Origin of the sequence: Falsihalocynthiibacter sp. S25ZX9, from assembly GCF_041205405.1 — a bacterium.
Taxonomy (GTDB): Bacteria; Pseudomonadota; Alphaproteobacteria; order Rhodobacterales; family Rhodobacteraceae; genus Falsihalocynthiibacter; species Falsihalocynthiibacter arcticus.
The window spans coordinates 1-42767 of the sequence record NZ_JBGFCD010000023.1 but is presented as its reverse complement, the minus strand read 5'-3'; the positions used below and the strand labels follow the sequence as shown (position 1 = coordinate 42767).

Sequence of the window (42767 nt, the reverse complement as noted above, 5' to 3'; positions counted from 1 at the left end):
GGCAGAAAGGCACGGTGAAGAACACCAATCGAAGGGCGAGACGTTGGTTGCCCCGCAAAAGAGACATTAGAAGAATGACGGATCACGACATCAAGAAATCAGTGACCGCCTGAACAGCACATCCCGCAAATGCCTCGGCCGGAAAACCCGCGCAGAAGTCTTCCGTGAAAAGATGTTGGAGGAAAGGCATTGAGCCCCTACCCTAAGACCCAACAAGAGTCGCACTTCAAGCATCGCTCACACCCGAACAATTTGGGCCATGATGACGAAACAACAAGATTATCGAGATCCGGTCGTGCCAGCTTAAAGCTGTACCGCTCGGTATGATGTGAGAAGGACATTGAGACTGTAAGGACAAATGATCGACTAGATCGAGGTTAGGAAAACCAGGCCTTCCCAGAGAGCTTCGCGCTTGCGGCATTGATATGGACCTGACCTTCGCATCGCCATACCGGCCCGCGGCTTGTGAAACGTCGCAATCTGAGGCCTGACACATGACCGTATCCGATCACATGTTCCAACCGTTGAAAGTATCTCTTGCATCAAACGGGGCATCCACACATGGGAGGGCGACCCAATGCGGTTTCGCCAGACGTTTGGCACGGCAAACGTGACGTCATTGGTTGAGCGCGTCAGTCGCTTCACTGTGCTGCAAATGAACCCAGACCGAACAACTGCCCGCGTTATGGGGTATCTGGCGAAAGTCATGCGTACTCTGCCCTTAACGGCGCGCAAGTCTGTGACTTTTGATCAGGGTTCCGAGCTCATGGATTGGCCGCACTTGCAGGCTGAGGTCGGAACCCAAACGTGGTTCTGTGATCCGCAAGCGCCCTGGCAGAAAGTCTCGGTAGAGAATCTCAACAAACGCGCTCGGCGATACCTACCACGGGACACACCCATTGCAGCGATCTCAGATCGAGATATGAAGTCCATTTGCGACCGCCTAAATGGTACTCCCCGAAAGTGCCTCGGATGGCGAACGCCAACCGAAGCCTTCGCCGAACAACTCAGAAAGCTGAGATAGAGAAATGTCGCAACTTAACTTGAGTTCACAGTCGTTCGGCGTGGCGCCGAGCACAGACCAAGCGCCTCTTCGCTGATCCAGACTGTCAAATCCCCACGCCGCCGAAGGCTCTCGTTATATTTCGACCAGTTAGTCACCCGATACTTCTGCTACGGGATCTTGTCACGACGATCGGCGTTGAATTTATGTGGCATTTACGGCATCCCACAGAGAGCGGACTGCATCACTATCAAATCGAGCCGGATATCTATGCAACAACTCTGCAATGAGTGAAGCCATGTTGGGTATTCTCATCAGCCGCACGTCGCTTTGTGCCACATAGTGTATGTACAGGCGTGAAGATCAAAAGAGGCTATAGCATCATGGCATGGGTTTCATGCGACGTACTTCTGCGTTAGCGCGGTGCGTTGCGCAGAAGTTGAGGGTTGGTGACCACTTAGCAGCAATCTGCGCAGCAAATCATTTAGATTTCGACATTCGGACTTATCATAAATCTGTCTCAGGTGACTGCGCAAAGTCGAGGACGAAATCTTTAATTCAAGGGCCACGGCGTCACGACTCAACCCATGGGTCAACATTAGGCAAACGCGAAATTCCGCACGGCTCAAACCCGCTGGATTACGATCCGACAGGAGTGGCGCGGCCAGCGTAACATTGAGGTTTTCAGGTTGCCGGTCCAGCAAGGATTCCGAAAAGATGCCCGGTGAGCGGCCCGACCACGTTTGACACAGAGTATCACTAAGAGACGTAATCATCGCGCCAGCTCCAGACGACAGGCGATGCGCGAAATGCAGCTCCAGAAGGTAGACCCATTTGCCATCCTGCCCCAAAACGACCACCACCGTTTCGGCCAGATTCCGTCGATTTCTTAACTCCGCCAATTCCGGCGCATCCGCATGGGCGGCCATGCTGGCGTACCAGACTGAGCCAACTTTCGCATTAGTGATATAAGATCCTAAAATAAGATCCGCGAACGAGCGATCCAAGGCTCCGTTCTGAGCATTGCGCTGTAAGTCCACGGAAATAGAGCGGATTCTTCCATCTTGTGTTTTGGTGGCCTTGACCAACGTCGCGACCTTCGCTCCAAATCCCGTAGAAATTGCCTTAAGGCCCTGCCGAAATGGGGCAGCGCCTTGCACCGCTTGGCACCAGCCAGCCATGCCTTCAACCAGACTTACAACACTTCCAGTATTCCCCAGGGAATTATCCCCATAGTGTCCCGCTATACTCACTTTACGCACCCCTTAAAAACTTGCTCGGGTGCCTCAAAAAACTTGTGCTGGTTTTCCCAGCCTAAGCCCAAATTAAGGCTTAGCTTCCTAATTTTGTCAATAAAATGACACATTTGGGCGCAATTTTGACGAATTTTCAATCATAGCGTGTATTATTGGGAAAACTGCGTCAACAATAGAGCGAAAATAGCCGAATCTTACGCGCTTAAGTACCTAATATAGCGAATGACAACATGGCCAATTGAACTGCCCCCTGTTTGCTGGAGGCTCCAATGTAAGTATGGGTGGAGCCTATGGAAAAAAGTAACAGAGCAAACAGATTTTCTACTGAAGTGCGCGCACGCGCGTTCGGATGATTTTAAAACATGAGCACTAGGATTCAAATCGATCTGCGGCAATCATTGCCATCGCCTCTAAGATTGGGTGCGGCAGGGACACGTTGAGGCGTTGGATTGGCCAGTCGGACATAGATAGCGGCCGCAAAGACGGCCAAACTTCCGATGAACGCGCCAAGATCAAGGCAATGGAACGCGAGATCCGAGAGCTGCGCCAAGCCAATGAGATCCTGCGCAAGGCGTCAGCATATTTTGCGCAGGCGGAGTTCGCCCGCCCATTCAAACGATGATTGCCTTCATAGAAGAGCATCGAGATGACATGGGTGTCGAGTCGGTTTGCAAGGTTTTGCCAATCGTCCAGTAAACATTTTATGCGCATGCAGCCATTGCCCGAAATCTGGATTTGGCTTCGGATCGTGCCAAACGAGATGCGGTTCTTAGCCCTGAGGTCAAGCGTGTCTGGGAAGAAAACAATGAGGTCTATGGCGTTCGAAAAGTCTGGCACCAATTGGAACGTGAGGAATTCAGTGTCGCCCGCTGCACTGTGGCTAGATTGATGAAACGCCTTGATCTTCATGGCGTTATCCGTGGGAAGTCGCAGAAAACGACCGTACAGGACAAAGGCCAGCCATGCCCAAAAGACAAAGTGAATCGGAAGTTCCGAGCCCCTGCGCCAAACATGCTGTGGGTCAGCGATTTCACTTACGTCTCAACTTGGCAGGGCTTCGTTTGCGTGGCTGTTATTATCGACACGTTCGCGGAAAAAATGTTGGCTGGCGTGTTTCAAGTTCACCGAAAACAGATTTCGTGCTGGATGCTTTGGAGCAGGCGCTGCATGATCGGCGCCCAGTTCACAAAGGCGGCCTCATTCATCATTCAGACCGCGGCGGGCAGGGCGGATTCAACCGGTCGTCGCAACACATTCGATTATAAACTGTTTGAGCAATTGGTCGAGAGCTTCGGCGGGAGTTCTCCAGCCGAGGGTTTTGCGGGGTCTTGTGTTCAAAGCATGCGCGACCGCGCTCAACTCATTGACACCGTGCTGGCTGAGGTCCGTGCTTTTGGGAAAGTATTGGCGCAGCAGCCCATTGGTATTTTCGTTGCTTCCGCGTTGCCAAGGGCTCTGAGGATCGCAGAAATAGATTTCCAGCCCCGTATCGATTTGGAGTTGCGCATGTTGGGCCATCTCCGCACCCTGATCCCAAGTCAAAGATCGGCGAAGAAATGCAGGAAGTCCCATGATTGTCCCTGCAATAGCATCGCGAACAGCCTCTGCACCATGGCCAGCCAATGCTGGTCCATTCTTGGGTACACCGCTCTTCCCATGGCCCTCCAGCGCGGCAGGTGCAAGAACATGGCGAAGCGTGTTGTGCACTCGACCAGCGCGTCAATCGCTGAACTTCCGAGATCGAGAATGAGGTCGCCCTCCAAATGGCCAGGAACAGCCCTATCGCCAACCTCTGCCGGGCGGTCGCTGATCATCAGCGCATCTGCGAGAAAGGGTCTGCTACGACTTCGGGCGCGTTCGCGGGGCAACCGCAGTGCGCGGCCAGAGCGCAGACAGGCCGAAAGTTCCCGCTTCAGGCCATCCCGTCCTTGAATATAAAGCGCCTATTAGATGGCCTCGTGACTGATCCGCATGGTTGTATCCTCAGGAAAGTCTATTTTCAGACGCTGCGCGATCTGTTCAGGGCTCCAGGCACAGGACCAGCGCCGACTTTGCCGATGAACAGCCCGCCGCCCCTTCCATACCACAACAGGACCATCGAAGGCGATGCCACCCGGCGTAGCGATAAGACCGGACAGACGGTCCTACACATAATCGTGCAGGGCTGGGTTACTCGCCAGCTTACTTGGTTTTGGGCGCTGCGCTGCACGATCCGCAAGCCACTGCGCCGTGAACGCGCGATAGTCGAAGTCGCCCCCACGTGTCGCGGAGTTACGCCTGATCTCCCGCGATACCGTGCTGGGTGACCGCGACAGCTTGCGCGCGATTGCGCGGATACCTGTCCCCCCTCGCGCATTCCAATGCAATTTCTTCTCGCTCAGAGAAAGCCAGGTTTCGGCTCGTTAGGGAAATCGCCGAGGGTGCAAGATGCGTGGGAGGCATTCCACCAGAACTCCGAAACCACCGGATTCCGACAGGACCGGAAACACCCGCTTCGACAGCGGACACCTCACTGGAATGACCTGCGGCCACGCCCCGCCAGAACCGGCACAGATTCTTACGTTGCCAGACTGGAGGGCTTCCTGGTGAGTTTAATTTGCCCCGTGTTGAACGTTCGGATTCTCGTCTGCCCGTTGTCATCTACACCTCCTAAAACCGGGTGTTGCGACGACCGGTTGAATCCGCCCTGTATCTGTCCATTCGCAATACTGAGCAATTGGCTCTGGCAGGGATTGAACCCTCTGTTGGCAGAGTTGGTGATTCCTATGACAACACCTTGGCCGAAACCATAATCGGCCTCTACAAAGCAGAAGTCATCCACCGGCTTGGCCCATGGAAAACTATGGCAGCCGTCGAATGGGAAACCCTCAATTGGGTGGATTGGTTCAACAATCGCCGCTTGCTTGCCCCATTCGGATACATCCCACCAGCTGAAGCAGAAGAGAGGTACTATTCACAGTTCAACACATTAGATATGGTCGCATGACATGAAGTAATCAGCCTCCGGCAAACAAGGGGCGGTTCACATCCGACTGACCCGCTTTCTACGGATTTCTGAAGCAAACACCTAGCCAAATTTACTCCGTCAAAAACGGATAGTTTCGTGGCTGAATTTGATGTCTCATTCATGCAGCACGTCTTCTACATTCCGAAACAAAAGCAGGAAGCAGACATACATTATCACCGCTAAGCGAATAAACTCAAGGCTGGTTTTGAAATATCGAGAAGGAGAGCGTTTTGTCATGGCCAGACTGTGAATCAGCGCCCTGTCCGTTTCAGGTTAGTTAAATTGGACAATTACCAGACGAGTTTTAATGTCGTTGAAAGCTGCGCTTTCCCATAACTCTGCGGTAGTTGCTCGTCCTACGCCACCTAGGTCAATTCCTATAACAGTACCCAGAAATTCCTTTGAGTTTTCTGATGAGGTAAGTAGGGTTAATGGTAACGGAGTATTTCTTTGAACATATTTTCTGCCTTAGAACTTCACGCGATCGTTTTTTCCATTAAAATAGGCCCTGAGCCATGCCCTAAGTGTATTTCTAAAATATATCTTTTGGGCGTCAAACAATGGCAAGCGAACAAACTTTAGCATGAAGCGCCCTGTTCCTCAATTCAAGGGTGGACTCTGGGTAGCTGCAGCACGGATTCTGTCTCAGTTGATCCAATTCGGGATTTTTGTGGTTGCCGCGCGTGTATTGACCCCCGCAGATTTCGGTGTCTTTGCGTTGGTTGCTGCGGTCATTGTTTTCCTGAACTTGATCGCAACGGCAGGTTGGTCAGAATATGTCATGAATTGGCAGGGCGACTCTGTCCGATTGCGGCAAACATTGTTCGTTGCGGCGATTTTTGGAGCGGTGATTGCGACATTGGGCCTAGTGATATCAATCCCGCTGGCATCATTTTTTAAGACGCCGGATGCTGGGCCGCTTGCCCGGATCCTATCCTTGGCAGTTTTCTTTTCCGCCGGAGCTACTACCTATGGGGGGATCCTAATCTGGCAGAAACGGCTTGCGACTTCGGCCAGCTGTGCCTTGGTGGGGGAATCCGTCAATTTCGCCATTGCTGCCTCGACGCTTTTAATGGGACACGGGATTATGTCTCTTGCTTACGGGCGGCTCGCGGGCGCCATAGCAGCATGTCTGTGCGGTCTTGTGGCTAGCGGCATTCGGCCATTGGTAATTCGCCAGTTTGGTTTGGTGCAGGAAATGGTTGGGTTTTCTTGGAACATTACAGTGACGCGTCTGCTCATGACGTTTCGGGCTTATGGTGCTACGTTGATCATTGGAGGTTTTCTAGGGCCCGCGGCCGTGGGGTATTACCGTGCGGCACAGCGGGTTGTGGGAGCGTTCGAGGAAATCATTAGCGAACCAGTCCGCGTTTTGGCATGGAGCTTCTTCCGAAATACGCCACAAATCGACGGATCCAGTGCGGAAATCAGTGAAGCCGGAAATAAGTTCTTTCCCATCCTAATTTACGCAAGCACCCCAGTATTTATCGGCATTATTCTGATGGCACATGATTTGACGCTTGGAATTCTTGGCTCTGAATGGCTTGCGGCCGTGCCCGTTATAAAGGTCCTCGCCATCGCTGGGCTTATCCGAGCGTCCGGAACGGCATCGGTTCCGATTTTATCGGTTGTTGGCAAAGTGGCGCTCCTGCCGCGCTACATGTTGATTTACGCTCTTGTTTCAATCGCTTGTATAAGCATTGGCGCGATGAATGGGCTTTTGGCAACGGCTGTGTCCGAGGTCGTCGCAGCAACACTTGTGTTTGCTATCAGTGCACGGGTCATGAGGCAGCATGCAGGCCTTCGATGGTCGGCTATATTCATGCGAAGTTGGGCCGTTCTCCCTGCCATTGTGGTGGCTACTGGTGTCATATTGATATTGCTGGAACAAAATTTTCTAGGGCAACTACATCCGCTTGTTCGTTTCGTATGCCTCGGTCTGGTAATGGTCGCTGTCTATTTACCTATACTTTTCCGGTGTGACCGCACTTTGTGGTCCAGGTTGATTGCGTCTTCAGCGCATTAAAAGACACAGTGTTTTCTTAATCTTGACACATTCTTAATCAATTTTAGCCTTCCTAGTGCCTAGGTTCAGAAGGAAGCATTGCGGGAAAACAGTTAAAAAACAGCAGGATTTCGGCAAGATTTAGCCAATTGAGCCTGAAAACGGCAGCATTTTTCCTATATACTACCTGTTTGGTTTTAAGTTTCGTCTTTGGGTAATAAATAGCCGAATATGAGGTTGAAGGACTATGTCAGGAAAGCCTTCAACTATTAAAGGTTTAACTCCATGTTACTGAAAAGAAACCATACAGATCAGACGCAACGAAAAGAAGCTTTCCTGTGCACGCGGTTTTCGAATTCAACTCTGCGTAGAATCGTTATTGGTTTCTGCAGCTTGAGTTGGATATTGATACTAGCGGTGATTCTTTTTTAGCCAATCGGGCTTGCCCTAAAGTTGCGCGAACAATACGTCTCAAAAAAGCCCATTGTCGCCAATAATTGCAATTTTGTTGTAAATATGGGAAAACGCAATATCCTGCGGATAGTATACTCCTCCACACAGTATTTTGCGAATTTACTCAAAAATTTTGGATCACGTGTGCCCTTGGGTTATTAAGGCGCCATGTGCTTTATAAAATTCATTTGGGGTGCTGGCAAAAACCCGCCTACACTATTTAAGTTGATATCGTACCTTTTTTTGTGCCGGCTGAGTGATCGTCGCCCATTGGCTGAGGCTAAATTTTTTGGCACTTAATTTTGCCAATTTTAGTCAAGCTTAGGCCTTAGCCATTAGTAAAACCATTGTCCCTGATAGGGGAGGAGCCAATTTTTTGGAAAGCTCTTATTTTAATTTAAAACATAGCCTTATTGATGGTTTCACTCGTGTCTGCGCATCCACACCCAACGCAATAGCCCTGATCGCAGACGGCATCTCCTACTCGTATTCAGAAATGAATCTCGCGGCGGAACGAATTGCTCTGCACTTGATAGCCAGTGGAGTTTTGCCCGGCGATAATGTTGTCATGATATCGGATCGCACCGCGCAAGCGGTCATTTCAATGGCGGGCATTATGCGCGCGGGTGGGGTCTATGTCCCGTTGGATCCAGCTTACGATTCCAAACAGCTTTCTTATGTAATCACCGACAGCCGCCCGACAGCGATCTTGTGGGACAAACCCTACCAAGACTTGGTCGGCGATCTTGCACCCAAAGATATCCCTCAGTTAAATATGACCGAGGTTCTAGAAACCACACCCGAACACGCCGCGCCCTTTCCGATCCGAAATGGCGAAGACGCGTGTTACATCATGTACACATCGGGCTCGACCGGAAAACCAAAAGGTGTGGTCTTGCCACATCGCGCCATTCTGCGGCTCGGGTATGATCAGCCAATTGGGCAGTTCCTGCCGGGCGACGTCTCTTTGGCCAATTCAACCATCGCCTGTGACGTGTCCACGTGGGAGATTTGGGCGCCTCTGCTCAACGGTGCCGCCGTGGCGCTGGTGACCCAGCCCAAACCCGCGCTTGATGTGCTCGCAAAGGTGATCCGCGACGCAAAGGTGACGGTCGCGTACTTCTACACCGGACTTGCGCACCTCATGATCGAACATCATCTTGATGCGTTGGGACAGTTGCGCCAATTCGGAGCGGGCGGTGACGTCATGTCGACTTCACATATGCGTCTGCTAATGGAATCCTACCCCGACCTCGAAGTGATTAATGGCTATGGACCCACAGAAAACTCGGTCTTTACCACGATGCATTTACTGACCGCCGAAGATGTAAAAACCGGTCCAATTCCCATTGGTATTCCAACAGGTCATTGTGAATGTTTTGTAATAGATGAGGACCACCAAGTCCTAGACCACGGCGAGATGGGACAGCTGGTTGCTGCCGGGCCCAGTGTCGCGCTCGAATATCTCAACCAACCTGCTCGAACTGCAGAAGCTTTCATTCAGGATCCGCGGAAAGATCGTGACGGGCTCGTTTATCTCACAGGTGACTTGGCGCGCCGACGCGAAAACGGGGTGTATGATTTCTTTGGGCGCGCCGATCGTCAGGTCAAACTTGGCGGGCGTCGTATCGAACTAGACGACGTCGAACATCACCTGCGCGAGTTGCCGATGGTCACAGATGCTGCGGTGATTTTGGCTACGGATGTGCGCGGCCAGAAGCGGATCGCGGCTTTCTTAAAGCCACAGCACCCAACACACTGTACGGATGCCGCATTCATCAAAGAGGTTCTGGCGACATTGGGCGAAACGTTGCCCGACGGCATGTTGCCAAGGATCAATCGGGTCGTCGACAATTTTCCACTGACCGCAAACAGCAAAATAGATCGCAAGGTTCTCCTACGAAACCTTGACGCCGAAACTCAGCTTGCTGCTGGCGAGCAAATTCAAGGACGGCGTCCCAATACTGACGCCCTGAGCGCGCGAAAAATCTCAAGCATGATTGCCGCGCAATGGCAAAAGGCCCTTGGTGACATCGCGGTTTCGGACGATTTGACATTCTTTGATGCGGGCGGCAGTTCGCTGGAACTGGTCAATGTGCATGCGGCCCTTGTGAAAGAGCTTGGAGTGTCCTTTGACATCACACTCATGTTTGAAGCGCCACGTCTGGGACAGCTTGCAGCCAAGCTGGCGGCAATTGTCGCTGCGGCCCCTGCCCCAACCTTAGCCCCCGCTGGGACTGCGGATGTGGCTCAACCTATCCCCGACGATCTACCCGATAACGCCATTGCCATCGTCGGCATGGCTGCGCGCCTCCCTGGCTCCGCCAACCTTGATGAATTCTGGCAGCACCTTGTAAAAGGCACAAACCTGATTGAGTTGTTTCCCGCGGACGAGGCCGAGGACAACTTTTCAGAACGCGAACGCGCTTCGACGTCTTATGTTCGGGCGCGTCCCGAATTGGCGGATGCTGGCATGTTCGACGCCAAGTTTTTCGGAATGCTCCCTCGCGAAGCTGCCGTGACCGATCCGCAAGCCCGTGTTTTCATCGAGATGGCGCACGAGGTTTTGGAACGCAGTGGTCATGCCGCCCGCAAGGATAATCTAAGCGTCGGTGTCTTTGCAGGGTCTTCAATGAACTCATACATGATGCATAATGTGTTGGGGAACCGCGCCGCGACCGAGGCCTTCACGTCAAACTATCAGACCGGAAAATTTGCCGAAATGACCGGGAATTTGCCTGACTGTCTGGCAACACGCGTGTCCTTCAAGCTGGATTTGCGCGGCCCTGCGATGACGATACAAACCGCATGTTCTACGTCGCTGACCGCTATTGCACAGGCCATTAATACGCTGCGTGCGGGGCAATGTGATATGGCGCTAGCAGGTGGTGTGTCGATTACTTTTCCGCAAAAGCGCGGCTATCTTGCGCAAGAGGGCGGCCTCTCCTCCGATGACGGAACCTGTCGGCCTTTTGACAATGCGGCATCCGGGACGGTGTTTTCTCACGGGGGCGGTGTTGTAGCCCTTCGCAGACTTGCCGACGCCGTCGCGGATGGCGACACGATCCATGCCGTTATCCGTGGCGTAGGTATCAACAATGATGGGGCCGACAAAATTGCGTTTACCGCCCCCGCAGTTGGCGGTCAGGCTGATGCAATACGTCGCGCCCATGCGGATGCTGACGTCTCACCAAACACGATTTCCTACGTTGAATGTCACGGTACAGCCACGCCGATGGGCGACCCGATCGAAGTTAGCGGATTGCGCCAAGCCTTCGGGTTAGAGGGCGAGGAGGTCACCTGCTCTTTGGGTTCTGTGAAGGGCAATATCGGGCATATGGATGCGGGTGCGGGCGTTGTCGGCGTCATCAAAACCGCAATGATGATGGCCCGCCGGGAATTGCCACCCTTAGCGAATTTCAAGACCCTCAACAGCCGAATTGACCTTTCGGGCGCGCCCTTCCGCATTCAAGTTGACGGCGCCCCATGGACCTCTTCTTATCCCCTTCGCGCTGGCGTCAGTTCATTTGGAGTCGGGGGAACGAATGTGCATCTGGTGTTGGAAGAGGCACCGGCGCATTCTGAAGCGCAAGCGCAAGCGCAAGCAAGCATGCAAACACTTGTTTTGTCAGCAAAATCCAAGGATGCGTTGCGTGAAATGAAAGACACGCTCGCGGATGCGCTTGACCTACCAACGGCACCTGCTTTGGCGGATATCGCATTCACCTTACAAGACGGCAGAGCGCCATACGAATATCGCCTCTCGGTATCGGGCGAGGACCACGGCACCGTTGCTGCCAAATTGCGTCAAGCGGCTTTGCCGCGCAATGCGGCCCTATCTGGATCGCCTGAGGTGTCGTTCATGTTCCCGGGTCAAGGAGCCCAATACCCCAACATGGGCAGCGGGCTTTATGCACAAGAGCCTGAATTCGCACGTTGGATTGATCTAGGTGCCGAAATCCTACAGCCCATCCTCGGCCTCGATGTGAAAACAATGTTATGCTATGGCGATCCTTCTGACAAAGACCTTGCCGCGGCCTTGCGCGAAACACGTCTGACACAACCCGCGCTTTACCTCACACAATACGCCTGCGCGCGGCTTTGGATGTCGCGTGGCATACATCCCGCCGCGATGATCGGGCATTCCGTGGGTGAATTTGCGGCTGCAGCACTCGCCGGCGTCTTTAGCTTTGAAACGGGTCTCAAGATCATCAGTCAACGCGGGCAATTCATGCAGGACCAACCCAGCGGGTCTATGCTGTCCGTGCGCGCGTCTCTGGAGGATTTGCAACCTCACCTCGACGCCGGCGTAGAAATCGCGGCACGCAATGCGCCACACCTCAATGTCGTGGCTGGAAATACCGAGGCGATTGAGACCCTAGAAAAACGCCTGAAAGCGGCTGACATCGCTTGCTCGCGTTTGCACACATCGCACGCGTTTCATTCCGCGATGATGGAGCCCGCTTGTGATAGGTTAAGCCAAACCCTGCAAGACATCACCTTGTCCCCCGCCAATATCCCTTATGTGAGCTGTGTTACCGGCACGTGGATCACCGACGCAGAATGTACCGACCCTGTATATTGGGCAAGACAAGCCCGCGCAGCTGTCAACTTTGCCGACGCAATACGCACCCTTGCCCAAGACGAACCTGCAATCCTGCTTGAGGTCGGTGCAGGAAATACGCTGTCGTCATTCTGCGGACAGACCTTGCCCCGCGACACAAATATTGCTGTGGTCCAATCCTTGCCAGACCACACCCGTTCCGAAGATGACATGACCGCCATGGCAAATGGGTTTGGTCGTATCTGGGCCGCCGGTGGGAAAGTAGATTGGAGCTTACTTGGTCCACGTGGCACCCGACGCGTCGCCCTTCCAACTTACGCGTTTCAGCGCAAACTGCATTGGGTGGACCCAGCGCCTGCGCCAACCGCCTTGGATCAACCCATTTCTGTACCAACAGCCCCCTCCTCTGAGGCCTCCCGACTGGAAACTGAGATCATGAACGCACCCGCACCAAAAACTCCGATTGACCGCAAACCTCGGCTTGTTGGCGAAGTATTGGCTTTGCTCTGCGACCTTTCGGGAGAAGAACTCTCGCAGGAAGATGCAGAAGCCACGTTCCTAGATCTCGGATTTGACTCCCTATTTCTGGGGCAAGTAGCGCAGAAATTGGGTGCTGACTTTGGGATCGACATCACATTCCGCCAATTGCTGTCGCAATATCCGACGGCCACCGCTGTTGCTGGATTACTGGATGAAAACTTGCCACCAGATGTTGTGGAAGCCGTAGCACCTGTTGCGGCCCCCCAAATGGCCGAGCAAGTTGCAGCTTTCTCTCAGCCTACCCTTTCGGCGCCCGTCACTTCAGACGGTGGATCACCCCTGATGCTGGCACAAATATCTGCGATGCAGACGTTGTTTTCTCAGCAGTTGCTGGCCCTATCCGGTACGGCCCTTCAGCAGGTTTCTGCGGCACCCGTCACAGCCCCCGCCCCTCCGCCTATGCCAGAGGTAATCCGCGAAACAGCGGCCACAGCCTACAGCGAGCCCGTTGAGGCAACGCCCAAAAAACCCGCCTTTTCGATTGGACGCGCAACAAACGCCGGCGGTGGCGATTTGACCCCGCAACAAGCAGAATTCGCCCGTGACTTGGCCCAGCGATACAGCGCAAAAAGCCCAAAAACCAAGGTATATGTTCAGAGGTATCGCCCTGCCATGGCTGATCCGCGTACGGCGGCGGGCTTTCGGGCTGAATGGAAAGAACTGGTTTTTCCAGTCGTTTGTGATCGTTCCAAAGGATCACGGCTTTGGGATATTGACGGCAACGAATTCATCGACCTTGTGAACGGTTTTGGCCAGACGGCTTTTGGCCACTCACCCGATTTTGTTGTCGACGCAATCACTCGCCAAATGGAACGCGGATTTGCCATAGGACCGCAAAGCGATCTCGCTGGACCCATCGCCGAACGGTTTGCAAGGTTTGTGGGCCATCAACGCGCAGCGTTCTGTAACACCGGATCTGAGGCCGTGATGGCCGCAATGCGTATTGCCCGCACCGTGACAGGGCGCGAAAAAATTGTCGTTTTTGGCAACGACTATCACGGCCAATTCGACGAGGTTCTGGTCAAAGGCAAGCGCAGCGGTGGCGACCCAGCCGCCTTACCAATTGCCCCTGGAATCCCGCGCGCGTCGCTCTCGCAAATGGTTGTTTTGCCATACGCAGAACAATCCACGCTTGATTGGCTGCGCAAAAACATAGGCGATATCGCCGCCGTGATCGTAGAACCGGTTCAAAGCCGCCATCCCGATTTGCGCCCGCGCGCCTTTGTCGAAACCCTGCGCGAGCTTACCCGCGATGGTGGAGCGGCAATGGTTATGGACGAAGTGGTCACGGGCTTTCGCGTCGGGCCACGCGGGATGCAAGGCGCATGGGATATCACACCCGACATGGCGACCTATGGCAAAGTTGTTGGCGGTGGTATGCCTATCGGCATGCTCGCGGGGTCGGATCGATTCATGGACGCGTTAGATGGCGGTCAGTGGCAGTTTGGCGACGAAAGCGTTCCCGAGGCTTCCCCCACGTTTTTTGCTGGCACGTTTGTGCGTCATCCTCTGGTGCTTGCGGCAGTCGAGGCCACTTTGGATCACATGGAGCAACACGGCGCCGACCTTTGGGAGGCAACCGCCGACCTGACGGCGCGTACTGTGAGGCGCCTAAATGACATACTGGACGCACGCGGACTGCCCCGCATCGTTGAAACTTTTTCCAGCTGGTTTGTACCACAGGTCACAGATCTGGATCCCAACGCCGCCTTGTTGTTTCCCTTGATGCGACTTGCCGGAGTGCATGTACAGATCGGATATCCGTGCATATTCACCACTGCCCACACTCAAGACGACGCCGACAAGGTTGTGACAGCGTTTGAGCAGTCCGTTGACGCATTGCGCGCTGTGGGCATCCTAGGTGGAAATCCCGTTCTCGGAGCTGAAATTCAGCCCGCGGCGACAGCACAGATAGGATTGCCTTTGACTGCGGCTCAACGTGAAATCTGGATGACGACGCAATTGGGCAAACAAGCCTCGTGCTGTTTTAACGAAAGTGTTTCGCTTGAACTCAGTGGTCCATTGGACCTGCCTGCCTTACAACGCGCCATGGATCAGATCATCGCGCGGCATGACGGGTTACGCATGGTCTTTGCCCGCAATGGCGAAAGCTTTGACGTTGTTGACCCGTATCCTTTACCTTTGGAACTGCATGATGTGAGCACGTCGGACGATCCCGCCTCTGCGTTGCACCATTTGCTTTTGGACGACGCGGCGACCCCGATCGATATCGTATCTGGCCCCCCTCTACGCGCCTTTGTGGTGCGCACGTCGCAAGATACACATGTGCTTGTCCTGAATGCGCATCACATCGTTTGCGACGGGTGGTCGTTTAATGTTCTGTCTGAGGAACTCGCGACCCTTTATGCCCAAGAAGTGACAGGCAAAACAGCAGGACTTCCACCAGCCCCATCCTTTGCAAGTTTTGCAAAGCAACAGGCTGCAGCATCGGTTTCCGAGAAAACGCGAGCTTACTGGAAAACGCAATTTCAGGACATTCCAGAGCTTCCGGAATTACCGACGGATCGCCCTCGTCCTGAAATCAAAACCTTTGCTGGCGCCACTTGTACCGCCCATATTTCTGGTGATGTCATGCGGGCCGCTCGCAAGGCTGGGGCCGAACAGGGATGCACACTTTTTTCAACGTTGTTTGCGGCCCTAAACATCGCCGTTGCGCGGCTCACCGGTGCGTCCGATATTGTGCTTGGCGTTCCCACAGGTGGTCAGGCAATGTTGGCAAACAGCGACCTTGTAGGTCATTGCGTCAATTTCCTGCCCATCAGGCAAACCCATACCTCAGACTTGCTTGCGTCTGATTTTCTTAAACAGGTTAGCGAAGGCGTCATGGATGCCTTTGATCATCAGGATTACACATACGGCACATTGGTGCAGGATTTGAACGTCGCGCGGTCCTTAAATCGACTGCCGCTTACAGAAATCCAGTTTAACCTCGAAAAGCTCAGTGAAAGCATCGAAATGGGCCCCTTGCGGGCGACCATGCACCCCAATGCCAAGGCCGCGGTCAATTTTGATCTGTTCTTCAACATCGTGGAACGTAAGGACGGACTGCGTGTCGATGTGGATTATAATGCGGATGTTTTCGAGGCCTCGACGGTTCTGCGCTGGGTTGGCCATCTAGAACAAGTTCTAGCCGAACTTGGACAAAATACCGCCCGCCCAATTGCGCAATTGCCCGTATTGTCTGAACAGGAAACGGTTTGGTTGGCGGAAACACTCAATGCCACAGAAACACCAATGGGAGAGACCCGCACCATCCATGGGCGCTTCGCTGAAGCTTGCGAAAAACACGGCGATGCCATTGCTATTAAAGATAGCGCAGGCCAGACGAGTTACAGCGTACTTGCACAGCGCAGCGACAGTATCGCGGCGTCCTTACAGGCGGCTGGGATCAAACCGCAAAGCCGCGTGGCCGTAGCCTTGCCCCGATCTTCTGAATGTATTGTAACACTGCTTGGGGTGATGAAAGCCGGATGTGCCTATGTGCCAATCGACCTAAATCAACCCGACACACGACTGCGCATGATCCTAGAAAACGCGGATGTCTCCGCCATCGTTCACCAAGGGAATGCAGTTCCCTCGTGCGCTGACGGACTAGGGCTAGCCGCTCTCCAGATCGACGCCATCACGCAGGGGGGAACTCCAGAAAACATAACACAAACGGGTGACGCGGCGGCCTATGTCATGTTCACCTCGGGATCGACAGGCACTCCCAAGGGTGTAGAAATTGGACACGGGTCTGTGGTCAATCTGTTGACCTCAATGGCCAAGGACACGGCCTTCAACTCGGGCAGCAGTTTGCTCTCAGTCACCACAATAATGTTCGACATCTCGGTGTTGGAAATGTTTATGCCCTTGATTACAGGCGGGTGCTGTGTTGTTGCCCCACATGAAGATGTGATTGACGGGTTCCGCTTGGTCACGCGTCTCCAACAAGGAGATATCACGCATGTACAGGCCACACCAACACTCTGGGGCATGATCCTTGAAGCGGGATTTGCGCCAGACAAAACCATGACTCTTTTGGCGGGCGGTGAGCCGCTGCCGCAAGACCTTGCGGACAAATTATCCGCAGGAGGTGCCACGCTTTGGAACGTTTATGGCCCGACGGAAACAACGATCTGGTCGGCTGCTGCCAAATTGGCTCAGGGTGAGAGAGTTACGATCGGACAGCCCGTCGCAAACACCGAAATCCATGTGCTCAGTCCCAATGATACACTCCTGCCAATCGGCGCGTTGGGCGAATTGAACATTGGTGGCGCGGGACTGGCAAAGAGGTATTTTGGGCAACCTGACCTGACGACGGCGGCCTTTCGCGAGGTTACTCTGCTCGATCGTACGCGGCGACTTTATAAAACGGGCGACCTTGCGCGCCGCCTGCTCGATGGCCGGATCGAAGTATTGGGCCGCGCCGATGCGCAGGTCAAACTGCGTGGTTTTCGGATTGAACTTGGCGAGATCGAAAGCGCATTACGTAGCCTGCCGACAGTGACTTCCGCTGCGGTCGCGTTGAAACCTTCACCACGTGGAGGTGACCATTTGGTCGGCTATATCGTGGCCAATTCAACCGCAAACACACAACCCGAAACCCTCGCTCAGGCGCTAGGGGATTTACTGCCCCCCTATATGGTGCCTACGGCTTGGGTGTTTTTAAGCCAGCTACCTAGTAACGCGAGTGGTAAGCTTGACCGAAACAAACTGCCCGAACCTGATACTTCGGCAAGCGTCACCGCGCTTCAAACCGCACCGGCAACACCAACGGAACGAAAAATTGCCGCGATTTGGTCCAGCGTACTGGGCAATGACGCCATCAGCACCTCTCAGACACTTTTCTCGCTAGGGGCCGACAGCCTGACCGTGTTTAAAATTGCGGCCCGACTGATCGACGCGGATTTCGACATCGAAGCGCGGCACCTGTTGGAATACGCATCCATTGCGCGGCTTGCCGAATTTGTCGACAAGCGCACAGAGCAGGGACACGACAGCGGGCCGAAAAAACCGTCGCTAAAATCCTATCGTAGGGGAGCGCAGCGAAGCGTTTGACGTTAGGGGCCTGTGATACGGATGCGTCTTTGCAATGCACCCGTGCCACTAGGCTCCTGCGGAGCAACCTCAAAGTCCAGAGTATCGCCAATTTCCAGCGGGATACTCATGCCCGACACCTTAAAACGGTCAGCAGTGATGTTCGCCTCAACAACCTGTCGTCCGTTGTGCAAAATGGTAAGATGCGGAGCGTCCGTTTTGGCAGATGCCTGCCACCAACCGTCGATCACGTAACTGCCAGCCCTTTGAGCCGTAAACCGCTCAACCACGCTGTAAGGGGCGTCGTTAAAACGCGCCGTCGTGATCCAACTGTCCCCGATTTGCAGGGGCGACAGATCAGGTGCACCGCGCGTACTCGTCCAGTTAGAATCGATAATCCCCAACGGAACCAAGCCGATATCAGGACGCCGCGCGAAGTAGTTCCACGGCGATTGGCCATATTGACTTTGGCTGTCCGCAATCCGATTTGGTGCCGATTGTATGATTGAGATCGAGTCTCCGAGCACGATAACCGGGCTATCAGAAAGGGTTGTTACTGGTGGAATCTCCACCCCCTCGACATTATAAAAAGCGGAGGCATCCGTAACCGTGATGTCCCCACCACTCCCCCAAAACACCGCACCCCTCCCCTGCGGGCCAAAGGTGTAGATATACGCGGCCGTATCATCGCCCTGCCGACGCGCGCGACCAAGTGGCAACAGGCGGGTCTGGAGGAACGAAAACGCGGCGGCTGCGGGCTTTTGCTCCACTCCCGCTTCGTTCAGCAACCCCATGTTTGGCCACCATTTCTCGTCCGTCAGGGCGTACCAATAGGCAAAACGAACATCGGCGGCAGACAGTATTGCCACCATCTTGATCATATAGGCGGGCGCGTCCTGTGGATCGTCAAACCAATTGCCAAACTCGGTGACATGGATCGGTTTTTGGCCCCCGAACTCCCGCATGAGCGCCTTGAGGCGGGTCAATTCACTTGGCAGCGTCTCAGGATGGTCGCGGTAAGGATGAACCGAAATTGCATCACAAGCCAGTAAGCCACCGCGTCGAAAAAACGCCTGTAAAAAACCAATCCCAATCGTGTTCAAGCCACCGCAACTAAACTGCGCATCGGGATGATCAACTTGTAATCGCGCATCAACCGCCCGCGTCAGCGCCGCAAAACTGCGCGCTGGGTCGTTTAACGCAGGCCCGCTCACAAAATCGGTTGTATTTACTTCATTGCCGATCTCAATCCTGACAGCGTCTGCGCCATAATGGGACAGAATAGCCGATACATAGGCGGCAAAGGCGGCGCGCCCATCGGGTGAATGTGGGGTCTTGCCGTCGTCATAAAGTTGGTTGACTTCATTGATGACGATTAACGGTTTAAACCCGCGATTTATCAACGGCAGCATGTATTGGTCTGCAATCGTAAAGTCGTAGACGCCCATTTCGGTTTCGACCTGATCCCAGCCGATTTCGTCTCGCAAGGCAACGGCCCCCAAAACCTGCGCAGCATCCAGCAGATCGATGCTCCAACCTTGCTCAAAGTGTGTCTGCGTACCCAACGCAAAAGACGACACTGCGTCCTGTGCAAATAGTGGATTTATTTGGCCGGTTACCATCGCAACGAAAGAGAAAAGAGAAAGTTTCATTTGCCGCTCCAATCAAAAACAAACCTGTCCCCAGACGTGCTGAGATGGTGAATACCCAAAGTATTGGGGCGGTCGTCCGGCGTCCAGCGCCGCACCATTGTTTCCTCAAACTCCACGGCATCCAGCGTGGTGATCTCCATCAAGTTCAACCCATAACCATAACAGTAACTGTTGTTTTGTGACGGGCGAAACAGGCGCCCGTTTTCGCGGATCAGGGCGCCTGCGTTCCGTGCAATATCCGAGCCAATCACAACCGGATTTTTTGGATGTGGCGTAATTGACCCAAGCTCTGGCCCGTCGACCGCAAATAGATAAAGCTCACTGGAGTGATCTTGAAACGAATGATGATCCGACAAGTTTGTTAACAACCACCATTGTCCGTCCTGCGCCTTCCACAGGGTTGAATCTGCGAGATATTTCCCCTCAAACGCGGTTGCATGGCGTTCCCATTTCGCCGGAAACTCCACCGCGCGCCACACTTCAAGACGGCGTGATTGCTGGGTTTCCGGCAACATATAAATGTCATCTTTGTCCCGAAAAACAAAAGGGAACGAAAGGTGATAGGGACATGACAAAGCGGTTGCCGCAGGTTTGAGCGTATCTCCGTCAAGTTCGGCAACATCAATCCAACCGTTGCCATCATCGGCATTCATAGCCTCATAGAATACCCAGATTTTGCCGTCATTCTCAAATAGAAAAGGGTCCGCCATCGTATGACTTAATGCGGGCAACGCAGTCGCCGTTCGCGTCTCCAGATTGACAACATCGCCGGACCCGACGGCAAGGCGCCAAAAATCAGGGGCGCGTCCCTTGCGAGCCTGCCATCTGTCACGCAGTTTTGCGGCCAAGGCGGTCACAAAAGATGCGGCGTAGCCAATTTCTCCGAACACAGTCTGCGGCTGTGGCGCGGATAAGGGCGGCTTGGACCCCGCGCATGCTGTCTGTCCCGCTGCAAGATCGTGCAATGCCCGCAGAACAAGGAGAACTGATTTCTCCTCAACGAACGCCCCCGTCAAAATAGCCCCAGGTTTCAAATGGTATTGCGCCGCACGCACCACATGCCCCTCTGGCACTTCCGCACTCCGCTGCACGATCTGAACGATCATCCCTGGTGCCGTGCGTTGGGTGACACCAGTCGCGACGTTCGTCGCATCAAGCCCACCGCCAAACGTCAGCGACCAGACGCCCTGATCTTGGTCGGCCATTTGCTCGGCCGTTAATTTCCGCTCACCAAACTCCAATACAATGTCGGCAGCAGCCGCGTTTTCTGTGACCGGCAATTCGGACAAAACCGCCCGCGCGCCCAACGTATCATAGGGTAATATTTGTCGGGCAACGATCAGCCGCTCCACGGCCAAAAAGGCGCGCAGGAATACATCGATCTGGGAACGGCGTGCGAGACCCTGCCCCTCCATCCGGCCAACAAGATCAATCTGTGGATCACGCGCGAGCCGATCCAATAACATCGCTTGCCAGTCCGCCAAAGTGTCGTTCGCGTGCGCCACGATCTGCAGTCGTAACGGGCGTTGGCCAGCCTTAATCTTCACGGTCTAGGTTGCGGCATCAGCCGTTGCATCTTGTCATCCAAAACACCGATCACCTTCTCAAAACCTGAACGGGTCAATGCATCACCATGCCAACCATTGACCGCATACACTGCAACATCACGGGCCAAGATTTCAGACCAACCCAGCACCCCATCTCGTGGAACCATCCCTTGCGAACGCGTCACAAAGAGCACAGCCTCCCCTTTGTAGGGATCAAAGTCATAACCGCGAGTCTGGCCAACGAGGCAATCAACCGTGGCATCCACAAGCCCAGCTTCCTCGCTCTTGCTCGGCACCAGCCCGACTTTGCCAAGGAGGCTGGCAGCAAAGGCATTCTGACTGAAAACATCGCGCCAAGTAATTTCGCCACTCATCCGCAAACCAAAGTAATAGCGCAAGCGCCGCATCCTGATCCGCCACCCATCACGGGCGCGGGCCATATTCGAGAATGCTTTGATCGCACCGGGTGCCCAAGTGTCTATCATTCCAACCACTTCGACTTTTTTGTCAATCTGGTTCAGCGCTTGTGCCAGACCCAACGCAACGCGCCCGTCCACGCAAAGACCACACAGCACCAACGGCCTATTCCCATAGCGTTCCGACACCAAGCCAGCGGCATCAACCATTGCGCCGTCAAATCCAATTTTGCCTAACTCCTCCAGCGCATTGTTATGAGGGACTCCAATGTTGGCGACGGTGCTCCCACTGGTCATCTGTTGGGCAAGGGTATGGTACATAAAGGGTTGGTTCACAGTCAAAAGCACTGGGCCCTCCACGTCGCCTTGGCGCAATTCAATCAACTCCCAGATGGCACTCGAAGTCGAGTTTTGCGTCGGCATTTTTTCCACTTGAAGGTCGTCTATTGACGCCTCGGGTTCCTCCAATTGGCCCGCCAGCCCTTCCAACGTTGGGTCACTCAAGAAGGCGTATAGGCTGGGACGTTGATTAAATTCCTCACCAACCCGCGCCAACATTCGTAACGCCAGCACGGAATGCCCGCCAAGATCAAAGAAGCTTCCCGTAATCTTGTCAGGTGGCATGGCCAGAATATCCGCCCAAATCTCACGTAGCCTATGGGTTCCATCAAAGGGTTTTGACGGTGCGGTCGCCAACTGGATCGACTTTCCTTCTGGCTCATCAACCGACAAGTCACGCGCGACCAAGGGGATATCTTCGATTAATGCGTCAGGCTGCGCCACGATCCGCGCAAAGACATCAAGCAGGAGGTCCGAAAACACTCGCATCGTGTCCGCATCAAACAGATTGGCGTTATAGTCAATCACCATGCGCCATCCGATATTGCGGCCAACAATGTTTACGTTCAGATCATACAAGGTCGCGGGTGAATGGGATTGCACAGACACAAGTTCCAGATCGCCGTACATGCGCTCATTCAAAAACGCCTTTTGAAGATTGAACATAATTGAAACCAAGGGGATGCGCAGTGGGTCGCGCGGCGGATTGAGCACTTGCACCAATTTATCGAACGGCAAGGTCTGATGCGCCAGCGCGCCATTCACAATATCACGGGAGGCTTCGGCGTGATCCGTGAGACTACATTTTGTATCCACCTTGTATCGCAGCACAATCGGGTTTGTAAAAATCCCTATGAGCGGTTCAAGATCAACATCAGTCCGCCCCGCAACCTGAACAGCAAAGCTGATGTCGCGCTTTTCCGAAAACCGCGACAATGCAATGCTGAACGCCGCCGTTCCCAATGCAAAAATCGAAGTACCAAGCCGTTTGGCCGCCACACTCATCTGTGTGTCGAAATCAGCGGGAAGTTCACTGGCACAAGAAGCTGAATGGGCGTGGCTTGGACTGCGCGGCCTGTTGGTAAGCAACTCGAAATAGGGCATTTCGCGCAGGGTTTCAGTCCAATATATCTGTTCGGCCTCCATCGCGCCGCTTTTTTCATAATCCTGCGACCATTGCGCATAGTCGCCGTATTGCAACTCAAGATCAGGCAAATTGGGCTCTAATCCCTTCGATAATGCCTCAAGTGTGAGCCCCAATTCGTGTCCCAGAACCCCAATTGAAAAGCCATCAAAAATGGCATTATGCACCGCGATCAGCAATTCAGCCTTTTGCGTATTTGTGCGAACCATCACCACCCGCAACAAACAGGGCTCCTCCATATCGAAGGGTTGCTCGGCATGTTCGACCGCGATTGCATTTATCCGCGCAATACGATCAGCTTCATCAAGGGCGCGCACATCAACGTCATCAAGCTTAAAATCAACGTGATCTACCACCTGCTGCACAGGCTCGCCGTCTTGTTCAGCAAAGCATGTACGCAAAATTTCATGGCGAGCGATAATCCTATTGAACGCCGTGGCGACCATCTCGCTCGAAACCGGGCCGCGCAATTCCCACCGAACAGCCAGATTCAAGCCACGATTGCCAGGATGCATCTGTTCCATGAACCAACAACGTTTCTGCCCGATTGATGTGGGAAACGTCCCTATAACGTCATTTCGCTGTAAAGCTTTCATGTCAAATATCCTTCGGGGCACCAATCAGATATAAGAGCAAAAACCCGTTCCGAACGGTAATCAATAACTTAGGTCAGCGCGACAAATTGGGCGTTTACGTAATGGTAGTCTGTCTTGAGTGTCGCCTTGGGCATAGAGCGAGTCAAACAAAACATACCGAAAGCTTATTGTGATTTCCGCAAATTGTAGAACCACAAGCTGTTACACTGGTTTGAGCGAACTTACGCCGAAGTTAAGTATGTCATGTAAATTGTTGATATAAGTTATTTTAAATAGAAAGTGATCAATCTTACCCGCTCTTTTGACTTTTTTTTCGAGGCGTAGGAATAATTGTTATAGTGTTGTTAAGAGGTATTAGAGGCGAGATGATTCTATAGAATGCTAATTTCTTTGCACAATCGCGCACTCGTTGTGGTAACTCACCTGATATCAGTGCTTGCGTTGACTGCATTCTTTGCGGTGACAAATGCTATGGCGGCATCATCGGATGCGTATATCATCAGTGTTGGAGACGAGCTGGAATTCGATGTCCTTGATGACAACGATCCGCCCCAGCGGTTTATTGTAGGCAGGGACGGGTCTGTGCAATTCCCGCTTATCGGGGGGGTTACAGTAGGTTCAATGACTTTGGGGAATGCACGCCTCTTCATTCACAAAGCTTATGTTGATAAACAGATTTTCGTAAATCCCCAGATAGAACTATCCATCGCAAATTTCCGTCCGATTTCTGTGCTCGGTGATGTTAAAAATCCGGGAAATTTTGACTATCAGCCACAAATGACTGCCGAACAGGCCGTGGGGATGGCTGGTGGTCCGTCTATCTCTGCAAACAATGAAGAGGCGCGCGTGCTTGAACGCCGTTCGTTAGAGGGCGCGTTAGACAGTCTGAAGTTCGAGATGGCGCTATTGGCTGCTCAATATGCCCGTGCACAAGCGCAGTTAAACGGAGATAACAGTGTTGTCTGGGCTGATGTGCCACCAAAAATCCGCAGCGCAATCAGTCGAGAGATTTTTGATGAACATCGCATAGAGGAAGACAGAATTATTGCGCTTGAAAGTCACGACATCGAGACACGCCGCAAGCTGTTGACCGACTCTGTTGCCGAGGCATTGACCCGCATTTCACTGCTCACCGAGCGTAAAGCGGTCTCACAGTCGATTGTTGACCAGACCAATGAAGAAGCGAAACGCGTTGTGAATTTGGCAGAGCGTGGACTGGTGCCGAGCAGTCAGGTTTCCGGAAAACAGTTAGAAGTGTCCCAAGCAGAAAGTCAGGTTTTGCAGATGCGGGAACAGATTTCTGCGGCAAAGGTTCAACTCGCGGACCTTCAGGGGCAATTGTCGCGGTTTGACACCAACACCGAAGAGCAATTGCTCTCGCAAAAACAAGTCAGCCTGAGTGAAATCAACAAAGCCATGTCACGACGTGCATCGCTTGAGGATAGGATGCGGCTGATTCAGCAATGGATGAACGCGGCTTCTGGTATGGAAACGGAGCTGTTGCTAGAGTTTCAGGTGCGGCGCCGGATCGGTGGGCACACTGATAATATTATTGTTGAACCTTTTGACGAACTGTTACCGGGTGATCTTTTGGTGATACTTGTGAAGACACCCGAAGCGCTGAGTGAAAAGCTATGACTGTTCAAAAAACGCCCACTGCAGGCAACTCGCGAAAATCAAGCACCACGCCAAGGAATGCTGCGGCTCGGTTGCAAGAGCCGGCACCCTACAATAACCGCAATGAGATGGATTTTCAGCAGAGTGCGCATTATAACGATGGGGACGGAACGCGATCGCACCTGCTCCCGCCTATCGATTTTGGCTATCTTTTTTCCATCTTGCGCAGCAATATCGGATTTGTGGTCACTGTAACCGCACAATGCATGATTGCCATGCTTATCTATTTACAGTTTGTCTCTCCGACTTACACCGCATATGCACAACTTATGCTGGACACCAGAAAAGAACGCATTACGCCAGCCGAAGGCGTGGTCTCAAATCTGGATCTTACCCAGTCAGTCTTGGCTGGCGAAGTCATTTCGATGCGGACAAACGTGCTGCTAGGTCAGGTCGTCGACAACCTCGATCTTTTGAACACGCCAGAGTTTGATCCCCGACTGCCCGGCAATGAAACTCTCGTTGCAAGTGTGAAACGAATGGTGCGCGGGTCTGGTGAAAAACCACATGAATTCGCGCAACGCATGCCACCTGAGACGCTACGTTCTTGGATCATCGGCGATCTGCGGCGCGATTTGGTCGTGTCGCAACTTGGCGTATCCTATGTCATTGGGATCAGTTACACGAACGCCAACCCTGTGCGGGCAGCAGAGATCGCAAATGCTGTTGCTGAACAATACATCCAAAGTCAGCTTTCCGCCAAAACAGAAGCCGCCATACGTGCCAATGTCTGGTTGGCAAAGCAACTAGAAGAGTTAAGCGTGCAAGTCGAGGCGGCGGATCAAGCCGTGGTGGATTTCAGGGCTGAGATGATTGAAGTGGCCAACGGCAATGCGGACAGCATCAATCAACTTCTTGCCGAGTTGAACACACGTTTAGTCAGCAGCTCGACCGACCGCGCGGATGCCGAAGTGAGGCTCGGTCAGGTTCAAGCTCTCATGACAGAAGGCGGCCTGAGCAGGGTCGCGGATGTTGTGACATCCCCCCTTCTTGACACGTTGCAACGCCAGTACGCGGAATTGGCGGCGTCGCAGGCGCAGTTGGCCAGCACATTGGGCCCACGGCATCCTGAGATGATCCGCATCAGCGCCCAAATTAGCGATATCAATCGCAGCATCGACGGGGAATTGCGTCGCAGATTAGAAGCAATGCGCAGTGAGGTCACGGTCACCCAGAACCGAGAAGAAGCGCTGCAAACTCAGATCGATGCGGTCTCTGTGCGCGCTGTTTCACATGCAATGTCTTCAGTCCGGTTGCGCCAACTTGAACGCGCCGCAGACGCCACGAGACTGGTCTATGAAAACTTCCTGTCGCGTTTCAAAGAAACAACAGCACAGGCAGATTTTCAAACGCCCGAGGCCCGGATCATCGGTGAAGCGACAGTACCCGCAGTCCCATCTGCGCCGCGCAAGACGTTATTGCTTTTGGCCTCAATCGTTGTGGGGATGGCAGGGTCAATCGCCTACGTATTCATTCGCAACCTTGTGCGTGCGCCCATTCGCACACCCGAGGAGCTTATGGCAATTTCAAACCTGCCCAACCTCGCAACTCTGCCTCATATTAGAAATACTTTTAGAAATTATGCATGGCTGCGCAAAGAGTTGTCGGCTGGCGGAAGTTCTAATTATATGGAGCATGTTCGCGGTATCCGAACCGCCCTTTTCGATATTTCCCGATCCAAAAAACCAAAGATTATCTTGGTTACCTCCTCGGCTCCCAACGAAGGGAAAACATCGCTTTGTTGCGCGCTTGGGCGCATACTTAACAATTCGGGAAAAAATGTATTATTAATAGACGCCGACTTGCGCAGACCCGATCTGCGCAGCGTTTTGCAGCTGAAACAAGAGGCCCAATGCCTCAGTAAGTACCTGAATGGGGAAGCTGTAGAAAAAAACTTGGTGATACATTCTGACATCATCAATGCAGACGTCATTTCTCCGGTACAACCATCGCATGACGCGGCAGAACTCCTTCTATCGCCGCGGCTTGGTACGTTGTTGTCTTTCATGTCGAAAAAGTATGACCATATCATCATTAACGCTCCACCCGTAATGCATCTCGCAGACGCACTTGTTTTGGCGCATCGAGCGGATGCCACGTTGTTTACGGTAAGGTGTAACAAGACGCGGACGAAAACAGTGCGAAATGCTATCCGACGTCTCAAAGACGGCGACGCTAACATTGTTGGAACCGTGCTGACCATGGTGCGCCGGTCAGACTTAGCGGCCCGCGAGGCCGACCTGTATTCCAATACCTATTAGAGAGATCAAGCGATGAAAGTTGCCATCATCCATTATTGGCTCGTTGGAATGCGCGGCGGCGAAAGGGTTCTCGAAGAGTTTATCCGCCTCTACCCTGACGCTGACATCTTTACCCACGTGGCAGACGTGGAGGCATTGTCGCCTTTGTTGGCAGGCCAACGCATTTTCCAAACATCAGTGTCCCGCTTGCCTGGCGCGCGCAAACATTACCAAAAGTATCTCGGCTTTATGCCCCGCGCGCTCGAGGAGTTGGACCTAAGCGCCTACGATTTGGTCATCTCTTCGGAAAGCGGCCCCGCCAAGGGCGTCATCGCCCCGCCCCACGCGCCACATATCTGCTACGTCCACTCTCCAATGCGCTACATTTGGGATCATTATCCGTCCTACAGCAGCCGTCTCGGGCGTTTGAGTCGGGCTTACTTTTCCCGCCTCGCCCATCGATTGCGCATCTGGGACGTGACGACCGCCGCACGGGTAGACTGTTTCGTTGCCAATTCCAATTTCGTCGCGCGTCGCATCCGCGCCTATTACAACCGCGACGCCTGTGTCGTGCATCCCCCCGTTGATCTTGAAGCCTACAGACTGCCCAAAGCTGACTCCCCGCGCGAAACCTACCTTTTTGTATCCCAGCTGGTGCCATACAAGCGCGCGGATCTTGTAATCGAAGCATTTCGCGGACAAAACAGACGGCTGATTGTGGTCGGCGACGGCAGCCAACGCTCCGAACTAGAGCGCGACCTGCCACCGAATGTCACCTTGCTGGGGCGGGTTGAAAATGATGACTTACCCCACCTTTATCAAACGGCTAAGGCTCTCATTTTCCCAGCAGAAGAAGATTTTGGCATTGTTCCAGTCGAGGCAATGGCCTGTGGCACACCAGTTCTTGCCTATGGACGAGGTGGCGCGCGCGACAGTGTCGTTGAAGGCAAAACAGGACTGTTCTTTGACCGGCAAGATACGTCCGCAATCAATGATGTTCTGGACAGTTTCGAAGCCGTTGAGAGCACCTTTGATCCCGTCCAAATCCATGCCCACGCCAGCGGTTTTGGTGCCGAGCGGTTCCGCCGAGAGTTTTCCGCTGTCGTTGAACAGGTGCTTGCGGATCATTCATCCAAAACATAAACCGTCACGGAGGAAGGCCGTGCGGCATCGCTGTGAATGGTGATATTTGCCGAAATACCTTGGGTCTCATCCCAGTTCGCCCCGCCCGTATTCAGGTTTCGCTCCAAACGCGGAAAGCTGCTGCCAGCAACATGCAAGCGCAGCCGGTGCCCCGCTCGCAGCAAATAAGCGATATCGCGCATTTCGATTGTCACGCCATAGGTCTGCCCCGGCTCCATCAATTCGGGGTGTTCCACACCTGCGCGGTATCGCATCCGCAACGCACCTTCCTGTAACAGGAGCGACCGTCCCTGTGGGTCCACGTCGGTCAAGCGAAGCACAAGGTCGGTATCAAGGACATCCGCCGAAACCTGCAATGTGGCCCGAATGGGACCCGCCAACAGCAACAGATTCTTAAAGGGCGCGGAAGTGAACAACAGCAGGTCGTCCCGCCCCTCAATCGAGTTTTGGAAAACGGGTCCTTCGAGCGCATCGGGGTCCCCCGTGCAACACAACGCCCCACCCACGGAAGGAACGGGGTTCATTGGATCAGATCTAAACTGCCATGCTTGGGTTTCTTCCGTAGGATGCTGCGAGTCCAAGACCTGCCCCTCCGACAGATAAAACGACACTTCCTCCGCGCCTTTAGGCGGCCAATCCGATGCGCCGCGCCACTTATTTTCGACCAATGAAAAATAACTCAATTCTGGCAACTCCAGCGCCGGACCATCCGCTAAATGTTGCGACAGGAATGAGATGATGGTCTCCACAAATCCAAATGGAACCTCTAACTCCACCGCCAAATCTCCAACAAGCGTGTCCTGATCACTCCCCAGATAGCCGCAATGGGTTCCTGCGGCGATTATGGTGCGTGTTTCGACGGCCTTCTGAGCAACCGCCTGTGCCAATTGCAACGTCGAGCGAATGCCAGGATCATGCCACGTATCAATAAACAAGGCGGGGGTAGCAAAGGGCTCCGCTCCAGTTACATATCCGGCATTTCGCCAAAAATCTGAGTTTTCAAAAGACATTAAAAATGCCTCATAGTCTGTTGAATCAGAACGCATTTGGCGGACCACATCAATTAATGGTAGATGCGGCAACGCACGTGCTGGGTCCGTGGGGATTGCGCCTGAACGCGCAGGCGTTTTGCCCCCCTGCTCCCCAAACCATCCAGCCCCAGTTGCCAGTCCAAAGACGCCCCCTTCAAACGTACTAAAATAGGAATGACTGCCATCAAGACTGCCAATCGCTCCGCCAGCCGCAATCGGCACCATTGCCCGATGCGCGGGATGGGCCTGCGCCGCCAACATCAATTGCGCCTCGCCCAATGCAGAACAGCCCAGCGTACCAACTCGGCCATTCGACCAAGGCTGCGCTGTAATCCAATCCAATGTGGCCACTCCGTCCGAACCCGCGTGCGGATAGGGCGCAAACACGCCCTCGGACCCATGTCGCCCACGCATATCTTGTGCAACAACAACAAATCCACGGCGCGTCAGTTTATCGACCCAAAACCGAACTTCACCATAACTACGCTTACCATAAGGCAAACGCATCAGAACCGTGGGTAACGCGCCCTGTGCGGACGGAAGGTAAACATCCGTCGCAAGCCGAACCCCGTCAGCCATCGGGATCATCACATCCGCCTGATTCGGTTTCCCCGCCTGAACTCTCCACGCAACATAGTTTTTTGCCGCGCTTGTCATATCGCGCCAAGGTGTGAACAATGCCGCAAGAACAAACATACAAAGAAGTGCCGCCACAATGAACCAAACCCGACGCATCATCTGTTTCCCTTTGCGAAACAATAATTCTCAACTTGAGAGTATTGTTTCGATCGGCCTGAGGGAAAATTCGCGTGCAGGTTGAAATTTGGCTTTGGTCTTTGCAAGCGAATAATTCGACACTGGAACGCTATCACGGACTGCTTTCGGCGGATGAACGCGCCCGCGCCGACCGCTTTGTTAAACCGCGGGACGCCGCGAGTTTCACGGCGGGGCGCGCCCGCTTGCGCGAAATACTGGGAGCGGAAATTGGCCGTGATCCCGCCAGTCTGGTGTTTAAATATGGGCCACAGGGCAAGCCATCCTTGGTTGACGGCCCAGCTTTCAACCTGAGTCATTCGGGTGGGCTGGCCGCACTTGCGATTGCCGGTACTGACATACTCGGGATCGATATCGAGAAAATTCGACCCGTTGAAACAGGCGTGGCGGAACGCTTTTTTTCCTCGCAAGAGAGCCGCGACCTTGCCACTCTGCCGCCATCGCAATGGCTGGAAGGTTTTTATCGCTGCTGGACCCGCAAAGAGGCTGTGATCAAGGCCGTGGGACAGGGGTTGTCGATGCCACTCGATAGTTTTGACGTGACGCTGCTTCCAGATACCCCCGCCAAGCTTTCTCGTATTACAGGCGGGGATGCGCGCGACTGGCAACTTGCGCATTTCATTCCCACAGCAGGATTCAAGGGGGCGCTTGCCGTGCGCACGAACGGAACGTCCCTCAAACTCAATTGGCGTGAACGACTTTAAGCACCACTCTGTCGTCAGATTATCCCACATATTCAAGATAATACCCGAGACTCTTACTGGGTCCTAAACCTGGATGGGTGCCAATTATTCGCGCCAACGACGGTATCTCCCAACAGTCCCGAATGGCATATCCCATCGTCGCCAACTCCCCTTCAAATTCCGCCCGATTTCGAATTTGATATGGCAATCGCGCGGGCCCAATGCGTTCCAGAGTCACCACAGTTGGCCCCTCCCGCGTCGCGACCTTATTCAGGAGGATGGTTTTAGGCTGCATAGGTAAGCTGCTCACCAACTTTGCAAATGGCTGGTCAAGATATTGCAACAAGCCAGATGCCAGCAAAACATCAGCCCCCGCCCCCGCAGCAACCTCATCAATAAATTTGACCTCTGCAGGAACGTCTCCTTGCTGCTGGGCTGCACGAGCGGCGCGAATGATAGCGGGCAAGTCATGCACATTCCATGTGACGTCGCTCAAAGAAAGCAGATCGCGAAAGGCGATGTATTTGGTCCCAAAATGCCCGCCAATGTCCAAGACATGACTGTTAGGGCCAAGAACACGGCCAAGCCAGAAAACGACGGGATAGTCCCAGATATGCACCTTGGACATCAGCGCGAAATTGAGCGGCGCGACATCGTCGTTGTCGTAGGTGTTGGGGTTGCCACTCGGGGCATGGGCCTTGGCTGTCTCGAAATCCGGATAGGCACCAATAAAAGCGGGTGGGCGAATACCTGTTGCCATCAAGCGCCCCCAGCCCGTTGCAATCGGCACCCCGATATTATCATCCAAAACGAAAAGCGACGCCTTGATGAACCCTCTGATGTGCATAATAAATATTTCCAATAGTGACTTCGAGAATAGGGGAAGTATCGGCTACCAAACGCGATTCACAAAACGGTTTTCACATTGATTGCGCGAATATGTTGGCAAATGTTGCCGATCCTGTAAGATATGATGACGCAACGGAAAAAAACCTATGGTGCTCTATCCGACGGCAATAGTCTTTTTACTAATTTGGCTGGTGCTGACCATTCGCGATCCTGACAACGGGCTGGTGATGGCTATTGCAGTCATCCCCTTTGGTATGTTCGCGGCTCTTCGCTTAGGCGGCCTGTCAATCATTCTTGCAAACTTGCTCGCCGTCTTCACAATTGGTGTCCTGATCATCCGATATGTAGGCATCCGACATCGCCTAAGCCCATTGCGACTGCCAATGTCATCGGTTTATTTATGGCTCTTTGCAATATATGCGTTATTTTCAGCCCTAATTCTCGTACGGTTCTTCGCGGGAAAATTCCTCGTTTTTCCGCTGAGTGTGACGTTTAAAGGGTCTCTCACAAGTGCCTTTTATCCCTCGACAATGGTGTCCCTACAACCAAGTAATTCCAATATCTCGCAATCCTTCTACATCCTTCTAACTGCAATGTTTTTTATGACGGCAGTGCTCGTGATGCGGCGGCGTGGACTTCATTTTGGCGAAAAAGGATTAGCATGGGCTGCAGGTCTCAACGTGCTTCTTGGTGCGATGGATTTGGCTCAACTGGACTCAATTCTGGCGTTTATCAGGACGGCAGATTATTCGCTGAACAATCACCACATGGTTGCTGGCATGGCGCGGGTCATCGGCGGCTATTCAGAGGCCGCCGCATTCGGCGCTGTTTCGGCCGCATTCTTCTCCTATTTCGCAATGTCATTTCTGATCGGCAATCGGGCACGCGACGCGGGTCTCGCACTTGGAAATCTCATCTGTGCTCTTCTTGCCTTTTCTAGTACGGGTATCCTGTCGCTCGCGGCTGCGGGAATTTTGATCCTCTTACACGCACCTGTGTTCATAAAGTCAGGTATGTCACGGCAGTTCGCGCAATCATTGGTCATTGCGGCAGCGGCAGCCGTCATCTCGATTTGCCTCCTCCTTGTACTAACTTCCGCAGAGACATTTGCAACCAAAATTCTTAACTCACTGTTGTTCTCCAAAGGCACATCTATGTCAGGTCTTGAAAGGGCGGCATGGGCCTCAGGTGGCTTCGATGCATTCTACAAAACATGGGGACTAGGGGCTGGGGCTGGATCCTTGAGGGCCAATGGGTTTTTTGCCGTTCTATTGGGGAACGTTGGCTTGCCCGGCACCCTAGCTTTTACAATGTTTTTGCTGCATGGCATCGGCGCTCCTATACAGGCTTGCGAACGAAGCATAGCTCGACCTTTCTATGCGGGTCGTGTGGCGGCTTTGACCCTATTGGCATCCATGCTGGTTTCGGCCACGGGACCAAACCCAACGTTATTGTTGGTTTCCTTCGTCTGTGTCGCCGTCGTCGCGCGGGAATTTGCAGCTCATCGAAACGCAATTGCAGTGACACAACAATACCGCACAGCGTGACATACCTACCTGTTGTAAATGTTGATTTTTGTCGCGCAACCTAGAGTAGAAAAATCCAACTTCCACAAAAATTTCTAACCATAATTGACCTTCTGGACTATTCTTGGATGGCTAACTCGAATCGAAATTATTGAGAGTATCTTTTTTCAAATCAACCAAAGCGGCTGCCATGAAAACTCACACAAACACTCCTAGGGTTAGTCAGCGGGCTAACCATTCTGCACACAACTTGAATCAAAGTCTCGTGTATTCGAAAGGCTGGATTCAAGAGTTTTTGTCGACACTGTTTGATAAGTGTTTTGCCGTTTTTGCGCTATTGTTTTTTATGCCCTTCTTTGTGCTCATCAGTGTGGTTGTTTTACTAACCGAAGGAGGGCCCGTTTTTTTTGCGCATCAACGCATTGGCAAAAACGGAAAATCCTTCAAATGTTTTAAATTTCGCACAATGGCGATTGATGCCAGTGAACAACTCGCAAGTCTCCTTGCGCAAGATCCAATTGCCAAAGCGCAATGGGACGCCACGCAAAAACTTGATGACGATCCTCGTGTGACCTGCCTTGGGGAATTTTTTCGAAAAACCAGCCTCGACGAATTACCACAATTCTGGAACGTGTTGAAAGGCGAAATGGCCATTGTCGGTCCTCGCCCGATCGTGGAGGATGAAATGGCGCGCTACGGAAAAAACATTGACGCCTATCTCTCGGTGAAGCCTGGCATCACCGGTTTTTGGCAAGTCAACGGGCGCAGTGACACAAGCTATGAGGAACGGGTAAAAATGGATGTCGAATACGTGCAAACAAAAACGTTTCCCAAAGACATCGGGATTATTCTAAAGACAGTAAAAGTCGTCCTATCGCGTTCGGGTGCCGTCTAAGCGGGTATCAGCGTGATTTATCCAATAAAAAACGAGGCCACACTACCCCAGAACACTGCACATCCACCAACGACAATCAGTCTAAAAACTGATTTGGGGGTGGCTGAGATGGCGCGTTTACACGGCTCACTATTTCTGTCTAAACCTGTTCGTAACATTGCTCGAAGTGCTTTCTATGAAGACCTTGCCTTCACGTTTATCAGACGAAAGCGCGCGAATCAAAGGTAAACGGTTGCCCATGCAAAATTGGGTGCACAATACTCAGAAAGGTTGGAAAATGCGCTTGATCGTTGCTATCCCTACAACAGGTCGGCCTGATGTGGTTGTGCCTACGATTCAGGATATTGCGCGTCAGACTCTACTACCCGATTTGGTTCTGGTGACAATCGCACGGCCAAACGACATAGACGCCGAAGCGGTCGCAAATCTCCCCTTTCCAGTTCAAATCATCGTCAGCCCTTTGGGTTTAACCCTGCAACGAAATGCCGCTCTCGACCTCCTTGTACCTGAGGATGTCGTGCTTTTTCTCGATGATGATTTTGTAATGGTTGCAGACTATCTCTTAAACTTAAAAGAACTTTTTACTTTGAGGCCAGAAGTCGTGATGGCGACAGGCACAGTGCTCGCCGACGGCATACATGGCCCTGGCTTGAGTCACGACGATGGTCGCCGAATTATGTCTGATTCACCAACAAATATCGACGCGGCACCACATCAGATTTATAATTGTTATGGTTGCAACATGGCCGTGCGTGCCGCCCCCGTAATCCAATACTCGATACGCTTTGATGATCGGATGAAACTCTACGCTTGGCTTGAAGATGTCGATTTCTCTCGGCTGATGGCAGCCCATGGTCAGATTGTAAAATCGCCCGCTCTTAGGGGGGTGCACCTCGGCACCAAAACCGGTCGTACTAGTGGATTGCGCATCGGATACGTTCAGGTTGCTAATCCGCTCTATTTGGTGCGCAAGGGTACGATGAGTCGCACGCGCGCCATGAACATCATGCTCCGAAATATCGCCAGTAACCTCGTCAAATCCCTGCGCCCAGAAGCGGAGATTGACAGACGCGGCAGGCTTTGGGGAAATATAAGCGCATTGGGAGATCTGGTGCGTGGACGGATAGCGCCTGAAGGCGTGTTAAAATTCAAGTGAGCGAATTTGTCCCAGATAGAGTCGTCGTGATAAGTGACTTTTCGAAAGTGCTGGGTGGCGCGTCCAAACTCGCGGTGTTGCAAGCGGACCTTTTGCAGGCGCGCGGTATCCCCGTCACGTTCTTTTGCGGAGATGATGGCGAGACACTGGCGCAAGGGATTACTTCAGTTGCATTGGATGGGCACCGCCTCCTTGAGTCCAAAAAGCTTTCGGCAGCCTTAAATGGCTTGTGGAATACGAACGCGAAAGTCGCCCTTTCCCAGTGGATCAATAAAAACGATACACCCCGCACAATTTATCATGTTCACGGCTACCACCAGACTTTGTCGCCCTCCGTTCTCGCCTCCCTTCGTGCCGTTAGGGACCGCGTCGTCATGCATGCCCATGACTATTTTTTGGCTTGTCCAAACGGCGCTTTCTTTGACTACCCTGCGGGAACAACTTGTGCGCGGCGCCCCATGTCGCGTGCCTGTGTTACCCACAATTGTGACAAACGAAGCTATGCACAAAAGCTTTGGAGGACTTCCCGCCAAGCTCTCCAGAACAAGGCGCGCAGGGCGCTTTGTCCAGAGGTGACGACAATTATGATCCATGAAGGGATGAGGGACTACCTGTTCCGCGATGGCGCAGATGGGCCAATCACCGTGGTGCCAAATCCAGCAGAACCTTTGCTAGAAAGCCCCGTAAAGGCCGATCGGAACCGCGATATCATTTATGTCGGAGACATCCACAGCTATAAGGGGGTCGAGTTGCTTGCCCGCGCCGGAAGACAGGCAGGTGTTCAAATTCGCTTTGTCGGCGCAGGTCACGACTTAGCGACCCTCAAAAAATCCTACCCAGAACACAAATTTGACGGCTGGCAGGATCGCGATGGGCTACGTCGTGTATTAACAGGGGCACGCTTATTGGTATCCCCCACCCTTGGCCCAGAACCGTTTGGATTGGCTCCGGCCGAGGCGCTTTTATCAGGTATCCCTGTGCTGCTATCCGACAGCATGTTGTTATGCCCAGAAATCGTTAAGTTAGATATGGGGCGTGGCTTTGCAGCAGGAGATTGTAACTCGCTGGCTGTAATGCTTGGACTGTTGAAGGGCGATGACCCGCTCGTCGGGCGGTTATCTCTAAACGCATGTAACAGGGCTGACTGTTTATCACTGAAATTAGAGGATTGGGGGGATGCTTTGCTTGCGGTGTATGCAGGCATGCAAACTCGGGGTACTGTTAGAATTCAGCCCACTAAATGAATGTTAGCTTTTTCGTTTGCAAGTCGCGCGCGAGATTGCCTATCGCTTTCATACATGAATGACACGACGGACAATGGGACCTGACAGGTTCAACAACGACAGGGAAAACTTTGTGGCACCGCAATTGAATTTTGATCATCTGGGCCTAGTTTGTGCCGAGCTCGCACTCGGGAGGTCTTTCCTGTCGCGCACCATCAGTGTGAGGGACTGGACACAAGCGGTTACCGATCCTATCCAAAAGGTACATGTCCAATTCGGTCGCGACAGTGGCGGTATGGTTTACGAATTAATCGCGCCGACCGCAGATGACTCACCTATTGCAGCCTCGTTGCGGGCAGGTCAAAATATTCTAAATCACATGGCGTATCGAACCCGAGACATAAACGCCGCTGCCGCGCATTTGCTGGATGGCGACTGTATCGCGGTCTCGATGCCCAACCCGGCAGTCGCTTTCAACGGTGCCCTAATCCAGTTTTTCTACTCCCCGCTCAACTTCATTATCGAACTGATAGAACAGGATCGGTCTGGCCATAATTTCACACCTCTCGCCGGGGACCAATGAAGTGGACTGGTTGGTGGCAAGCCATTCAAAAGTATTGAAGACTTCGTAAAAGTTCGCAATACTAATCTGATCGCACTCACGATCCTAGACGGTGGGCGCAGGACAGTCTGGCACACCGCCTATATTGATAACGCTTCTACGGCGGTTTCGCGCGCCGTGTTTCTTGGCCGCGATAAATTTGTAGAATTGGGCTTTTATTTCATGTCTTTGTTTTCGCCGTTGTTTATTGGTTTCTCAGTTCTCTTTGTCCTGCTGTTTCGTTTGTATTCGGGATACGCTTGGCGGGCGTCTGTGATGCTCGCTGCAAACATATTGTTCGTGTCGGGTTTCTTTACTTCCCTGGCGGGGGCAATGCCGCTCATCGGCTTTTTGCTGTTGGGCTACCTAGCTATACTTTCTGTGCAAGCGCTGCCGCACCGCGCATTGAGCTGGACGTGGGTGGTAGTTTTTGTTGGGCTTTTCGCGTGGCTTCAGGGGTATAGCCTGATCTCTTTTGTGCCCAGTCTGCCGACAGCGATATCGACAATAGGCCTATCTTACGTGCTATTTCGGATACTGCATATGATCTTCGATGCACGCGAAGAAACCCTGCCCGATCGTGTCAACTTCGTCGACTACCTCAACTACACCACAAATTTTCTTGCTTTCGTTTCAGGTCCGATAGACCGCTTTCAAACCTTCAAGGCGAATTTTATGACGCCGTTACCTGCGGATACGTTGTCCGTCCGAGCGGCTCTTGGACGGGTGACCGTTGGCTATGGCAAGGTCCTCATCCTGTCGGCCAGCGCGCTTTACATCTTTGACAATATCGCACCCCAACTTCTGGGGCCCGAGGGGGTGGCGGGGTCAAAATTGATCGTCTTTTATTGCATCGCGGCGGCCAGTTATACGTTTTATCTCTATATGAACTTTGGCGGCTACATGGATATCGTCATCGGGATAGGGCGGCTTGCGGGACTGGCATTGCCTGAGAATTTCAACAAACCTTTTGCCTCCCGTGGGATGATTGAATTCTGGAGCAGGTGGCATATGACTTTGTCAAACTGGTTCAAACAATATGCCTTTATTCCGATTTTGCAGACCCTCATGATGCGGTGGCCGTCGGCAGGTGCTGCACCGATTATCGGCATCTTTACGTACTTCGTGGTTTTCATGGTGTTGGGAATTTGGCACGGCTCGACGCCCATCTTCGTGGTTTACGGTTTTGCGCTGGGTCTTGGTGTTAGCCTAAACAAGATGTGGCAAGTCCTGCTAACGGCCCAATTAGGGCACAAGCGGTTTCGGGAACTGTCGGCCAATCGGCTCTATACTTATGCTGCGCGTGGCCTGACAATCGGGTATTTCACCATCGCCCTTACCGCCTTTTGGTTCGACCTCAACGAGGTTGGGGCGTTAACTGAACGCATCCATCTGACCGGATGGGTTTTGGCGCTTGGCCTTCTAAGTGTCGGTTGGGCAATCATTGCCGTGGGCCTCGATCTGCTTACAAAACGGGTGCCGTGGCCGCTGACTTGGCACACAGCGCCAGCCGGACTGGCATTTGGCACCATGGCAGGCATCCTTTATACCTGTTTGACCGCCCAGACGATCCTCAACAAGGGCGCGGGGTTTGTATATGCAGCTTTCTGATTTGAGAACCGTGCTGCGGCAAATGCTGCTGCTGCTGGTAAGCTTCTTCGCGCTCAGTTGTGTCCTGCTCGGCGTGTCGCTTTTGGTGTTGCCGCCACCCGATCGCAACGCGCCGATTGACACATTCAGAGCGGGCAGCACGGTCTACACCACACCACCACGCCTGATCTACTATGGCCGCAAGGGGCTGCGGGCCGATGGAGAAAAAGTCATCCTTTTGGGCTCCAGTAATACGCAAGTTGGCTTTGACCGGCAGACACTGGCCGACAGAATTGACGGACTCGCGGTGCACAACCTAGGCATCGGGGACGCAAACATCACTGAAATCGCGCAGGTTTCCGATTTGGCCACGGCTTCCATCGGTCAAGACAATCTGGAAGGCCAAGTTTTTGTCATTGGCATTTGGTATGCAACCTTCATCGACAATGCCAACCGCTGGTCCTCTGGCGACGCGCAAGTTTTCGAGACTGATATTGACCAAGAACGATTTCGTTACGGCTTTCAACGGATGGGCGCTAATGGGCTGGAGGGTTGGATCTCGGACCGCGACGCCGATTATGCCGCGATTGCTGTCCACCCACTTATTGCGTTGGAAAAGGCCATACGGATTGTCACCGCAGACCTGCGCAGCATGATTTTTGTGCGCCCGCCTCGGATAGACACAGAAACGCGAAACACAATGATTTATAGCGACACGCAGAAGTCCGAAGCGCTGGAATATCGTCGGCGTTATATGAAATCGGACCAATTATCGGATGAGCAATACGCAGTTCTTGATGCCCTCGTGCGCGACTTAACGGATCAAGGGGCGCAGGTGATCGTAGCAGACCTTCCGATCCCAGCGTGGCATGCACAGGGCCTGCCCTTCAATTCCGACCACAAAGTTCGGATCGCACAAACACGTGCGGATCTGGCGGGTGTGAAAGGGTTCACATACCTCGACCTGCGTAACCTTGATGATCCGGACAGTTTTTATGACGATGCTCATGTGCGCCCGCGCGACCAAGGCCCGTGGGTTGATGAACTGGCGAAGCTTATCCAGACCATCACACGAACCCGCAACACGTTAGCTAGCAATTAAAGGGACAACACCATGGACAGCACACAAGTCTTCGAAACCCTCTATGAGATTTTCAACGACTTCTTTGATCTTGAGCGGTCCGAATTCGGACCCGAACTGACGGCGGACCAAGTGGATGGCTGGGACAGCCTAAACCACATTCGGCTGATGCTGAATATCCAGCAAAAGTGCGGCGTTAAGTTCTCGTCCGGCGAGATCAGCGATCTTAAAAACGTGGGGCAACTCACCGAGTTGATTGTTGCAAAAACCTGAGGGAGGCCGCCTGATGAGTAACGATCTTTATCTCGGATTGGGCTGGCTTCCAAAGCCGCCACCGGACCTAAACAGTGCCATTAAAGCGGTACAGGACGCAGGATCAAAGACGGGCGAGACTCTGCGCCAATTGGCACAATTCGGGCTTAACGAGTTACAGCTTAGCAAGTTAGCACGCGCGCTGGAGAAAGCCCGCAGCAACGGCGTTGACTTACAGCCTCTGATCCCTCTCAAGGTTGCCGTACTCAGCAATACAACCACAGAATTCCTTTGTCCCGCGCTCGTGGCCACGGGACTGCGCCACGGTTTTGCCATCGACCTTTACGCCGCGCCCTACGGGCTAGTCGTGCAAGAGGTTCTTGATCCAGCCTCCAAAACTTACGCCGTCGACCCTGACGTGATCGTCCTTGCGTTGGACCATCGCGGTGTAAATCTCGCAGCAACACCGGGCGACGAGCCCACGGCTGAGGCCTGCCTTAACGCCGCGCTTCAACAGATCGAGACCTTGAAGTCCGCCATCTCACAGAATTCCCGCGCAGTTGCGATGTTTCAGACAGTCGCCCGCCCCGCCGAGCCAGATTTGGGTTCACTCGATCTTGCGGTCTCGGGGACGTGGCGTCAGTTGACGCATGACTTCAATCGCGCGCTGGCTGAAATGCTCATTGGAACGCCGCATCTATTACTAGATACGGCGGGTCTGGCAGAGACAGTTGGCCTCGCGACATGGCACGATCCTGGACTCTGGCATATGGCGCGAGTCCCACATTCCAATTTGGTGCTGCCACTCTATGCTGACCATATTCTGCGGGTGATCGGGGCGTGGCGCGGCAAGAGCCGACGCTGTCTGGTGCTGGACCTCGACAACACACTCTGGGGCGGAGTGATCGGCGACGATGGTCTGGATGGGATTCGGCTTGCCGAGGGCGACGCCGTTGGAGAAGCCCACAGAGATGTTCAAGAACGTGCGCTACAGCTTCGCCAACAGGGTGTGGTGCTTGCCGTATCGTCCAAAAACGATGACAATGTCGCGCGCGCAGCCTTTCGCGATCACTCTGAAATGGTTCTGCAAGAAGATCACATCGCCGTCTTTCAAGCGAATTGGCGGGACAAAGCAACCAATATCCAAGCGATCAGTGATGAACTTGCTCTGGGGCTGGAGTCGCTGGCGTTTCTTGATGACAACCCTGCCGAGCGCGGCCTGATCCGCGAAGCGCTGCCACGCGTTGCCGTGCCCGAATTGCCGGACGACCCTGCCCTGTTCGTCAGAACCCTCATGGCCAGCGGCTTTTTCGAGGCGACGACGTTCTCCGACGAGGATCGCCGCCGCGCAGAGGACTACCAAAGCAACTCAAAGCGGGTGGCGCTTCAGGCCTCAGTTACCGATATCGGCGACTACCTACGCTCGCTCGAAATGGAGTTCGCCCTGCGCCCCTTCGATGCGCAGGGCCGCTCGCGCATTGCGCAACTGATCAACAAATCTAACCAATTCAACCTCACGACCCGCCGCTACTCCGAAGCCGATGTGGCAGCAATGGAGGGCGATTCCGACCTCGTGACGCTTCAGGTTCGCCTCAAGGACAGGTTCGCGGACAATGGTATGATCAGTGTTGTCATTTGCAGAACGGATGGGGGCGCTTGGGATATCGACACTTGGCTCATGAGTTGCCGAGTTCTTGGACGACGCGTTGAACGTGCCTTGCTGCAATTCTTGAAAACTGCGGCGCAGGCGGCGGGCATTACAACCCTTCGGGGGCGCTATATCCCTTCCACACGCAATAGCATGGTGTCCGAGCACTATGCACAACTTGGCTTTGATCTCGTCGAGACGCAAACGGACGGCACCACTTTGTGGTCAATCGAGATTGCGGACATCCCCGATCAACAAGTCATTGGTACGCTTCTCACCACAGAGGGGGTCGCGGGAATTCGGACCAGTAGTTAAGGGGGATCAAATTTTGAAAGAGATGATCCAAAATGACGAAACGAAAGAACCATCCGCCCGATTTCAAGGCCAAGGTTGCGTTTGAAGCCATCTGTGAAGAAATGACGATGGCGGAGTTGTCAAAGAAATATGGTGTGCATCTATTACCGGCAGGTTTTTGCATGCAAACACCGAGAAGCTACGCTAATTGGGACTTGGAAGCGAGCCGCTATTAAGAATATGGCTGCGGGGTTTTCCAAACCAAGCCGCTATCCTGCGCAGGTTGACGATGCTACGATAGACAAACACCAGCAAGAAACATCCGCAGCATAAGGTTTACCCATATCTGCTGAGGAAATTGACAATTGATCGGTCAAATCAGGTCTGGTGTGTCGACATTACTTACATCCCTATGGAGCTATTGGACCTGTCGCGCTTTAGTGCCGCCCCAAGTGCTCGTTTAAGCCACTTTCCGTTCGAAAGCGACGGGACTTTTCCATCCCAGTGCTGAATGGCGCCGTCGCGGATTGTAGAACCCATTG

Annotated in this window: 23 protein-coding genes, 4 pseudogenes and 1 other annotated feature; of the genes and pseudogenes, 20 read left to right on the top strand and 7 right to left on the bottom strand. The window is 53.2% G+C overall.

Annotated features, from left to right (window positions below; translation table 11 throughout):
- A pseudogene (locus tag AB9F29_RS19435) lies at window positions 1–193 on the top strand (IS30 family transposase); the annotation flags it as partial.
- Window positions 194–487: 294 nt separating this feature from the next.
- Window positions 488–1024 (top strand): IS30 family transposase, encoded by a 537-nt coding sequence (locus AB9F29_RS19430; protein WP_369756898.1) that lies wholly within the window; start codon window positions 488–490, stop codon window positions 1022–1024.
- Window positions 1025–1398: 374 nt separating this feature from the next.
- Here AB9F29_RS19430 and AB9F29_RS19425 read toward each other — a convergent pair whose 3' ends face one another.
- Entirely contained in the window at window positions 1399–2256 is an 858-nt protein-coding gene (locus tag AB9F29_RS19425) for a helix-turn-helix transcriptional regulator (RefSeq protein ID WP_369756897.1), read from the bottom strand.
- A 293-nt stretch (window positions 2257–2549) separates the two neighbouring features.
- Here AB9F29_RS19425 and AB9F29_RS19420 point away from each other — a divergent pair.
- Window positions 2550–3485, top strand: a pseudogene (locus AB9F29_RS19420) (IS3 family transposase); the annotation flags it as partial.
- Window positions 2836–2951: a sequence feature (AL1L pseudoknot), on the top strand. It overlaps the preceding pseudogene by 116 nt.
- A 7-nt stretch (window positions 3486–3492) precedes the next feature.
- Here AB9F29_RS19420 and AB9F29_RS19415 read toward each other — a convergent pair.
- A pseudogene (locus tag AB9F29_RS19415) lies at window positions 3493–4899 on the bottom strand (IS30 family transposase).
- Window positions 4900–4948: 49 nt separating this feature from the next.
- Between AB9F29_RS19415 and AB9F29_RS19410 the strand changes: the two are divergent.
- The 3 genes and pseudogenes from AB9F29_RS19410 to AB9F29_RS19400 form a co-directional block, all read left to right on the top strand.
- A pseudogene (locus tag AB9F29_RS19410) lies at window positions 4949–5245 on the top strand (integrase core domain-containing protein); the annotation flags it as partial.
- Window positions 5246–5849: 604 nt separating this feature from the next.
- A complete protein-coding gene (locus tag AB9F29_RS19405; protein WP_369756896.1) occupies window positions 5850–7292 on the top strand; it encodes an oligosaccharide flippase family protein in 1443 nt (480 codons plus the stop codon).
- An 808-nt stretch (window positions 7293–8100) separates the two neighbouring features.
- The gene (locus tag AB9F29_RS19400) at window positions 8101–17889 is read left to right on the top strand and encodes an amino acid adenylation domain-containing protein (protein WP_369756895.1); all 9789 of its coding nucleotides are present in this window, start codon (window positions 8101–8103) and stop codon (window positions 17887–17889) included.
- A 2-nt stretch (window positions 17890–17891) separates the two neighbouring features.
- On the opposite strand, the gene AB9F29_RS19395 is transcribed toward AB9F29_RS19400, so the two are convergent.
- Genes AB9F29_RS19395 through AB9F29_RS19385 form a run of 3 tightly spaced genes read right to left on the bottom strand, consistent with a single transcriptional unit; the run spans window position 17892 to window position 23562 of the window.
- The gene (locus AB9F29_RS19395) at window positions 17892–19520 is read right to left on the bottom strand and encodes a glycosyl hydrolase (RefSeq protein WP_369756894.1); all 1629 of its coding nucleotides are present in this window, start codon (window positions 19518–19520) and stop codon (window positions 17892–17894) included.
- A complete protein-coding gene (locus tag AB9F29_RS19390; RefSeq protein WP_369756893.1) occupies window positions 19517–21025 on the bottom strand; it encodes a hypothetical protein in 1509 nt (502 codons plus the stop codon). Before AB9F29_RS19390 ends, AB9F29_RS19395 begins: the two co-directional genes overlap by 4 nt.
- 38 nt (window positions 21026–21063) lie before the next feature.
- Entirely contained in the window at window positions 21064–23562 is a 2499-nt protein-coding gene (locus tag AB9F29_RS19385) for a condensation domain-containing protein (RefSeq protein WP_369756892.1), read from the bottom strand.
- 378 nt (window positions 23563–23940) lie between these two features.
- Here AB9F29_RS19385 and AB9F29_RS19380 point away from each other — a divergent pair, with 378 nt between their 5' ends.
- From AB9F29_RS19380 to AB9F29_RS19370, 3 genes are read left to right on the top strand one after another with little or no spacing between them, the layout of a single operon-like run.
- A complete protein-coding gene (locus AB9F29_RS19380; protein ID WP_369756891.1) occupies window positions 23941–25200 on the top strand; it encodes a polysaccharide biosynthesis/export family protein in 1260 nt (419 codons plus the stop codon).
- Window positions 25197–27500: a GumC family protein gene (locus AB9F29_RS19375; RefSeq protein ID WP_369756890.1), complete on the top strand. Its 2304-nt coding sequence runs from the start codon at window positions 25197–25199 to the stop codon at window positions 27498–27500. Before AB9F29_RS19380 ends, AB9F29_RS19375 begins: the two co-directional genes overlap by 4 nt.
- Before the next feature lie 12 nt (window positions 27501–27512).
- Window positions 27513–28622 (top strand): glycosyltransferase, encoded by a 1110-nt coding sequence (locus AB9F29_RS19370; protein WP_369756889.1) that lies wholly within the window; start codon window positions 27513–27515, stop codon window positions 28620–28622.
- Here AB9F29_RS19370 and AB9F29_RS19365 read toward each other — a convergent pair.
- On the bottom strand, window positions 28604–30391 hold the full coding sequence (locus tag AB9F29_RS19365) for a CocE/NonD family hydrolase (RefSeq protein WP_369756888.1): 1788 nt from the start codon (window positions 30389–30391) through the stop codon (window positions 28604–28606). The two genes, AB9F29_RS19370 and AB9F29_RS19365, sit on opposite strands and share 19 nt — an antisense overlap.
- Window positions 30392–30462: 71 nt before the next feature.
- Between AB9F29_RS19365 and AB9F29_RS19360 the strand changes: the two genes are divergently transcribed.
- Window positions 30463–31131 (top strand): 4'-phosphopantetheinyl transferase superfamily protein, encoded by a 669-nt coding sequence (locus AB9F29_RS19360; RefSeq protein ID WP_369756887.1) that lies wholly within the window; start codon window positions 30463–30465, stop codon window positions 31129–31131.
- Between the two features lie 19 nt (window positions 31132–31150).
- Here AB9F29_RS19360 and AB9F29_RS19355 read toward each other — a convergent pair whose 3' ends face one another.
- On the bottom strand, window positions 31151–31972 hold the full coding sequence (locus AB9F29_RS19355; protein WP_369756886.1) for a methyltransferase, TIGR04325 family: 822 nt from the start codon (window positions 31970–31972) through the stop codon (window positions 31151–31153).
- Window positions 31973–32105: 133 nt separating this feature from the next.
- Between AB9F29_RS19355 and AB9F29_RS19350 the strand changes: the two genes are divergently transcribed.
- The 10 genes from AB9F29_RS19350 to AB9F29_RS19305 all read left to right on the top strand — a co-directional run bounded on the left by AB9F29_RS19350 (window position 32106) and on the right by AB9F29_RS19305 (window position 42461).
- Entirely contained in the window at window positions 32106–33506 is a 1401-nt protein-coding gene (locus AB9F29_RS19350) for a hypothetical protein (protein WP_369756885.1), read from the top strand.
- Between the two features lie 274 nt (window positions 33507–33780).
- Window positions 33781–34380 carry a sugar transferase gene (locus AB9F29_RS19345; protein WP_369756884.1) on the top strand — a complete coding sequence of 200 codons (600 nt, stop codon included), beginning with the start codon at window positions 33781–33783 and terminating at the stop codon, window positions 34378–34380.
- A gap of 277 nt (window positions 34381–34657) precedes the next feature.
- Window positions 34658–35536 carry a glycosyltransferase family 2 protein gene (locus AB9F29_RS19340; RefSeq protein ID WP_369756883.1) on the top strand — a complete coding sequence of 293 codons (879 nt, stop codon included), beginning with the start codon at window positions 34658–34660 and terminating at the stop codon, window positions 35534–35536.
- A 26-nt stretch (window positions 35537–35562) separates the two neighbouring features.
- Complete coding sequence (locus tag AB9F29_RS19335; protein WP_369756882.1) at window positions 35563–36780, top strand: glycosyltransferase family 4 protein; 1218 nt, start codon at window positions 35563–35565, stop codon at window positions 36778–36780.
- 112 nt (window positions 36781–36892) lie between these two features.
- Window positions 36893–37342: a VOC family protein gene (locus AB9F29_RS19330; protein ID WP_369756881.1), complete on the top strand. Its 450-nt coding sequence runs from the start codon at window positions 36893–36895 to the stop codon at window positions 37340–37342.
- A 201-nt stretch (window positions 37343–37543) separates the two neighbouring features.
- On the top strand, window positions 37544–38971 hold the full coding sequence (locus AB9F29_RS19325; RefSeq protein ID WP_369756880.1) for an MBOAT family O-acyltransferase: 1428 nt from the start codon (window positions 37544–37546) through the stop codon (window positions 38969–38971).
- Window positions 38958–40052 (top strand): hypothetical protein, encoded by a 1095-nt coding sequence (locus tag AB9F29_RS19320; protein ID WP_369756879.1) that lies wholly within the window; start codon window positions 38958–38960, stop codon window positions 40050–40052. Before AB9F29_RS19325 ends, AB9F29_RS19320 begins: the two co-directional genes overlap by 14 nt.
- A gap of 12 nt (window positions 40053–40064) precedes the next feature.
- Window positions 40065–40304 carry an acyl carrier protein gene (locus tag AB9F29_RS19315; protein ID WP_369756878.1) on the top strand — a complete coding sequence of 80 codons (240 nt, stop codon included), beginning with the start codon at window positions 40065–40067 and terminating at the stop codon, window positions 40302–40304.
- A gap of 13 nt (window positions 40305–40317) precedes the next feature.
- Window positions 40318–42246 (top strand): HAD-IIIC family phosphatase, encoded by a 1929-nt coding sequence (locus AB9F29_RS19310; protein WP_369756877.1) that lies wholly within the window; start codon window positions 40318–40320, stop codon window positions 42244–42246.
- A gap of 32 nt (window positions 42247–42278) precedes the next feature.
- Window positions 42279–42461, top strand: coding sequence for a hypothetical protein (locus AB9F29_RS19305; RefSeq protein ID WP_369756875.1), 183 nt, complete (start codon window positions 42279–42281; stop codon window positions 42459–42461).
- Window positions 42462–42767: the final 306 nt, after the last annotated feature.

What these genes read in the sequence shown, in the direction of transcription:
- AB9F29_RS19405 (WP_369756896.1), top strand. Translation starts at nt 5,850, where the DNA reads ATGAAGCGCCCTGTTCCTCAATTCAAGGGTGGACTCTGGGTAGCTGCA.
- AB9F29_RS19395 (WP_369756894.1), bottom strand. Translation starts at nt 19,520, where the DNA reads ATGAAACTTTCTCTTTTCTCTTTCGTTGCGATGGTAACCGGCCAAATA.
- AB9F29_RS19385 (WP_369756892.1), bottom strand. Translation starts at nt 23,562, where the DNA reads ATGAAAGCTTTACAGCGAAATGACGTTATAGGGACGTTTCCCACATCA.
- AB9F29_RS19380 (WP_369756891.1), top strand. Translation starts at nt 23,941, where the DNA reads ATGCTAATTTCTTTGCACAATCGCGCACTCGTTGTGGTAACTCACCTG.
- AB9F29_RS19375 (WP_369756890.1), top strand. Translation starts at nt 25,197, where the DNA reads ATGACTGTTCAAAAAACGCCCACTGCAGGCAACTCGCGAAAATCAAGC.
- AB9F29_RS19370 (WP_369756889.1), top strand. Translation starts at nt 27,513, where the DNA reads ATGAAAGTTGCCATCATCCATTATTGGCTCGTTGGAATGCGCGGCGGC.
- AB9F29_RS19365 (WP_369756888.1), bottom strand. Translation starts at nt 30,391, where the DNA reads ATGATGCGTCGGGTTTGGTTCATTGTGGCGGCACTTCTTTGTATGTTT.
- AB9F29_RS19350 (WP_369756885.1), top strand. Translation starts at nt 32,106, where the DNA reads ATGGTGCTCTATCCGACGGCAATAGTCTTTTTACTAATTTGGCTGGTG.
- AB9F29_RS19340 (WP_369756883.1), top strand. Translation starts at nt 34,658, where the DNA reads ATGCGCTTGATCGTTGCTATCCCTACAACAGGTCGGCCTGATGTGGTT.
- AB9F29_RS19325 (WP_369756880.1), top strand. Translation starts at nt 37,544, where the DNA reads ATGTCTTTGTTTTCGCCGTTGTTTATTGGTTTCTCAGTTCTCTTTGTC.
- AB9F29_RS19320 (WP_369756879.1), top strand. Translation starts at nt 38,958, where the DNA reads ATGCAGCTTTCTGATTTGAGAACCGTGCTGCGGCAAATGCTGCTGCTG.
- AB9F29_RS19315 (WP_369756878.1), top strand. Translation starts at nt 40,065, where the DNA reads ATGGACAGCACACAAGTCTTCGAAACCCTCTATGAGATTTTCAACGAC.
- AB9F29_RS19310 (WP_369756877.1), top strand. Translation starts at nt 40,318, where the DNA reads ATGAGTAACGATCTTTATCTCGGATTGGGCTGGCTTCCAAAGCCGCCA.
- AB9F29_RS19305 (WP_369756875.1), top strand. Translation starts at nt 42,279, where the DNA reads ATGACGAAACGAAAGAACCATCCGCCCGATTTCAAGGCCAAGGTTGCG.